Source organism: Shewanella sp., assembly GCF_047975355.1.
Classification (GTDB): domain Bacteria; phylum Pseudomonadota; class Gammaproteobacteria; order Enterobacterales; family Shewanellaceae; genus Shewanella.
Window position 1 is genome coordinate 1 of the sequence record NZ_JBKEDJ010000005.1, and the last position, 52,683, is coordinate 52,683.

The 52,683-nt window shown below is 45.5% G+C and carries 45 protein-coding genes and 2 rRNA genes; 16 read left to right on the forward strand and 31 right to left on the reverse strand.

Annotation, left to right across the window (positions count from 1 at the left end):
* The coding region (locus ACK5NH_RS02455) for a substrate-binding domain-containing protein (protein ID WP_416917651.1) at window positions 1–813 on the forward strand (813 nt) is incomplete at its 5' end.
* 62 nt (window positions 814–875) lie between these two features.
* Here the strand turns inward: ACK5NH_RS02455 and ACK5NH_RS02460 are convergent.
* Both ACK5NH_RS02460 and glnB read right to left on the reverse strand, forming a co-directional pair.
* Window positions 876–2,165, reverse strand: coding sequence for an NAD(P)/FAD-dependent oxidoreductase (locus ACK5NH_RS02460; RefSeq protein ID WP_416917652.1), 1,290 nt, complete (start codon window positions 2,163–2,165; stop codon window positions 876–878).
* A 192-nt stretch (window positions 2,166–2,357) separates the two neighbouring features.
* Window positions 2,358–2,696, reverse strand: coding sequence for a nitrogen regulatory protein P-II (gene glnB / locus ACK5NH_RS02465; protein WP_011073353.1), 339 nt, complete (start codon window positions 2,694–2,696; stop codon window positions 2,358–2,360).
* Between the two features lie 247 nt (window positions 2,697–2,943).
* Here glnB and ACK5NH_RS02470 point away from each other — a divergent pair, with 247 nt between their 5' ends.
* On the forward strand, window positions 2,944–3,456 hold the full coding sequence (locus ACK5NH_RS02470; RefSeq protein WP_416917653.1) for a GspH/FimT family pseudopilin: 513 nt from the start codon (window positions 2,944–2,946) through the stop codon (window positions 3,454–3,456).
* A 154-nt stretch (window positions 3,457–3,610) separates the two neighbouring features.
* The gene (locus ACK5NH_RS02475; RefSeq protein ID WP_416917654.1) at window positions 3,611–4,093 is read left to right on the forward strand and encodes a GspH/FimT family pseudopilin; all 483 of its coding nucleotides are present in this window, start codon (window positions 3,611–3,613) and stop codon (window positions 4,091–4,093) included.
* Window positions 4,094–4,120: 27 nt separating this feature from the next.
* Here ACK5NH_RS02475 and ACK5NH_RS02480 read toward each other — a convergent pair whose 3' ends face one another.
* The 12 genes from ACK5NH_RS02480 to murJ form a co-directional block, all read right to left on the reverse strand.
* The gene (locus tag ACK5NH_RS02480) at window positions 4,121–4,420 is read right to left on the reverse strand and encodes a TapY2 family type IVa secretion system protein (RefSeq protein ID WP_416917655.1); all 300 of its coding nucleotides are present in this window, start codon (window positions 4,418–4,420) and stop codon (window positions 4,121–4,123) included.
* Window positions 4,417–4,815 (reverse strand): type IV pilin protein, encoded by a 399-nt coding sequence (locus ACK5NH_RS02485; RefSeq protein WP_416917656.1) that lies wholly within the window; start codon window positions 4,813–4,815, stop codon window positions 4,417–4,419. Before ACK5NH_RS02485 ends, ACK5NH_RS02480 begins: the two co-directional genes overlap by 4 nt.
* A gap of 8 nt (window positions 4,816–4,823) precedes the next feature.
* Window positions 4,824–8,399, reverse strand: coding sequence for a pilus assembly protein (locus ACK5NH_RS02490; RefSeq protein ID WP_416917657.1), 3,576 nt, complete (start codon window positions 8,397–8,399; stop codon window positions 4,824–4,826).
* Window positions 8,400–8,403: 4 nt separating this feature from the next.
* Window positions 8,404–8,838, reverse strand: a complete 435-nt coding sequence (locus ACK5NH_RS02495) for a pilus assembly PilX family protein (protein ID WP_416917658.1) — start codon at window positions 8,836–8,838, stop codon at window positions 8,404–8,406.
* Window positions 8,839–8,856: 18 nt separating this feature from the next.
* Window positions 8,857–9,834 carry a PilW family protein gene (locus tag ACK5NH_RS02500; protein ID WP_416917686.1) on the reverse strand — a complete coding sequence of 326 codons (978 nt, stop codon included), beginning with the start codon at window positions 9,832–9,834 and terminating at the stop codon, window positions 8,857–8,859.
* 18 nt (window positions 9,835–9,852) lie between these two features.
* Window positions 9,853–10,413 carry a type IV pilus modification protein PilV gene (gene pilV, locus ACK5NH_RS02505; protein ID WP_416917659.1) on the reverse strand — a complete coding sequence of 187 codons (561 nt, stop codon included), beginning with the start codon at window positions 10,411–10,413 and terminating at the stop codon, window positions 9,853–9,855.
* A gap of 211 nt (window positions 10,414–10,624) precedes the next feature.
* Window positions 10,625–11,581: a 4-hydroxy-3-methylbut-2-enyl diphosphate reductase gene (gene ispH / locus ACK5NH_RS02510; RefSeq protein WP_416917660.1), complete on the reverse strand. Its 957-nt coding sequence runs from the start codon at window positions 11,579–11,581 to the stop codon at window positions 10,625–10,627.
* A gap of 1 nt (window position 11,582) precedes the next feature.
* Entirely contained in the window at window positions 11,583–12,005 is a 423-nt protein-coding gene (gene fkpB, locus ACK5NH_RS02515; protein ID WP_011626961.1) for an FKBP-type peptidyl-prolyl cis-trans isomerase, read from the reverse strand.
* Window positions 12,005–12,517 (reverse strand): signal peptidase II, encoded by a 513-nt coding sequence (lspA, locus tag ACK5NH_RS02520; RefSeq protein ID WP_416917661.1) that lies wholly within the window; start codon window positions 12,515–12,517, stop codon window positions 12,005–12,007. Before lspA ends, fkpB begins: the two co-directional genes overlap by 1 nt.
* A gap of 9 nt (window positions 12,518–12,526) precedes the next feature.
* Window positions 12,527–15,349 carry an isoleucine--tRNA ligase gene (gene ileS / locus ACK5NH_RS02525; RefSeq protein ID WP_416917662.1) on the reverse strand — a complete coding sequence of 941 codons (2,823 nt, stop codon included), beginning with the start codon at window positions 15,347–15,349 and terminating at the stop codon, window positions 12,527–12,529.
* A gap of 32 nt (window positions 15,350–15,381) precedes the next feature.
* Window positions 15,382–16,317, reverse strand: coding sequence for a bifunctional riboflavin kinase/FAD synthetase (ribF, locus tag ACK5NH_RS02530; RefSeq protein ID WP_416917663.1), 936 nt, complete (start codon window positions 16,315–16,317; stop codon window positions 15,382–15,384).
* Window positions 16,318–16,382: 65 nt separating this feature from the next.
* On the reverse strand, window positions 16,383–17,942 hold the full coding sequence (murJ, locus tag ACK5NH_RS02535) for a murein biosynthesis integral membrane protein MurJ (RefSeq protein ID WP_416917664.1): 1,560 nt from the start codon (window positions 17,940–17,942) through the stop codon (window positions 16,383–16,385).
* Between the two features lie 252 nt (window positions 17,943–18,194).
* Here murJ and rpsT point away from each other — a divergent pair, with 252 nt between their 5' ends.
* Window positions 18,195–18,461, forward strand: a complete 267-nt coding sequence (rpsT, locus tag ACK5NH_RS02540; RefSeq protein WP_011623708.1) for a 30S ribosomal protein S20 — start codon at window positions 18,195–18,197, stop codon at window positions 18,459–18,461.
* A 60-nt stretch (window positions 18,462–18,521) separates the two neighbouring features.
* Here the strand turns inward: rpsT and ACK5NH_RS02545 are convergent, their stop codons facing one another.
* Entirely contained in the window at window positions 18,522–18,818 is a 297-nt protein-coding gene (locus tag ACK5NH_RS02545) for an ArsR/SmtB family transcription factor (RefSeq protein ID WP_006084975.1), read from the reverse strand.
* Window positions 18,819–18,953: 135 nt separating this feature from the next.
* Here ACK5NH_RS02545 and ACK5NH_RS02550 point away from each other — a divergent pair, with 135 nt between their 5' ends.
* Complete coding sequence (locus ACK5NH_RS02550; protein ID WP_416917665.1) at window positions 18,954–20,360, forward strand: M28 family metallopeptidase; 1,407 nt, start codon at window positions 18,954–18,956, stop codon at window positions 20,358–20,360.
* A gap of 74 nt (window positions 20,361–20,434) precedes the next feature.
* On the opposite strand, the gene yaaA is transcribed toward ACK5NH_RS02550, so the two are convergent.
* Together yaaA and ACK5NH_RS02560 are read right to left on the reverse strand one after the other, a co-directional pair.
* Window positions 20,435–21,208 (reverse strand): peroxide stress protein YaaA, encoded by a 774-nt coding sequence (gene yaaA, locus ACK5NH_RS02555; RefSeq protein WP_416917666.1) that lies wholly within the window; start codon window positions 21,206–21,208, stop codon window positions 20,435–20,437.
* A 107-nt stretch (window positions 21,209–21,315) separates the two neighbouring features.
* Window positions 21,316–22,782 carry an alanine/glycine:cation symporter family protein gene (locus tag ACK5NH_RS02560; RefSeq protein ID WP_416917667.1) on the reverse strand — a complete coding sequence of 489 codons (1,467 nt, stop codon included), beginning with the start codon at window positions 22,780–22,782 and terminating at the stop codon, window positions 21,316–21,318.
* 430 nt (window positions 22,783–23,212) lie between these two features.
* Here ACK5NH_RS02560 and ACK5NH_RS02565 point away from each other — a divergent pair, with 430 nt between their 5' ends.
* The 5 genes from ACK5NH_RS02565 (at window position 23,213) to ACK5NH_RS02585 (ending at window position 30,201) form a co-directional block, all read left to right on the forward strand.
* Entirely contained in the window at window positions 23,213–25,579 is a 2,367-nt protein-coding gene (locus ACK5NH_RS02565; RefSeq protein WP_416917668.1) for a phosphoketolase family protein, read from the forward strand.
* A gap of 238 nt (window positions 25,580–25,817) precedes the next feature.
* A complete protein-coding gene (locus tag ACK5NH_RS02570; protein WP_416917669.1) occupies window positions 25,818–26,936 on the forward strand; it encodes an OmpA family protein in 1,119 nt (372 codons plus the stop codon).
* A 248-nt stretch (window positions 26,937–27,184) separates the two neighbouring features.
* Window positions 27,185–28,141, forward strand: a complete 957-nt coding sequence (tal, locus tag ACK5NH_RS02575; protein ID WP_416917670.1) for a transaldolase — start codon at window positions 27,185–27,187, stop codon at window positions 28,139–28,141.
* Between the two features lie 20 nt (window positions 28,142–28,161).
* A complete protein-coding gene (gene pgi / locus ACK5NH_RS02580) occupies window positions 28,162–29,799 on the forward strand; it encodes a glucose-6-phosphate isomerase (protein WP_416917671.1) in 1,638 nt (545 codons plus the stop codon).
* Between the two features lie 216 nt (window positions 29,800–30,015).
* Window positions 30,016–30,201 (forward strand): DUF3545 family protein, encoded by a 186-nt coding sequence (locus ACK5NH_RS02585; protein WP_007650190.1) that lies wholly within the window; start codon window positions 30,016–30,018, stop codon window positions 30,199–30,201.
* Between the two features lie 67 nt (window positions 30,202–30,268).
* Here ACK5NH_RS02585 and ACK5NH_RS02590 read toward each other — a convergent pair whose 3' ends face one another.
* The 4 genes from ACK5NH_RS02590 to ACK5NH_RS02605 all read right to left on the reverse strand — a co-directional run bounded on the left by ACK5NH_RS02590 (window position 30,269) and on the right by ACK5NH_RS02605 (window position 34,254).
* Complete coding sequence (locus ACK5NH_RS02590) at window positions 30,269–30,805, reverse strand: hemerythrin domain-containing protein (RefSeq protein WP_416917672.1); 537 nt, start codon at window positions 30,803–30,805, stop codon at window positions 30,269–30,271.
* Between the two features lie 221 nt (window positions 30,806–31,026).
* Entirely contained in the window at window positions 31,027–31,758 is a 732-nt protein-coding gene (locus tag ACK5NH_RS02595; protein ID WP_416917673.1) for a hypothetical protein, read from the reverse strand.
* Entirely contained in the window at window positions 31,751–32,353 is a 603-nt protein-coding gene (locus tag ACK5NH_RS02600; protein WP_416917674.1) for a sigma-70 family RNA polymerase sigma factor, read from the reverse strand. The genes ACK5NH_RS02595 and ACK5NH_RS02600 overlap by 8 nt, the downstream gene beginning before the upstream one ends.
* Window positions 32,354–32,397: 44 nt before the next feature.
* Window positions 32,398–34,254 carry a vWA domain-containing protein gene (locus ACK5NH_RS02605; protein WP_416917675.1) on the reverse strand — a complete coding sequence of 619 codons (1,857 nt, stop codon included), beginning with the start codon at window positions 34,252–34,254 and terminating at the stop codon, window positions 32,398–32,400.
* A 223-nt stretch (window positions 34,255–34,477) separates the two neighbouring features.
* Between ACK5NH_RS02605 and dauA the strand changes: the two genes are divergently transcribed.
* From dauA to ACK5NH_RS02625, 4 genes are all read left to right on the forward strand, one after another.
* The gene (gene dauA, locus ACK5NH_RS02610; RefSeq protein ID WP_416917676.1) at window positions 34,478–36,238 is read left to right on the forward strand and encodes a C4-dicarboxylic acid transporter DauA; all 1,761 of its coding nucleotides are present in this window, start codon (window positions 34,478–34,480) and stop codon (window positions 36,236–36,238) included.
* 259 nt (window positions 36,239–36,497) lie between these two features.
* On the forward strand, window positions 36,498–36,989 hold the full coding sequence (gene purE, locus ACK5NH_RS02615; RefSeq protein ID WP_011626975.1) for a 5-(carboxyamino)imidazole ribonucleotide mutase: 492 nt from the start codon (window positions 36,498–36,500) through the stop codon (window positions 36,987–36,989).
* On the forward strand, window positions 36,989–38,086 hold the full coding sequence (gene purK, locus ACK5NH_RS02620; protein WP_416917677.1) for a 5-(carboxyamino)imidazole ribonucleotide synthase: 1,098 nt from the start codon (window positions 36,989–36,991) through the stop codon (window positions 38,084–38,086). The genes purE and purK overlap by 1 nt, the downstream gene beginning before the upstream one ends.
* A gap of 154 nt (window positions 38,087–38,240) precedes the next feature.
* A complete protein-coding gene (locus ACK5NH_RS02625) occupies window positions 38,241–39,503 on the forward strand; it encodes a sensor domain-containing diguanylate cyclase (protein WP_416917678.1) in 1,263 nt (420 codons plus the stop codon).
* A gap of 50 nt (window positions 39,504–39,553) precedes the next feature.
* Here the strand turns inward: ACK5NH_RS02625 and ACK5NH_RS02630 are convergent, their stop codons facing one another.
* The 5 genes from ACK5NH_RS02630 to ACK5NH_RS02650 form a co-directional block, all read right to left on the reverse strand.
* Window positions 39,554–40,171: a hypothetical protein gene (locus ACK5NH_RS02630; RefSeq protein WP_416917679.1), complete on the reverse strand. Its 618-nt coding sequence runs from the start codon at window positions 40,169–40,171 to the stop codon at window positions 39,554–39,556.
* A 157-nt stretch (window positions 40,172–40,328) separates the two neighbouring features.
* Window positions 40,329–40,733: a hypothetical protein gene (locus ACK5NH_RS02635; protein WP_416917680.1), complete on the reverse strand. Its 405-nt coding sequence runs from the start codon at window positions 40,731–40,733 to the stop codon at window positions 40,329–40,331.
* 71 nt (window positions 40,734–40,804) lie between these two features.
* Window positions 40,805–42,454, reverse strand: a complete 1,650-nt coding sequence (gshA, locus tag ACK5NH_RS02640; RefSeq protein WP_416917681.1) for a glutamate--cysteine ligase — start codon at window positions 42,452–42,454, stop codon at window positions 40,805–40,807.
* Between the two features lie 237 nt (window positions 42,455–42,691).
* Complete coding sequence (locus ACK5NH_RS02645) at window positions 42,692–45,541, reverse strand: M16 family metallopeptidase (RefSeq protein WP_416917682.1); 2,850 nt, start codon at window positions 45,539–45,541, stop codon at window positions 42,692–42,694.
* A 141-nt stretch (window positions 45,542–45,682) separates the two neighbouring features.
* Window positions 45,683–46,108, reverse strand: a complete 426-nt coding sequence (locus tag ACK5NH_RS02650) for a YqaA family protein (RefSeq protein WP_374901591.1) — start codon at window positions 46,106–46,108, stop codon at window positions 45,683–45,685.
* Between the two features lie 287 nt (window positions 46,109–46,395).
* On the opposite strand from ACK5NH_RS02650, the gene ACK5NH_RS02655 reads away from it, so the two are divergent.
* Entirely contained in the window at window positions 46,396–47,649 is a 1,254-nt protein-coding gene (locus ACK5NH_RS02655) for a dicarboxylate/amino acid:cation symporter (RefSeq protein ID WP_416917683.1), read from the forward strand.
* Between the two features lie 157 nt (window positions 47,650–47,806).
* Complete coding sequence (locus ACK5NH_RS02660) at window positions 47,807–47,974, forward strand: hypothetical protein (RefSeq protein WP_011623730.1); 168 nt, start codon at window positions 47,807–47,809, stop codon at window positions 47,972–47,974.
* A gap of 42 nt (window positions 47,975–48,016) precedes the next feature.
* On the opposite strand, the gene ACK5NH_RS02665 is transcribed toward ACK5NH_RS02660, so the two are convergent.
* From ACK5NH_RS02665 to ACK5NH_RS02685, 5 genes are all read right to left on the reverse strand, one after another.
* Window positions 48,017–49,147, reverse strand: coding sequence for a sodium ion-translocating decarboxylase subunit beta (locus ACK5NH_RS02665; RefSeq protein WP_416917684.1), 1,131 nt, complete (start codon window positions 49,145–49,147; stop codon window positions 48,017–48,019).
* A gap of 8 nt (window positions 49,148–49,155) precedes the next feature.
* Window positions 49,156–50,985 carry a sodium-extruding oxaloacetate decarboxylase subunit alpha gene (oadA, locus tag ACK5NH_RS02670; RefSeq protein ID WP_416917685.1) on the reverse strand — a complete coding sequence of 610 codons (1,830 nt, stop codon included), beginning with the start codon at window positions 50,983–50,985 and terminating at the stop codon, window positions 49,156–49,158.
* Window positions 50,986–50,996: 11 nt separating this feature from the next.
* Window positions 50,997–51,209 carry an OadG family protein gene (locus ACK5NH_RS02675; protein WP_416917687.1) on the reverse strand — a complete coding sequence of 71 codons (213 nt, stop codon included), beginning with the start codon at window positions 51,207–51,209 and terminating at the stop codon, window positions 50,997–50,999.
* Window positions 51,210–51,835: 626 nt separating this feature from the next.
* A 5S ribosomal RNA gene (gene rrf / locus ACK5NH_RS02680) occupies window positions 51,836–51,951 on the reverse strand.
* Between the two features lie 130 nt (window positions 51,952–52,081).
* Window positions 52,082–52,683 (reverse strand): 23S ribosomal RNA (locus ACK5NH_RS02685); the annotation flags it as partial.

The window sequence follows — 52,683 nt, forward strand, 5'->3', positions numbered from 1 at the left end:
AATCCCAACGCTTATTACATTATTGATATGCAAAATGGGATTTTATCGGCCTGTAAAGATAAAGGTTATGAGCTGGTTATTCATCCTTGTAATGCAAAATCCGACACTATTTGTGATGAACTGACTCAACTCGTGAAACATTCTCGACTAGCGGGTTTAGTGTTAACACCGCCACTTTCAGAAGATCCTAAAGTCCTTAAGGCCCTAAGTGACATTGACGCCAATTATGTGCGAATCATTGCTGGCGAAGGTGGCAAAGAGCAGGATGGACTGACTATTTTAGTGAATGACAAGTTTGGTGCAGTCGAAATTACTCAACATTTAATCGACTTAGGCCATAAAGAAATTGCCTTTTTAAGCGGTGATCTACATCACGAGTCCACCAAAGAGCGGTTACTTGGTTATAAACAAGCATTAACAAAAAATCATTTAAACCTGAATGAAGATTACATAATTGAAGGAAAGTACTCATTCGAGTCAGGAGTGGAAGGTGCTAACGCACTGATCAAACAGAAGAACCGCCCGACTGCAATTGTTGCCTGTAACGACGAAATTGCTGCAGGCGCACTGTTTGCGGCGCGTTTAGCGGGGCTCGATATCCCTGGCGACCTATCGATTGTTGGCTTCGAAGACAGCCCCTTCTCGCGCCAAACGTGGCCAAAACTCACAACGGTGCATCAACCTAACTCTGAAATCGCACAAGTCGCAACAGAGCTATTGATCGCCAAACGACGCGAGCAAGATGCCAAGTTTGCAAAAACATTTACCCCAGAGCCAGTTATTCGAGACTCTTCAGCCTCTCCAAAACACTAATCCCCAGCTGAATATTAGACGAAAAACAAAACAGAGAGCCTTCGCTCTCTGTTTTGTTTCCGTTAGTGCAACTTCAGTTTCGGCCTTTGCCATTTCAATAGCTTTTGCGCAATCCGATAAATAATCGCTGAAAACCAACCATAAAGACTCGCTAAGTGTCTTTGGTATAACGAGATATACATGATCCTTGCGATATGTCCTTCCACGAAGAAAGTCCCTGAACGCAAATTCCCCATTAGATTACCGACCGCAGAAAAACGACTTAAAGACACCAGAGAACCATAATCTTTATACACAAAAGGTTTTTCAGCCTTCCCTTGCAAACGGTTCACAATATTCTCATACAGGGTATCCGCCATTTGTGCTGCCGCTTGAGCGCGCGGTGGCACTGGTTGGCCGGACTCCAAAATTAATAGAGCGCAATCCCCAAGCGCATAAATGTCTTGATGGCCTTTAACTCGCATACAAGCATCAACTTCCACTTGATTGCGCGCCGTAATGGGTAACTTAGAGAAGTTTTGAAACGCTTTTGGACCTTTCACACCAGCCGCCCACACTTTAAGCCCCGCTTCGATTACGTCACCATCCTGTGTAATAAAGCCATCGCGGGTGACTTCTTTAACCTGCACCCCGATATGTAAACGGATGCCAATTTTATCCAATACCGCTTGAGCTCTTGCGCTCACACGTTCGGGTAACTGTGGGAGAATTTTTGGTGATGCTTCAATAAGATGTACATCAAGATGATGCTTAGAAATATTGAGATAGCCATACTCTTTCACCGATTCAATGACATGGTGAAGCTCTGCGGCTAATTCGACACCTGTGGCGCCAGCGCCAACAATACCTATACTGACTTTCTCTTGTGTTTCATTGAGTTGCAGTAATGCATCTAATAACTTTTGATGGAATAAGTTAGCGTTATCTAAACTATCAAGGAAAATACAATGCTTCTCAGCACCTAGGGTATTAAAGCTATTAGAGACCCCGCCTAAGGCTAGCACTAAGTAATCGTATTCAATTTGACGGGGCTCAAGCAGCAATTCACCCGAGTCACTATAAACCGCAGCCAGTTGGATTGTTTTTGCATCGGGATCACATTGCTCAATTTCACCACGAATATAACGATATCCATTCTTAAGACCATGATCTCTATAAAGTAATCCCTCTATAGATTGGTCAATAACCCCAACAGCTACTTCGTGTAATTTTGGCTTCCAGATATGGATTGGGCTTTTATCAATTAAGCAAACATCGACGACATCACTACCGCCCATTTTGCGGCCTAATTTAGAGGCTAGCGCTAAACCTGCCGCACCACCACCCACTATCACGATTCGTTTCGTAGCCAAAATAATAACCTCAAAAGCCCACTTAAGTGGCTAAGTTATACCATGGAACAGATAAGAGATAACTACTTTAGTCTAACTAAAGAGGCTATTTTGCATTAAAGATATTTCAGGAACAGAAAGACTTAGTCCCATCGACCATAAATTTTAAGTAACAAAAAAGGGGCCTAATGGCCCCCTCTTGAAACTGATAAATCACACTGCTTCTTCGTTTTCTTCACCGGTTCGAATGCGGATAACGCGTTCTACATCGGTTACGAAAATTTTACCATCACCGATCTTACCTGTGCGAGCCGTTTCCACAATAACATCAATAGCTTGATCTACTAAATCATCTTGAATCACGAGTTCAATTTTCACTTTAGGTAAAAAGTCGACCATATACTCCGCGCCTCGGTAAAGCTCAGTGTGCCCTTTTTGACGGCCAAAACCTTTAACCTCTAGCACTGTCATCCCGGTGATACCTATCTCAGCAAGTGACTCGCGTACATCATCCAATTTAAAAGGCTTAATAATCGCTTCAACTTTTTTCATCAAACATCCCTCGATACTTGCTTGCAGATAATCAACTAGAATGCCATTAGCTTACACGGGGTTAAGTGATTATTGAAGCACAGGTAGCACTTTCCTCATAAAACACAGTTTCTATAAAACAATTCTTAGTACGTAAAAATCTAACGAATTTAGGATAGTATTATTGGAACATTTCTATACTTAAAACTTGTAAGGTTGCTCCAAACGGCTTGTGGGATGCGAGCCGATTTATAACAAAGGAACTGTTATGAAAACTCAGCTGCACGGCTTTAGCTTAATCGAACTCATCACTACAGTATCCATATCTACCATTCTGTTATCGATTGGTGCTCCCTCGTTAAGCGATTTCAACACGAGATTCAGAGCTGATAGTAATATCAAAGTCATCCAGCAAACACTGATGCTCGCCCGAAATCATGCCATTTCCTTCAATCGAAAAGTGACAGTCTGCGCCTTAAGCAACAATCAGTGCATATCTAACTGGCAGCTTGGTTTAACCGTATTTATCGATGTAAACAGCAATAGTCAACTCGATAGCAATGAAATGACTATTTTTACCACTAACGCTTTTAATGCCAGAGATACAGTTATCTACAATCGAACCTTGATTCGTTTTCAACCAGATGGTCTTGCCTCTGGTACTAATGGAACATTGAAGTATTGCCCATCAAGTCCCACGAGCCCTTACTCGCGAGGGATTGTGGTAAATCAAGCTGGCAGGGCAAGACTATCGACTGATGCTAATATCCGCTGCGGATAAATGGCGCGTATTGATTGAAGGCATTATCAACTGACAACATAAAAGGATTGAGACTACCTTTTAGAGACTAAACAACGCAAAGGATGCTACTTAGATACTGAAATCCCGCCTATTCTCGCTTATACTTTAGTTCGTATAAGTGAGGGTTGAGTACATGCTAAATAAATTGCTTGGTTTCACACTGATTGAACTGATGGTTGCGATTGCAGTGGCCGCAATATTATTAACCATCGGTGTACCATCTTTAATATCCGTCTATGAAGGAGTACGCGTTAATAATAATATCGCCAAAATTCATGACATTATGGTTTTTGCCAGAAATCAAGCAGTCAGTTATGGCGCAACAATTAAAGTTTGCGCATCAAACGGAACTGCATGCGGTACGAATTGGGGAAATGGGATTAAAGTTGTCAGCCCTGATAATAAAGATATTCGTGTTATTGATGCATTCAATACAAATGACAGTGTAAAAAGCAATTCGGCGAGTTTTACCTTTAGCTCTGAAGGCATGTTATCAACGAACAGTGCTGTAGAAATCATCTACTGCCCAGGCGGCTCCGCGACAAACTCCAAGAGTGTAAACATAAGCTCTAGTGGGCTAATCTCCTACGGAGCAGATGGTAAAAGCTGCTCGTAACAGAAGATATATTCCGCACACATAAGCTTATCTCAAGGTTAGCTCATCAATTTTTTTACTTTTTTCATTAGTGAACTCTTGGCTAAGCTCAACACATTCTACTACCTCTTTAATAAAGAATTTCTTTTTATCTCCACCTACTTTTTGCTTACTCGGAAGACTAGCCATATTCAAATTGACATCTTTAATCCTCCATCGATAAAACAGTACTTTATCACCATTTGTCGTTGTGACATGGCATTTGTAATCCTGCATAACAACTGTAGGTTCCGCAGCAAACACAAATGCAGGCAAAGCTAATGCTAAAGCAATACAATATTTTATCATTTCCAACACTCCGCAGAAGGCCCCTTTACACCAGCAGATGTCATCGTAATAGTCGCACATGTTGAGTCTCGACTAGCCTGCGAACCTTGTGCAGTCGCAGTGATAGTGAATGAACTGGTACCACTTGACGCTAAGCTATAACGCCCATGCTCTGTAACAAAAGGACTAGCGGCTAACCCCAGCTTGGTCATATCAGTAGCATAGGCTCGGTTATCCAAATAATACTGCTCTTGAAGATTCGCAACCTTCATCACCGCCGCAACACCTTCAGACCGTCCACTCTTAACCACGTAATCAATGTATGAGGGATATGCTATCGAAGCCAAAATCCCCACAATAACAACAGCGATCATGACTTCAACCAAAGTGAACCCTTGCAGTCTATTCTTTTTCATTAATGTTCTTACTCATCAATATGATAATAAATTTTGTTAGTCTTTAAGCCGCTACCCAATTCGATCGTTCCCTTACATTCACCGTTCTCACACTCGCCTTTACCAACACCGATAACATACGCTTTCGGCTCTTCACCCGGTTGTGGCTCAGGGATCACTATTTGGGGGGTATCAGGAATACGTTCACCAACCTCATAGTAAAGCGTACTTGATGTTCGAGTCCCTTTATGTAGATCAAACACATAGAGTCGTCCCTGTCCTGAAAAACCACATACCCCTGCGTCTAAATCTACGGCTTGGGTAGTAGGCGGAACAAATGAGGTGAAATAAACTTTACCATCAAATATAAGTGAAGAAGATAGGCTTTTCTCTCCCGTTGCGGGGAAATCATAATACCAACCTCTCTTCTGCCCAAAAGCAACATTATCACTCTGCGAAGTAGGTGCAGCAGAGGTAACATCATATAGATTAGAAATCGTTAGAGGGGCAGGTATATCGGTGCCAGTAAATTGTTTAGTGACAACATTTCTATCCTGAAATACATAGAACATATCATTAGTAACCTTGTCTAATGGATGCGTTCTATTCCCAGTTCCCACTGTTACGGCATCATACGGGATACTCTGATAAGATAAGACGCCATTTTCAGAATGAATATTGTTAAACTGAGTCTGGGCCACTGTAGGCTCAGCAAAAAACATTCGGTTGTCAGGTGAACTCGCGGTGGAAATTTTGGCAAATTGGAATACAGACCAATTGGTTTTATTCGTCGAAGGTAAATCTATTCGCCATATACTACCCTCAATATCACTTGCATATATCCGATCAGATATACCGTCATTATTACTGTCTAAAACAGCAACTTTATTTGGGATACTGCTCATTCCCGTGGCGGTAAACTTTGTTACGAATTCACCAGTAAATGCTTTTACAATATAAACTGCCGCCCCAGAACCATCATCTGTAGAGTCCATCCCACCGCCAAAAATCAACACAGGTTCAGAGATTGATGGAATAAATGTGACGACAGGTTCTGACCAACTTTGCCCTAAGTCTTCAAACTTTTCCGTACTAGAATTGATCATCCACTTATACTGTGGTGAATCTGGATTTGTGATATCTAACGCATAGTAAGATGTACCGCCGCGCCTCATCCCAAGGAAAACCCAAGCCTTATTGACTTTGCCATCCGCATCCGTTTCAGTATAAGCAACCGGTGATAAGTCCATCCCATAAACACTATGAACTCCAGTTGAATCATCCCGCCTTAGTGTTGGGATGTTATGTACTAATTCAGATGGCATAAATGCCCAAGACTCAGTGACTGAACCAACAGCATAATCACCACTACCAGTGTCAGAATCTTTAAACATATGTACCAATCCCTGATTGGTACCAACTAAGATTCGGACATCAAGATTTTCAGATGTCACATTGCCATTAGCATCTGTTGTAGGCTTATTACCGAAGTTAATGGCGAGAGGTTTCGAATGGAGAGGATCCCCCATAATATCGTCTCGAGGGTCGGTATAAGTATCATCATTATCTTCGTCATCAACATCGACACCATAAATCCAATCTCTATTCTTGGAGACAGTATCAGAAACGGAGCTAGTTGCAGGACTTCCTAGAAGAGAATAAAAACTCGAGTCGCTTATTGTTGTAAGCAAACTCAAACCACTTCCATCATTTATATATATTTTTCTATTTTTCAATTGTGACTTTAAGGTCGGTAAAACCCCGCCCGATTTAACCTTATTACCATCGATGTTACCCGCGGGGCAGGTATTCCAATAAGTACAAGTGTCACTTGAAATATTGCCATTAGTATCAATTGCTCCAGTCGTTCCACCTGGACCTACAATTTCTCCAGAGGAATTGACTTTCAGCTTTTTCAAATTACCACTCCAGCGAGGTCCTCCACCGGGTAAAAACATGGCAAAGTAAGCTGAATTATAGGTCTGAGTTTTATCGAAGTTGTTACTGGCAATACTAGGAGAGGTAAATGATGAATCTATGGTCAGAATAGACTTTAATGCGTCGTTCATCGCCTCGACTAAATCTAGGCCCGTTTTAGCGATATAATAACCTTTGGAGACGCCATTCTCTCTGGTACTTCCGCCCCTGAAAGCCGCTTCTTCCAATAGTGCTGCAGCTTTATCTGCGCCGTCAGAAAAACCTATGGTAAACAATCTCACGTTTTGCTTGTTATCAACACCATTTGAATCTTTCGGCCCAACAACGATATCATTGTTGTACATATATGCAGCTAAAGCAGGTAAATAACTAAAATCGTCTTGATTACGATCATTTTTGAAACTCATTGCGCTATAGTCTCCAGCGACTTTAGCACTTGCAGTTAATTGCTTTATCGATTCATCTGCGGCATGGTCAAGTGTCGGCGCACCATCAGTAATATAAATAACATATGCCGTGTCCGGACATGTTTTAAACTTCGTTGCGTAATTCCCACTCATCAAGATGCTTGAAGGACTATTTGGCGTATAGTTATCAACCTTGTTATTTCCAGTCGCGTTTTTATCATCATTACCAAAGGTGACTGGACCGCCACTAAAAAATTGATAAGCCTCATATAATGTTTCACATAGTGGAGTATTAGTTTGAGCTGGCATACCATTAATTAACGAAATCAAAGATGACTTATTTGCTTCCGTCATTTCGGCCATATCATAAATAATACGTCCACCGTCAGCATAATTCTCGGTTGGATAGTTCAAGTTATAAACGGCAAGAGCAGCATCAATAGGAATAGCTAGTGTCTCCAACGCTGATTTCAGAGCATCCTTTGCAACATCTAAACGAGTACCTGTTCCACCGCTATTTTGCCCTTCAGTAGTTGTTGTTACCCATTTATACCACACCAAGTAATGTGCAGAATAAAGTGTTACCGGAGTTTCGGTTCCAAACTTTGTACTATTTAAACTATTTTGTCGATCAGTCTCAGAACTTCCGGATGTATACATATCCTTAGTATTTACGGGGTAACCATCATCAAAAGCTTTTCCTTTTAATTTTCCAGGATTCTTAGGATCTTTATTTAGAATATCTTCATAACAATCCACAATATCATTTTGATTGAAACCGTTATTATTTGCTAAAGATTCCCAAGTATTTTTATTAAACTCACGCAAATATCCTGTATAGCGGCCTTTTTCAGTTAAGGCTTTAGCAGCCGTGTTACAGTTATTATTATCTAAATAAAAACGACGACCGTCATTTGGATCATCCGGGGTTGGCATATTACTCGTATTATCAATTCCCCCAGCATTCCAATAAGTTCCTTTATCATTGATATATCCAGAATAGCTATTCATGTATGTCTCAAATCCTGCTGGGTAGGTACAAGTTCCTGCAGCATATCCGGCTTGAGAACAATACGAACTCACAGCATTCTGATCTTCTGTAGACATACTCCCTGAGTTATCAAAGATAAATAACACCTGTGGGCGTTTGCCAGTCCTTGAAGTTGAGTCAACAAGATAAAGCTCTGTATCATCTGCATGTATTTGCCCAGCAATAATGACTGTGGCAGCCATAAGAGCACAAAAGATTTTTTTCAACATAACTTTAGTTTCCTGTTAGCACTTGTTGCTCTACACCTGAAACAACGGTTAATGAGCCAAGATTGTCCCGACCAAAGGTTACTGAACTGCTAATCTCAACCCTTCTACAGCTAACCAAATTTGCCCCTGTCGCATTTGAGGTTCTTTGACATCCAACATCACGCACACCAGTTTCAGGCAATGGCTTCAGTGTCTGACGACTATTAAATACTGTTGTATCTGCTTCTGCGTTAAGGTTTGCCAATTGCTCACCCGAATAATCTGAAATCACCTGTTCCAAACCACCATCGGCAATGGCTTTAGCTTCTATTCTTTCTGCGCCCGCCCCTGACATTCGAAGCGATTGTGTTGAGTTAACCGCCAATGCAACACCAATAACTGTCATGAGGACCAAGACAATTAATGCAAAAAACAACACTATCCCTTTCTGCTTTCTCATCACTCTCCGCCTCATCAATTAACTGCGTATAAGCACTGGATTTTCCAATACTATTGTTGTCGACAGAACCTTACGACGGTAATGGTCATTAGCAGGAATAGTGATGGTTTTGTCTCCTAACAGGTATTCAGTCTCGTTGGTATAACTTTTGTCTTCGTTAATCGATCTCACTAGAACAAACGCTTTGATCGCTACCAAACGTTGAAAACCTTCGTTATCCCACATCAATGATGTGACATCCTCTGCAGGCATAAAGCTATCAGGAGTGCTATCCCCATCATTATCAAAACCATATAAGAAACGAATATTCTCAATACCTTCTACTAACTGTTCATCGTTGCTCATGCCAGTGCTGGTTAAGGTTTTACGCCTTAGGATAGGAATTTGATTTGCATCATTTGCAATAAAATACACATGGTGCTGATATTCCCATGTTCTCGGATTTTCAAGCGTCGTAGTTGGAGTCGCACCAACAAAAAACACTGCCTGAGAAGAGTTTGCAGCGACATACACTGAGTCTGCACTCCCTGCCGCGACATTGGGTCCAATAAAACGTTTTAGCTGCAAAACATCTGTATCCGCATTAACATCACTGTTCCCCAAACAACTAAGATGAGTACTTGTTGCGGTATTCTCATATCCCCACAAACGCCTAAAATGGGCAGGCTGATTATTAGGCAGCGTCGCGTTATTCTGCCCATCGCCAACACAATCAGCGGTTATGGTAGTGACCTCGATGTTGGTATTTGTCCCGACGATAAAATCAGTCCCCGTTAAATCCCCCATAAAACCTAACTGACTAATATCTCTTTCCATTATGGCCAAGGCTATACGACCATTCTCTTGCAACTGATTAAACTGGCTTGTCGTTGTCACGTTTGATGACGACATGCTGAACATGGTAAAAACACCGGCAGTCAAAAAAAGCCCGATAACCATAGCGACCATCAACTCAACGAGTGACATTCCCCGTTCCATGGTTTTACTTAACGTCATACGAAATGATTTTTTCATCTAAATAATCACTGTCTTAAGTGAAAAAATGCGCCTATTTTCAGTGTCAGCACCACAAGTGTCAGCAGCATCCGCAACGGCTGAAGTATCAATGTTAGTCTCACGTATGCCTCGCCAAGTAATCACAACCAGCACATCACGATTATTCACTTCAATACAAGCCGTAGGAGAATCCAATCCCCCAACGTTTTGAGTACCAACAGTCTCAGACTCTCCGGTTAACGAAGATTGCCATTCAAAAATATCCCACAACTTTAATTCTGCTGGATTGCAAAGTGTTGCGGTTTCACACACCTTTGTGACAGAACTTGGGGCACCAGTGTATTCTCCTGCATAGCTATCAAGCTGCGTTCGATTTAGCTTCATGCGGTTGATAATATCATTGGCGTAATAGGAAGCTTGTGTTTGTTGAAAAGATTCAAAACTGCCACGTTTGGCTACAATGTGTAAGTTAAAGATACCAATCAAGCCAATCACTAAGATCACTAATGCAACAAGCACTTCAATTAAAGAGAAGCCTCGTTGCAATCTTTGATGTGTCAATCGTTCGAATTTAGTCATATTTTTGACAAGCTTTTCAGCTATTTACCCTTTTAAATCTTAACCTTACGACAAAACACTGCTAGCAGTTAATAATAGATGAGTAAAATGTAAGTAGCCAGTAACAATAGCATATAAGCGTTAATTCCATTATGCCTTGTTTGTATTTGCTGGGTTTAATAAAAAAGAGGCCATTGGCCTCTTTTTTATTCATCACACAGTTCTAAATGAACTAGCGTAATTCCGCGGGTACCGCAAAAACGGTGTCTTCTTTACGCCCTTCAACTTCTGTGACAACACTCGGTGCCAATTTCGCAATGGCTTGAACCACTTGTTGAACCAGCACCTCCGGAGCCGATGCGCCAGCGGTCACCGCAACTTTCGTCACATTTTCAAACCAAGATGAATCGATATCATCTGCGGTATCAACCAGATAAGATTGAGTTCCGGTTTTTAATGCCAATTCACGCAAGCGGTTAGAATTAGAACTGTTTTTCGAACCGACCACAATTAACAGATCCACATCGGCCGATAAGTTACGTACCGCATCCTGACGGTTTTGCGTCGCGTAACAAATATCATCTTTACGTGGGCCTTCGATGGACGGAAAACGTTTCAATAAGGCACTGATGATATCGAGGGTATCATCTACCGAGAGCGTCGTTTGAGTCACGAAGCAGAGATTATTAGGATCGCGAACTTCTAAAGTTTCGACATCCGCTGGAGATTCAATCAGATAAACACCACCATTAGGGTTATCGTATTGCCCCATGGTGCCTTCCACCTCTGGATGTCCCTCATGGCCAATCAAAATACACTCAATACCCTTGCGGCTCGCTCGAGTGACCTGCAAATGCACTTTGGTGACTAACGGACAAGTTGCATCAAATACCCGCAAACCACGCGCCTTTGCCTCGGCACGTACCGCCTGAGAAACTCCATGAGCACTGAAGATAACAATATTGTTATCAGGTACTTGGTCTAACTCTTCGACAAAAACGGCACCGCGGTCCTTCAGGTTTTGCACTACATAGCGGTTATGCACGACTTCATGGCGAACATAAATCGGCGGCGAAAATAACTCAAGTGCGCGCTCGACAATACTAATGGCGCGATCCACACCAGCACAAAAGCCGCGAGGATTGGCCAGCATAATATTTAAACTTGGGCTGGTAGGATCTAATTTCATCTTACAGTACCTTCACCACGTCGAGTTCAAATGTCACTTTGCGTCCCGCTAGAGGGTGATTGAGATCGACCGTAATCGAATCGCCCGCAACCTCACGCACAATTCCAGGGATCTCACTGCCGCCAGGGCCTGCGAAACTCACGATAACGCCAACCTCTAACTCCATATCGGCAGGAAAGCGGGTTCTATCCATATAATGAATCGCATCGGGATTAGACTCACCAAAGGCGTCCACCGCTTCAAGCGTAAAGCTGTGCTTATCGCCTTCATTTAAGGAAACAAGCTGCGCTTCAAATGCTGGACTTAAGGTACCATCACCGATGTTTAAACGGGCTGGTTTACCCGAGGCTTTAGTGCTGTCGGCGGTCGAACCATCTTCAAGCACAATATTCATATGGCACAATAACGAACGTGTCACAGTCACTACTTCACCTCTTCGGTTTTATCTTGTTCGGATTTGCTGTTAAAAAACGAATCCCAAATGATCAGTACTGCGCCGATAAAAATTGCTGAGTCTGCAATATTAAAGGCGGGGTAATGGCTCTTACCCCAATAGAAATCGATAAAGTCCACCACAAAGCCGTGCATCAATCGATCGATTAAGTTACCTAAAGCACCACCAATCACTAAGGTGTAAGCTAAGTTTAACTTCCATAATGATGCCGATTGCTTACGAAGCCACACTGTCAGCAAGGTACTGAAACCAACAGCTACTATGGTAAATAACCAACGTTGCCAACCGCCCGCTTCACTTAAAAAGCTAAATGCAGCGCCATAGTTACGTACATAGGTGAAATTAAAAAAAGGTAACAACTGTACCGATTCGAACAAATCAAAATTGGCTAAGATCCATTGTTTGGATAGTTGATCGGCCAAAAACACCAATACAACTACCCAATACCAACGTAAGCCACTGTCTTTCCAAGTTAATGGCATACAGATCCTTTACGCAAACAGACGAACTTCGCCGTCACCTTCAATATTGGTCACACAGCGATGGCACAGCGTTGGGTGAGCCTCAATCGTGCCCACTTCTTCCCTGTGGTGCCAACAACGTTCGCATTTTTCAGCGGTAGTCGCACTGACCACTAACTTCAACGACATCAGTTCGGTTTCAACGGCATAGCTTGTCGCATCCGCCAATGGCAATACTTTGGCTTCTGAGGTCAACAGGACGAAACGCAGCTCATCACCAATGTGCGTTAACTGTTCAGTTAAAGCCACATCAGCAAACAGTGTGACTTCAGCTTCTAAGGAGCCACCAATACGTTTATCACGGCGCGCTTGCTCGATGACCTTGTTGACTTCGTTACGCACAGTCAGCAGATTTTCCCAGTACGCATCGCTGAGATCTGTATCTAAAGTGATAGATTGCAGGCCTTGATACCATTCTTGGGTAAACACGTAAGCATCACGCTGGCCTGGCAGTAATTGCCACACTTCGTCGGCAGTAAAGCTCAGGATTGGCGCAATCCAACGCACCATGGCTTCGGCAATGTGGAACAGTGCCGATTGGCAGCTACGACGGGCATGGCCCTCTTGCTTAGCGGTATATTGACGGTCTTTGATGATGTCTAAGTAGAAACTACCTAGCTCAACCGAGCAGAACTGCATCAGCTTTTGCGTCACAATATGGAAGTTATATTGCTCGTAAGCTTCGATAATTTCTTGCTGCAGAGCTGCCGCGCGGCGCACCGCCCAACGATCTAACGCCACCATATTTTCTACTGCCACTAAGTCCTTAGCAGGATCGAAGCCATTAAGGTTAGCTAGTAAGAAACGAGCGGTGTTACGAATACGGCGATAAGCATCGGCGCTACGGTTTAAGATTTCATCCGATACCGTCATTTCACCGCTGTAGTCGGTTGCTGCAACCCAAAGACGCAGAATGTCTGCACCTAACTTGTTGGTGACTTGCTGCGGCGCAATGACGTTACCGATAGATTTCGACATCTTGCGACCTTTACCATCAACGGTAAAGCCGTGGGTTAGTACTTGCTTGTAAGGTGCTTTACCAGTCATTGCGGTAGAAATCATCAATGATGACATAAACCAACCACGGTGTTGGTCGCTACCTTCGAGGTATAAATCGACGCCATGACCATGAAACTCTGAGCGCGCACCAACCACAGAAGCAAAGGTTGAACCTGAGTCGTACCATACGTCTAAGGTATCGGTCACTTTGCGGTATTGTTCGGCTTCTTCGCCCAGTAATTCAGCAGCATCGAGATCCCACCAAGCTTGAATGCCTTCCTGCTCAATGCGGTTGGCTACACGCGCCATTAACGACACGCTGTCAGGGTGCAGCTCTTCAGTTTCGCGGTGTACGAATAGCGTAATTGGTACACCCCAAGTACGTTGACGGGAGATACACCAATCAGGGCGATTCTCAACCATCTTTTCGATGCGGCTTTGGCCCCAATCAGGGATCCATTGAGTCTGCTCAATTTCACCTAATGCTTGCTTGCGCAGGTTGTGGTTATCCATTGAGATAAACCATTGCGGCGTAGCACGGAAGATAATGGGCGTTTTATGGCGCCAGCAGTGTGGATAGCTGTGACGGTACGCAACATGGTGTAATAGCGCGCCTTTTTCTTTCAGCAGTGCAACCACATTGTCGTTTGCTTTAAATACGTGTTGACCGGCAAAGAACTCAGTATCCGGTTTGTAAACACCGTTATCACCAACTGGGTTCGCCACTTCTAAACCGTATTTTTGACCTACCACGAAGTCGTCTTGACCATGGCCAGGTGCCGTGTGAACCACACCCGTACCCGCGTCAGTCGTCACGTGGTCGCCTAAAATCGCTGGGACGTCAAAGGCTAAGAATGGATGCTTAAAGCGAACCAGCTCAAGTGCAACGCCTTTAACTTTACCTAACACGCTGTGGCTCTCGGCGCCGTAACGCGTCATGCAAGCTTCAACTAACACGTCGGCCAGAATAACTGCGTGAGTCGCGCCCTCTTTCGCAAATTCGACCAAGCTGTAATCCAGCTCTGGGCTGATAGATAACGCGCGGTTAGCTGGCAGTGTCCAAGGTGTAGTAGTCCAAATCACCATAGCGACAGGATGTGAGTAATCGCTTACACCAAACTGAGCGGCTAAAGCTTTGCTATCAGTCGCAGTAAAGGCCACATCGATAGCGGGAGAGGTTTTATCCTCGTATTCTACTTCGGCTTCAGCAAGGGCAGAACCACAGTCGGTACACCAATGAACGGGTTTTACACCTTTATGTAAGTGACCGTTTTCAATCACTTTAGATAAAGAGCGTACGATATTGGCTTCGGTGGCAAAATCCATCGTTAAATAAGGCTTTTGCCAATCGCCCAGCACGCCTAAACGAATAAAGTCGGCACGTTGGCCATCGACTTGCTCAGCAGCATATTTACGGCATTCTTCACGGAATTCGGCCGCAGAAATTTTTTGACCAGGCTTACCGACTTTTTGCTCTACTTTCAGTTCAATTGGCAGACCGTGGCAATCCCAACCAGGCACATAAGGCGCGTCAAAACCTGACATGGTTTTTGACTTAACAATAATGTCCTTAAGAATTTTGTTTACTGAGTGACCAATATGAATGCTGCCGTTCGCATACGGTGGGCCGTCATGCAAAATAAAAGGTGTGCGGCCAATTCGGCTATCACGGATCTGCTGATACAGACCGTCTTTCGTCCAGCGCTCTAACATCTCTGGCTCGCGATTTGCCAAATTACCACGCATCGGAAACTCAGTTTCCGGCAAATTCAAAGTAAATTTATAGTCGCTCATTGATCCTATACCGTTAATTAAACTGATAAATATCAGCCTGCATCGTTACCAAATAAAGCTCTGGCCTCATTTGCATCATTCAAAATCTGTTGTTTTAGTGCATCCAATGAATCAAAGGGTTGTTCATCGCGAAGTTTTGCCACTAACTCAACCTCAACATGCTTGCCATAAATGTCACCTTCAAAATCAAAAAGGTGCACCTCAAGCTGACAAACCTGACCATTTACGGTCGGACGGAAGCCTATGTTGGCAACCCCTTCATAAATATCGCTATCTTCCCAATAGAGTTTTACCGCAAACACCCCGCGTACCGGCACTACATTGCGTTTAAGGGCGATATTCGCAGTAGGAAAACCTATGGTTCTACCAATTTTTTGGCCATGGGCCACGCGGCCGCTTAAGGTAAAAGGATGACCGAGTAGGCGTCTTGCCTGCTCAAGATTTCCTTTCGCCAATTGCTCTCTTACCGCAGTCGAACTCACGCGTTGCGAGCCCACCATAAAGCTTTGGGTGCTGACCACGGTAAAACCGTAACGGGCTCCCGCCTGCATCAGCATTTCAAAATTGCCTTTTCGGCCTTGACCGAAGCAAAAGTCATCGCCCACGACGAGGTATTTAACCCCGAGTTTACGTACCAGCAATTCTTCAATGAAATGCTCCGCTGGTTGTTCGGCAAAGGCACGATTGAAGTTAACACACACTAACCGCTCAACGCCTAATTCATCCAGTAGGATGATTTTGTCGCGCAATAAGCTCAAACGCGCTGGCGCATTTTCACCACGGAATAATTCCTGAGGCTGGGGTTCAAATGTCATTGCTGTCGACGGTAATGAGAGCTGCTTAGCCTTTTGCACCAGATTCGCAATCACCTGTGCATGGCCGCGATGCACGCCATCAAAATTACCAATCGTCAGCACACAGCCATGGTGAGATGACAAAATGTTATGTATACCGCGAATTAATTCCATAACTTTAGACAACTGCCAAGCGCAAATCGGCTGATTATATAACAGCTAACGATAAGAATCAGCAATCAAACTCCCCGTTTCATTGACCAAGGACGAATTCCTAACGCCAATAAGCCAAGTAAATACGTCATAGCACCAACAGCAATCAAACCAATCAAAGCCTTAGCACGTCCAACCAACTGCCATTCCAACCACTGGGATTGCGAAGGTAAGAAATAGTACAAGACAACCACCATCAAGGCCGCCGAAACCACGGCTTTAAGGAAAAAGACCATTGTTGGCTTAGAAATTCGGTAGACGCCAGCCTTATGTAAACCGCGGTACAATAATGTGGCATTAAGCAAAGCCGACATTGATGTCGCAATCGCTAAACCAACATAACCAAAGGGAATAGCAAATATTAAGTTAAAGCCCATGTTAGTGATCATGGCAATAATGCCGTAACGCACTGGGGTCTTAGTGTCTTGGCGAGAGTAGTATCCAGGCGCTAACACCTTGATAAGCATAAAGCTGAGTAAACCACTGCCATAAGCCATCAAACTGTAAGACGCCATTTCCACGTCTTGAATAGAGAAAGCGCCACGCATAAACAGCACCATCAACATGGGTTGTGCTAGGACTATCAGCCCCATCATGGCGGGTAAGCCTAGCAAAAGAATCGCCTTAATCCCCCAATCCATTGTCTTACCAAAGCCATCGCCTTCGGCATTCACATGATTGCGAGATAAAGCAGGTAAAATTACAGTACCAATGGCGATACCGAATAAACCGAGTGGAAATTCCAATAAGCGGTCTGAATAGTACAACCAGCTGATAGAGCCCGTCATCAGGAAGCTGGCGATAAAAGTATCGAATAAAAGATTGATTTGTGAGACTGACACACCAAACAGCGCTGGGATCATTAGGGTTCTAATCTTCACCACACCAGCATGATTCCAGCCCCATGACGGTTTAACGAGAGCCTTTTCCCTGAGTAAGAAGGGAATTTGGAATAAAAACTGAATTAAACCGCCACAAAACACACCCCAAGCAAGGGTAATTTCAGGCTGGGAAGAGGTTGGCGCAAAAAACATTGCCGCCGCAATAATAGCCACGTTTAAGAATACTGGGGTAAAGGCTGATACCGCAAAACGCCCACGGGTATTTAAGATTGAACCAGCTAAGGCTGTAAAGGTAATAAACCACAGATACGGGAAGGTAATTTTAAGCACAACCGTCGCCAGCTCGAACTTGGCACCATCGGGCTCGTTATTAAGCCAAGCCACAAACCAGCCGCCACCAAATAAGGCAGACAACACAGGCGACGCGATAACACCGACCAGAGTCACAATCGTCACCAATAGACCTAAGGTCCCGGCCACTTTACTGAGTAACTCGCGAGTCTCGTCTGAAGTGTGTTTTTCTTGATATTCGGTCAGTACGGGAACAAATGCCTGAGCAAATGCGCCCTCAGCGAATAATCGGCGTAAAAAGTTAGGAATTTTATTGGCGAAGAAAAAAACGTCAGCGCTTGTTCCTGCCCCCATCAAATTGGCAACAACTACATCTCGAACTAAACCTAAAACACGAGAAATCAACGTCATAGCACTAACAATCATGCCAGATTTCAATAATTTTTTACTCAAACGTCCCCCAGACCTACATCGAACGGATTAGGTGATTCATCTCAAAAAATCGACTCAGGCTCTGTCACACTGCGGCAATAGCTGTTAGAATTGCGCCACATATTACACGAGTTGGGTTGAAGATAGCCAAGGCGGGTTGAATTAATTTATCTTTATGATGATTATTCAATCATAGTCATTGACAAAGTGACTAAATGCAGGCATATTCCTCGGCCTTTAAAAGTATCAAATCCAGTTTTTAGGAGTTGCACCTTGGCTAATAGCAAGTCTGCAAAGAAGCGCGCGCTTCAATCTGAAAAGCGTCGTCAGCACAACGCCAGCCGTCGCTCAATGTTACGTACATACGTTAAAAAAGTTATTGCTGCTATCAAAGCTGGCGATCACAAAACAGCAACCGAAGCTTTCGCTGCTGCACAACCAATCGTTGACCGTATGGCGACTAAAGGCCTTATTCACAAGAATAAAGCTGCCCGTCATAAGGCTCGTTTGAATGCTAAGATCAAAGCACTTGCTGCTTAATTTTCTTAGTAAATAAAAAAAACCGGCAATTGCCGGTTTTTTTATATCTGATGATTACCATTAATGACAATAAATATTGTTTAGCAAATGGATCATCTCACGCACTTCATCACTCTTAAGCGAATAAAATACGGTTTGCGCTTCTTTGCGTGTGGTTACTAAATTATCTTTGCGTAACCAAGCAAGGTGTTGTGATAGTGCCGATTGACTTAAGCCTAATTTTTTATTCATTTCGCCAACGCACATTTCACCTTCGTTCAATAAATAACAAAGGATAAATAATCGGCGTTCGTTTGCGAGTGCTTTTAATAGCACCACGGCATGGTCGGCTCGCTCCTGCATCAATTCAATATTCATTACGCACTTTTTCTCCTAAAACTAACCCCTGCGCTAATATAGCGTTGCCTTACAGATATAGTCGGGACATAAAGCACACTTTTTGCTAGATTGTTTTCAAAAATGGGACATGCTTAATAAAAATAAAGGAAACCTATGAAATCCTACCAGTCAACACTGATAACAGGTCTATTTATTGGCGGATTGAGCGCCTGCCAAACTCACGTAGAAACACCCGTAAAAAATGAAATTCCCGCTCAATTACAACAAACGGCATTAGCCTCATCCTTGGGATATGATTTAGTCGAATCCCTCACAGTGGAGGTCGGTCCTCGCCTTGCTGGCAGCCCTAAAGATATTATTGCCGTGAACTGGGCGATGAATAAATTAACCAGTCTAGGATTTGATAAGGTTTATAAGGAACCAGTACAGGTTCCAATTTGGGAACGCGGTGAAGCCAAAGCTAAGATAATCTCTCCAGTCGAACAACCATTAGTGATCACTGCGTTAGGTGGCAGTATCGCCACCCCAGCAGAAGGCATTAAGGCTAAGATTGCTCGTTTTGATAGCCTCGAAGCACTTCAGCAAGCAGATGCCGATGAGGTAAAAGGCAAAATTGCCTTTATCGACCAAAAGACAGAACGCCACATCACGGGTGAAGGTTATGGCAAAAGTGTCGGCGGCCGCTCGAAAGGCGCAGTCGCTGCGGCACAAAAGGGAGCCGTTGCAATCGTCATTCGCTCAATTGGAACCGACCATGACCGCATGGCGCACACTGGCGTGATGCGTTATCAAGATGATGTAGCTAAAATCCCTGCTGCGGCGATGTCAAATCCAGATGCAGACTTAGTGGATGCCATGTTAAAACGTGATCCGAATGCGGTGCTCGAGCTGCATATGTCACCAAAGGATTTAGGTACGAATACCTCTTATAACGTGATTGCAGAAGTCACTGGCAGTAGTAAACCTAACGAAATCGTGCTGATTGGCGCCCATTTAGATTCTTGGGATGAAGGCACTGGCGCGATTGATGATGGTGCAGGCGTTGCCATTGTGACGGCGGCAGCAAAACATATTCAAGATCTTCCGCAAAAGCCCGCGCGAACTGTACGAGTGGTACTTTACGCTGCCGAAGAAATTGGCTTAGTGGGAGGCAAAGCTTATGCTGAAGCACACAAAGCCGAGCTACCTCTGCATTATATTGCTGCCGAATCGGATTTTGGCGCAGGCCCGATTTATCAAATCGATACTAAGGTAAATGACAGCGTTTTTGCACAAGTCCAAGAGAGCATAAAGCCAATGACGTTCAACGGTGTCGCCCTTGGTAATAATCAAGCCTCTGGTGGGCCAGATGTCTCCATGTTGCCCGCATTAGGCGTGCCTGTAGCCTCATTAAGACAAGATGGCCACGATTACTTCGATTATCACCACACCCCTAACGATACCTTAGATAAAATCGATCCTAAGGCCCTTGCACAAAATGTGGCAGCCTACGCTCAATTTGCTTATATCATGGCGAACTCAAATATCGTGTTAACACCACTTAGCACAGATTCGAAATAACGATTTACCAATAAGTAAATCGTAAATAAAAAAGAGCAGCCAAGGCTGCTCTTTTTTATTTACGGTGCTACACGTTACTGAGCTTCACGCAAAAATGTTGGTTCGTTAGGTTTACTCGACTCTTCACTGTAGTAATAACCCGCCACATCAAATGCTTTTAATTCTTCAATCGAACTAACTTGCTGGTCAATGATATATCTTGCCATCATTCCCCGTGCTTTTTTGGCAAAGAAACTGATGACTTTATATTGACCATTTTTAAAATCTTTAAAGACAGGAGTGATTAATTGACCTGCTAATTGTTTTGGTTTTATCGCCTTGAAATATTCATTGGATGCGAGGTTAATAATGATGTCATTCCCCTGCGCAGCGACTTCGTTATTTACCGCATCGGTGAGGATATTTCCCCAAAATTCGTAGAGATTCTTCCCCTTAGGATTAGCGAGCGCCGTCCCCATTTCTAAACGATAAGGTAAAATTAAATCCAAGGGACGTAATAAACCATAGAGCCCAGATAAAATGCGTAATTGCGACTGAGTACGTTCGAGCTGCTCTTGAGTTAGTGTATCTGCATCAAACCCTGTGTATACATCACCTCTAAAAGCAAAAATCGCCTGCTTAGCATTATCAATGCTGTAATCGGGTTTCCACTCACCAAAACGCGCGGCATTTAAGCCCGCAATGTTATCACTCACCTTCATTAATGTTGCTATATCACTGGGGGTTAACCGTTGGCAGACTTGGATTAGCTCTTGGCTATGCGTTAAAAAATCGGGCCGAGTGTGAATTTGAGTCAAGGGAGGCTGCTCAAAATCTAGGGTTTTCGCCGGTGAAACCAAAATCAACATTAACACGCTCCAACAAATAAAATACGTCACTATGATACTGAACAAGCATAAAAAACCACGTACAGATGACGTGGTTTTTCCGATAGTGCTAATCAGTGAACTTGAGTTTATCGACTGACAACAGATTCAGCACGGGTCTTTACCAACTCATTTGCGCTAGTATCCTGCCAAATACCATCATCAAGTTGTTCCATTAACTCTGGGAACTTACTGCGGTCGAACTCAGGCATTTTACCGCTCTTAAGCTGCTCACTGTAATCGTTGATGACACGTATCGCCAAACCCGACAACAGCAACAAGGCAACGATATTGACCGTAGCCATTAGCCCCATAGACACATCCGCTAAGTTCCACACTAAGCTGATTTTGGCCACGGCACCAAACATCACCATGCCTAATACACAGAGGCGGAATAACGGCAACGCTTTAGTACTGTTACCCGTTAAGAACATCACATTGGTTTCCGCGTAGGAATAGTTAGCAATGATAGAGGTAAAGCAGAATAGGAAAATCGCTATCGCGATAAAGGCGCCGCCCCAATCTCCAACGTGGTTTGACATCGCATTGATGGTGAGACGAATGCCGTCTTCACTAGAACCGATATCGCCTGAAAGTAAAATAATCGCCGCGGTTGCAGTACAAATAACGATGGTATCGACAAATACTCCCATCATCTGCACAAAACCTTGGGATGCTGGATGGTTTGGATTTGGTGATGCACTCGCCGCAACGTTTGCCGCACTTCCCATTCCCGCCTCGTTTGAGAACAGACCTCGAGCGATACCAGCTTGCATAGCCTGAGCAACAGTGTAAGCAACACCACCCGCTGCGGCTTCTTGCCAACCAAAAGCACTCTTCACAATCAGGCTGATCACGGCGGGTAATTGCTCTAAATTGAAAATCACAATAATGAATGCGATCAAAATGTAAGCCAGCGCCATGATGGGGACAATAAACTCAGATACCCGCGCGACTTTACGTAATCCACCAACAATGACAAAACCACTGGCTAACACTAAACCAATGCCTACATATGTCGGGTTGAAGCCAAACACGCGTTCCATCGCACCGGTAATGGTATTTGCTTGCACCGCGTTAAATACCAGACCAAAGGCAATAATCAGGAAGAAAGCAAACAACACCCCCATCCATCTTTGACCTAGTCCCTTCTCCATATAATAAGAAGGACCGCCGCGGAACTGGCCATTACTATCTCGCACCTTATAAACCTGCGCTAGCGTTGATTCCACCATAGCCGTAGCCATACCCAACATGGCGATTAACCACATCCAGAATACAGCGCCAGGGCCAGCTGAGCCAATCGCAACGGCGACACCTGCCATGTTTCCGGCCCCCACTCGAGCGGCCATACTAGTACAGAATACTTGGAATGAAGACAAACCACTTTCACAGCCTTGGCGGCTCATGGTCATGACTTTAAGAGAGTGTTTGAAATGCGTAATTTGAATAAATACAAGTCGTAAGGTGAAATAGAGACCCGCACCCACCAGTCCGTATACGAGCAATTTGCCCCAGAGCAGTGCGTTCAAAAAATTTACAATGGTTTCTAGCATATTATTTTACTTCTTCCCGTAGCAAATGCCCTCCCCCACCTATAATTAAGCGAGGTGCAACATTTGTGGTGAATGAATCCTTCCAAATAAAGGTAAGAATATCGGTAGATTTATTCTTTCAAATTATCCTTCCGTGAATTTACAACATCACGGCTACCGAATTCAACGCAGCAAAATAGCACAGTATTCGAAATTACTCATGTGATCAAGCCTAGGTTTGCATGGTTAAACAGCAAGAAGCTCACACTCATAAAGCCTAGATAAGTCACTGTTAATACTAAATTAACATTTTGACAAACTTAATCCACATGCGTTAACCACGGACACATGTTTTAAATTTTGGATGTAGAACACATTTTTGAAAGAAAATTACAAATATAGTAACTCCAAGAAAACATAATTCACTTACGTCTGCTCCGATGAGGCTAATATGACGACTACACATGAGATTAATGCTCTTAAAAAGTATGTAAGAGCCACTAACTTCCTCGCTACCTCTCAGATTTACCTAAAGCAAAACGTTTTACATAAGCGCCCACTTGCGCATTCGGACATTAAACCTCGCCTGCTCGGTCACTGGGGGACTTGTCCAGGGATTAACTTCGTATATGCCAACGTCAACCGACTCATTGTAAAACATAATCGTCCTTTCATTTACTTAGTCGGCCCAGGCCATGGTTTCCCCGCAGTACAAGCTAACCTATTTATTGAAGGCTCACTCAGCCACTTTTATCCAGAAACCATTCCTTATAATGAAACTGGTATCGAAGATATCTGTAAGAAGTTTTCGGCAGCCTATGGTTACCCTTCTCACGCAAACCCTGAAGCACCCGGTCAAATCCTTGAAGGGGGCGAATTAGGTTATTCATTATCCGTTGGTTGGGGCGCGGTATTAGACAACCCCGATCTTATCGCAACTGTATTAGTGGGTGACGGTGAATCAGAAACTGGTCCTCTAGCAGCCTCTTGGTATGCTAACCGTTTAGTGTCACCCGCAACCAACGGTGCCGTGTTACCAATCGTGCATATCAACGGCTATAAAATTTCAGGCCCAACCCGTATGGGACGCATGAGCCATGAAGAGCTAGATCTTGAATTCCGTGGCCTTGGTTATCACCCCATTATTGTCGACAGCGAAATGGAAGAAGATATCTACGTCCAAATGACAACTGCGATGGATACTGCTTATAGCATGATCAACGATATCCAAACCCGCGCACGTAAGGGTGAAGATATTGTCAAACCTCGCTGGCCAGTGATTTTAATGCGCACAGCCAAGGGCTGGACAGGTGTGAGCGAATATAACGGTACAAAATTAGAAGGCAACTGCGAATCGCACCAAGTTATCGTCAATAAATGTGCCTCAGATAAAGGTCACCTCATTGCACTGGATAACTGGTTAGCCAGCTATCAGTTTCAAGAGCTTTACCAAATCAATGCACAGGGTGAACTGATTTTTGATGCCGATATTAGCTCACTGATCCCACCTAAGCATTTAGCTTGTGGTCGCCAACATCTCACTTATGGTGGCGAAGTGGTCAGAGCCTTGTCGAATCCTGATCTCGAAAAACTCAGTTATGGCCCAGAAGTTCCACGCGGACACCGTGGTTACTCCATGTTGAAAATGGGTCAATGGATGCGTGATGCATTCAAATTGAACCGTGACCAACGTAACTTACGTATCTTTAGCCCAGACGAAACCTATTCAAACCAACTCCAAGCGGTATTTGAAGAAACCGATCGCGCATGGCAATGGCCAATTGAAAGTTGGGACGAGGATATGTCTCGCGATGGCCGCGTACTCGAATTACTCTCTGAAAACTTACTGTTTGGTATGTTACATGGCTACACAGTTACGGGTCGTCATGGCATGTTCCCAACCTATGAGTCTTTCTCACAGGTAGTGTCTTCTATGGCCGACCAATACTGTAAGTATGTTTACGCCAGTCAAGGGGTGCACTTCCGCAAACCTTTACCCGCGTGCAACGTAGTACTCTCTTCATTATTAGAGCGTCAAGATCACAACGGCTACTCGCATCAGAACCCATCATTCCTTGGTGCAATGTTAGAAAAACATCCGAAGATCATTTCTGCTTATTTACCCGCTGATGCTAACAGCACCTTAGTTTATACCGAACGTGCTTTCGCGGATCGTGACAAACTAAACATCCTCGTGGCAGGTAAAAAAGAACTGCCACAATGGCTAAGTTTAGAAGAAGCACGTAAACAAGCTAAAGACGGCGTCATGGTGTGGGATTTTGCTTCAGATGAAAATCCAGATATCGTGCTTGCAGGTTGTGGTGATTATGTCACTCAAGAATGTATGGCCTCTTTAGTGATTATTCGTGAACTGTTACCTAGAGTCAGAATTCGTTTTGTCAGCGTAACCGAATTAAGCAGCGATGGCTTAGGTAGCCGTAAATTTAAAGAAAAACCATGGATGATGGATGAAATATTTACTCAAGATAAGGGAGTAGTATTTAACTATCACGGTTATCCAAATACGATCAAAAAGTTAATTTTTGATTACAAGGGAAGCCGTCGCTTCAGAATTAAAGGCTATGAAGAAGAAGGTTCAACAACCACTCCATTTGATATGGGGGTTCGTAATGGCACTTCTCGCTATCACCTTGTTATTGATATGGCTTACAAACTATTCCAGCAAGGCGTTATCGACGAAACCAAGCACGTTTCCATTACAACTGATATGTTGCAAAGACTCGTTGACCACCGCAACTATATCAAGACAAACGGTGTTGACCCAGTTGAAATTGAAAATTGGGTTTGGACCCGTTAACCACAAACTCAATTAACAAATTAAAAACAATTTAGGGCATCCTTAGGGATGCCCTTTTAACATCCATTAAAAATAACAACATGCTATTCCATAAAAAAAGTTTGGACTAAGCACTGGAAAAATTTAACAAATGCAGTGATAATTAATCGCTGGCTACAATACCAAAGGATCCCCACACTAAGTGCTAGCAATGTTTTGCATAAAACCTGCAAAGCATATTGGTGGAGAATCATAAACAATGGACTTAGAGAAAATGATGAAGAATACATTAAAAGTAGTTTTGCTTACATCAATGCTTCCACTTGCTGCCAGTGCATCTCAAGAGCTAACACCTTGGTATGTTGGTGCAGGTATGGGCGTTAATAACTATGAACACATTGCAACTGATAACGGCGATGACAACCCATACGCATGGGACATCTTCGCTGGCTATATGTTTAATGACTACTTTGGTGCAGAAATCGGCTATCGTGATCTAGGTAGTGCAGATTGGACCTATGCAGGCATTGGCAATGATGCAGATGTAAAAGGTGCAACTCTTGGCTTAGTAGGCGTGTGGCCACTAGGTAACCGTTGGAGCCTGTCTGCTGAAGCTGGCGCAATGTACTACACCCTAGAAAACAACCAACGCGTTGGTGGCGTATCTAGTTCTTACAGCGAAAACGACTTCGCACCTTACTTCGGTGCAGGTGTAGGCTACAACTTCACCGATAACCTGAAGTTACAAGCTAAATACCGTCGCTATGAAAACTTAGATGATAACGCTGGCGCTAACGCTATCGTTCCAGTAAACGCTGACAGCAACTACTGGGGCTTAGAATTGAGCTACCGTTTCGGAACTCCTGCTGCACCAGTAGCTGCAGCGGTTGTTGCTGCAACGCCAGTTGACTCAGACAACGATGGTGTTTACGACGATAAAGATCAGTGTCCAGCAACTCCAGCAACTCACAAAGTTGACTCTGTTGGCTGTACTATCTATGAAAACGTTAAGAAGCAAGAAGATGTAGGTTCTATCCAGTTTGCTAACGATTCTGCTGTAGTGAAGAAAGAGTACTACAAAGACATCGAAAGACTGGCTAACTACCTGAACAAAAACCCAGAATTCACAGTTGAAATTGCTGGCCACGCTTCTAACGTAGGTAAACCAGACTACAACATGGCTCTGTCTGACAAGCGTGCTGACGCTGTTGCTCAGATCCTTGTTGAAAAATATGGCATTAGCCAAAGCCGTGTAACTTCTAACGGTTACGGTATCACTAAGCCATTAGTGGCTGGTGAAACTAAAGAAGCTCATGCAGCTAACCGCCGCATCGAAGCTATCGTGACAACTACTGAAAAACAACCAGTTCTGAAGTAATTGCGCTATTAAGAATTAAAAAGTCGCTGCTTGCAGCGACTTTTTGTTTTTATAACATCTACACTATGCAATCTGATGATGCTTAGCTAATCGTTGTAATGCAATCACAGCTTTTCGCATGAATACGATATAGTTTTACCATTTTTGTAATTTTTTTACATTGATGGTTGGAAAAGTTGGCAAAATCGCTTCTAATAGTCATCAGTTCATTTCTGAGTTTAGACCGCTATCTGAGAAGGATGTTTTTCATGGCAAATACATTAGAGCAACTCAAGTCATACACTACTATTGTGGCCGATACTGGCGATATTGAAGCAATCAAACGCTATCAACCAGAAGACGCAACCACAAACCCATCACTCATTTTAAAAGCAGCTCAAATCCCCGAGTATAGCGCTCTAATCGACAATGCCATTGCATGGGCTAAATTACAAAGTGCTGATATTGAGCAACAGATTGATGATGCCAGCGATAAACTTGCTGTGAACATCGGTGTCGAAATTCTGAAACTGGTTCCAGGCCGAATTTCAACCGAAGTGGATGCCCGCTTATCCTTCGATAAAGAAAAATCCATTGCTAAAGCGCATAAGCTAGTACGTCTGTACCAAGAAGCTGGCGTGGATAAATCTCGAATTCTGATCAAATTAGCCTCAACCTGGGAAGGCATTTGTGCTGCCAAAGAATTAGAGCAAGAAGGTATCAACTGTAACTTAACTCTGCTGTTTAGCTTTGCTCAAGCGCGTGCTTGTGCTGAAGCTGGCGTGTACTTAATCTCGCCATTCGTTGGTCGCATCCTCGACTGGTACAAAAAAGATACAGGTAAAGACTATGACGCAGTAAACGATCCGGGTGTCGTTTCTGTGACTGAAATTTACAATTACTACAAACAGCATGGTTACAAAACTGTAGTAATGGGCGCAAGTTTCCGTAATATCGGTGAAATCATCGAATTAACGGGCTGTGATCGCCTCACTATTGGCCCTTCATTACTCGAAGAGCTGGCCAACTCTCAAGTCGCTATTCAACCTAAACTGCTCCCTACCAGCACCACAATCTCTGCGGGTGAACCTTTAACCGAAGCGCAATTCCGCTGGGACTTTAACCAAGATCCTATGGCAGTCGACAAGTTAGCAGAAGGTATCCGTAACTTCGCCATCGACCAAGGCAAACTGGAAGTCATGCTTAAGGCAAAACTGGCAAACTAAGTATCTTCGGAGACGATTCGATGACTATCTTGACCCAAAGCAAAACCTGGCAAGCGTTAGCAACGCATAGCCAGCAGATCCCGCATATGCGGGAACTCTTTGCAGGCGATCCGGCACGCTTTAGCAACATGTCGCTTTCTACCTGTGGCTTATTTTTAGATTATTCAAAAAATAGAGCGACACCTGAAACCCTCAACTTGCTGCTGACACTGGCGCAAGAGGCAAAGCTTGACGCTAAGATCAAGGCGATGTTTGCCGGTGATATTATTAACACCACCGAAAAACGTGCCGTATTACATACCGCACTGCGCAGCACCGCCGAGCAATCCATTGTTGCCGAAGGTCAAGATATCGTTCCTGAAGTACAGCAAACGTTGAATAAAATGCAGCAGTTTGTCACTTCAGTAACCTCAGGACAGTGGAAAGGTTTCACAGGCAAAGCCATTACCGATATCGTCAGCATCGGTATCGGTGGCTCGTTCTTAGGCCCTAAAATTGTTTCTCAAGCATTACGCCCATACTGGATCACAGGATTGAAGTGCCACTTTGTCGCAAACGTTGATGGCACCTCAATCAGTGAAAAGCTCAAGCTGCTCGATCCTGAAACCACCCTGTTTATCATGTCGTCTAAGTCTTTTGGTACACAAGAGACTCTGACCAATACCTTAACAGCGAAGGCGTGGTTCTTAGCTAAAGGTGGTTCACAGTCAGATGTGGCGAAACACTTTGTTGCCGTGACCTCTAACGTGGCAAAAGCGACCGAGTTTGGTATCGATGCCGACAATATCTTCCCGATGTGGGACTGGGTTGGTGGTCGTTATTCACTCTGGTCAGCAATTGGCTTACCCATTGCCTTACTCGTCGGTATGGATAACTTCCGCTCCCTATTAAAGGGCGCGCACCAAATGGATACCCATTTTGCCCATGCACCTCTAGCGGAAAATATGCCCGTCATCATGGGGCTATTCTCTCTGTGGTATGGCAATTTCTTTAATGCCCAGAGCCATGTTGTATTGACCTATGATCATTACCTGCGCGGACTCCCCGCTTACTTCCAACAACTGGATATGGAAAGTAACGGTAAGTCGGTTACGCTCAATGGCACTCATGTGGATTACAGCACGGGTCCAGTGATTTGGGGCGGTGAAGGTACAAATGGTCAGCACGCTTACCACCAGCTGCTACATCAAGGCACAGCCTTGATCCCTGCCGATTTCATTATGCCGCTGCAAAGCCATAATCCTATCGGAGAGCATCATGATCAGTTAGCCTCCAACTGCTTCGGTCAAACCCAAGCGCTGATGCAAGGCCGTACCTTAGATGAAGCGCTGGCCGAATTGAACAAGAGCACACTAAGTGATGAAGAGAAGTTACTTATCGCCAAGCACAAAGTTATGCCAGGCAATAAGCCAAGCAATACTCTGCTAATGGATAAGCTGACTCCAGAGACTCTAGGCGCTTTGATTGCCCTCTATGAACACAGAACCTTTGTTCAGGGCGCTATTTGGGATATCAACTCCTTCGACCAATGGGGAGTTGAACTCGGTAAAACCTTAGGCAATGACGTCCTCGCCCGCATCGGTGCAGAACATAACGCCACCGCCTTGGATGCCTCAAGTAATGGGTTAATTAATCTTTATCGACAGGGTAAAATCTAATCGAACAAAAAGCCAGCAATCGCTGGCTTCTTTACTGCATCCTGTTAATAAGTTTAAGATATTCTCTCACAACTTCCTCTACCGCATTAGCAAAAATCAATGACATATCATTCAAACTTCATCTCAAGTTAACACAAATGAAACATAATTCTTGCACCCTGTTTTGAAAATATGTTATTTAATCGCTGACAAAACATACAACAACAGGAGGTTACCATGGATCGTTTAGATTATGGTTGTGCGCTAGATGAAGTCGTAGAAAGACCCGATCGCTCGCGAGGCTCCAATAAAAAGCGTAAGTGGCGAGAAATTGAAGCGTTAAAGGACAAACATCGTTTACTCAAGGAACTTCAAGAGATTGATAACAACTTTGATTACGATATAGACGCTATCCAGTTGTAACCCATTGTTTGATAAACAGCATATAAAGAAAAAGCGCCAATGGCGCTTTTTCTGTTTTTGCATTCAGCTATTCGGCAGTCCTGAGGTAAGAACGCAGCTCATCAAAGGCCTGTTGCTCGCGGTCGAGGAATAACGGGTCATCGATTAACGAGGCTTGGCATTGCTGCTCAATGAGATGCCAATCCTTATCGGTTAAGGTTTTAGCCAGCAGAGGAAAAATATCCCGCTCTTCCATTTGCATATGCTTTTCTTGCAGCTCTATATATTCGGCAAAATCGGTGACTAACTTATCCCTCGCAACGACTATGTCACTCAAGATAAGATTCAAGGTATTCATCAATGCCGAGGAGGCTGCCGTCACCATTTGATGTTCTGCGCTAAGCTTGTCGACTTCATCATTTGCCTTATGCGCCAAATAATATGCATAGATAATGTCTTCAACAGGATGATGGCTACGCTCAGCATATCCTTGCATATACTCAACAATGTCCCGAACCACGATAAAATTAATCGCCTCGCCTTCAGCTAATTTCATCTGCTTGTTTTTCAAGACATTCAATAACACTGCTATATGTTTATGATCATGCATGAGTCTTTTAAGCATATCGCCTCCTGAAATTGGGCTCTGACTATTGATACTAGTCAAGTCGTTTATCGATCTCCAATATAACAGGCGAATTCGTGTTCACTTTATGACCATGATCAAGTAATTAACACGAGAGTCTGTAAAAAAGCAATATTAACAGGCAAAGCATCTTTATGTCACAATAGTGAGCATGGACAGTGAGTTAGGACAGATATTCCTAACTCACTGCTTCTTGATGATTATGGATTTAATTCACTAAGCTTTTGTTGCAATTCTTTAAATTTGGCAATCATCTTAGCATCAACCAACGCAGGCTCAGTTTCGCTTTTTGCCAACTCAGGATATTGCTTCAGCAGTGTTTGCGCTAAAGCGGACGCCTCCTGCGTTTGCTTCGCTTCAATCAAGGCTTGTAAGCGTGTTAAAGACTCCATCAAAGCTTCTTTATTCTGAGCCATTACAGTTGCATCTTGCTGTGGCAGTGCGCGCGCAATCTGCGGTAGTGCTTGAGACTCAGCTTGCCGATTTTCCTGTGCAGACATCTTCGCCTGCGCCCTCATCGCCTCCCTTTGCCTATTTTGTGTTGCGGCCTCCTCAACTCTAGCTTGGCGCGCCATATCTGCTTCTTGCGCATTGCTATCTAACTCAGACTGAGCCACAGGCATTGGCGCACTCATAGTTAAGGCCGCTGGAGCCACTAACTCCTCCTCAAAATGGCCTCGATTCAGTATGACTAAACCAACAACCAGCACTAAGGAGGCCGCGCTCGATAACGCCCACGGGAAACGACGCCACATCGGCGTTGCTGCTGGCTTTAGCTGGCTGACATTCATTTCAGCCAAATGGACCTGTGATAAGCGCAAAATATCTTGGTCAAGCCTCTCTGACGGCACCTCGAGTGCTTGCTTGTGATACCAAGCAGAGACTTCTTGACGTAGTGCCTCTTCTTCAGATGACAGAGTGGAATTACTCATGGCCAACCTCCTGCCATTTAGCATTGACACAATCTTTTAAGCTTTGATACGCATAACGAATGCGGCTCTTGGTCGCCTCGAGTGTCACCCCTGCGATATCGCTGATCACGGCGGCGGTAAAACCCATTTCAATATTGAGAATAAAGGCTTCTTTCTGCACTTGGGGTAATAGGGCAATGCAAGTTTTCAACAACAGACTCTTTTGCGTTTCCTGCCAATACACATCGGGTTGTTCCTGCTCCGCCCCCACAAAGGTATCTAGCCCTTCCTCGTTATCGTGGCTGACTAAGTCGACGGGTTTGACGGCTCTGACATGGTCAATCAACAGATTATGGGCAATCCGATAGAGCCAAGTATTAAACTTGGCGCTCGGCTCATAATTGGCGGCGGCACGGATCACCCGTCCCCAAGTTTCTTGATATAAATCTTCGGCTAACTGTTTGTCGCCGAGTTGTCGCACAAAGTAACGGTACAAGGCACCTTTGTGCTTAAGATAAAGCTGCTCAAACGCTTTACCATCGCCCTTGGCATAGCGCTGCATTAACTGTTCATCGGTATGCTCATGGGCATGCATTTGCGGTATCGCCAGGGCCATGGCAGCTCCCTAATGGTTAACTAACTGAAAAATAATTATCTGGCTCATTGCTGATGCGGTTTGTCCTCGGGCGGGAAAGGTTTATCTCCGGCATCAAAGGATTTTTTGATTGGCGCTCGCTGTGTTTGTGCGAGTGCAGCAGCAGTATCGATAAGTTGCATAAATTCATGTCGATAGCCGCTGGTATCTTCCCCCAGCGCAGAACGAGTGAGTGCACTAAGCTTATTATAATCAAATTGATGCAAATAGTGGCTTTGATTCAGCAACTGTCCTAAACCAGCCACTGCAGCGGCAAAACGAAAATCATCACTCGCCTGCGCTAATGATTTCACTTTTTGATCGGCACGGATTGGATAACTCAGTAACTGGCTTTGAGTCGCATCCGGTAGCTGATAACGTAATTTAAGGTAGGCGATTTCATCGCGGCTATATTTTTCATGGCCCGTTTTGGGATTATAGCCATAGCGAAGTTTATCATTGGCCAAATTCCCTGCGTCCACATAACGCAACTCGTAAAGCGCCGTGACCGTATTCCCAGCACCTATTTCGCCTGCATCTACCTTATCATTATTAAAATCTTCACGCGCGAGGGCGCGGTTCTCATAGCCAATCAAGCGATACTCGGCCACAAGGGCGGGATTAAACTCGACCTGCACTTTCACCTCTTTCGCTATGGTGAGTAAGGTTGCACTTAACTGTTCCACCAGCACTTTTCTCGCCTCATTGAGGGAATCGATATAGGCGTATTGCCCATTACCCTTATCGGCTAATTGCTCCATCAGTTGATCATTGTAGTCGCCCATGCCAAAGCCGAGCGTCGTTAACCCAATACCATGTTGCTTCTGGGCGTCTACCAAGTCGATTAACTCATCTAGGTTGGTCGTACCAACATTAAAGTCACCGTCGGTCGCAAGAATGACTCGATTAATGCCGCCTTCGACAAAATGCTTTTTCGCAAGCTGATAGGCAAGCTGAATGCCCTGCGCACCATTGGTTGAACCACCCGCACTTAGCTGCTCCAATGCACTGTTTAGGGTCTGAGTGTCGTTACCAGCTGCGCCGTCTAACACTACCCCAGCAGCTCCGGCGTAGACCACAATCGAAATCTTATCCTGAGTATCGAGTTGCTGAATCAGCATTTTTAAGGCGGTTTGCAGTAGAGGTAGTTTATCGGGCGATGCCATAGAACCCGATACATCCAGCAGAAACACTAAGTTACTGGCGCCCAGTTCGGCTTTACCCTGCTCATATCCCTTTAGGCCGATGCGAAGTAGCATCATGTCATCGTTATAGGGTGATGGAGCAAGCTCTGTGGTAACACTAAAGGGCGCCTCATTTTTACTCGGCTGTGGATAGTCATAGGAAAAATAATTCAACATTTCCTCAACCCGCAGCGTGCCCTTTTGCGGTAACCGCCCCTCCTTTAGCATTCGTCTTAACGTCGTGTAACTGCCAGTATCGACATCGATGGCAAAGGTGGAGACAGGGATTTCCCCCGCAACCATGATGCCGTTTTGCACTTGCTTCTCGAATCGATTGCGCTCTGGTGGCACAGCTCCTGCCCAATCCCCGTTTAATACAGGCGTAGCAATAATACTCGTAGTATGTTGAGCGATATAAGGGCGACTCTCAGCACTCATTACCCGTAGTTTTGCTGACGAGGCTTGCTCATGCATGGTGATTGCGGCATCTCTTTGTGTATTGGCCTGACGTTCGGCACTTTGTTTAAGCTCTGCTTGTTGCTCGGCGAGTTTTGCTTGAGCGGCTAATTCAGCACGCTTTTGCTGTTCAGCGGTTTTATCACTGCAACCATTCAACCCGAACAGAATGGCAAATGTTAAGCCCGAAATGACAATGCTTGAATGCGTTTTATGGCGAAAGACTGAAGATGGATATCTCATGATTGTTACCTAATGATAGTGACCTCAATGGTTGATATCCCTATAAACGCAGACTTGGCCCAAAAGGGTTATTTCATTGGAAAATGTCACATTCGATTTACCAAGCACAGTATTTATTAAAAACAAAGACATTTAATCGCCTTTTGCAACCATGATCACACAAGGACGTGCATCTGAACTCTAGAATAGAGCCTTGTAACAAGCCGCGTTTATGGACCCACACGTGTCACACTCTGCTCATTTGTTTTCATTAAGAATTGCCCACGCCCTTAGCGAAGCGTGCGTAAAAGATAAGTATTCGGTTAAACGTTTTGGACAAGATCTGCTGGCGGGACTCACCGTCGGGATCATTGCCATTCCATTGGCGATGGCACTGGCGATTGCCAGCGGTGTCGCCCCACAATATGGCCTATACACCGCCATTGTCGGAGGTTTTATTATTGCGATGACGGGCGGCTCCCGTTATAGCGTGTCTGGGCCAACGGCAGCCTTCGTGGTCTTACTCTATCCCATCGCTCAACAATTTGGTTTGGCGGGGCTGCTGATCGCGACCGTCATGTCAGGTATGATGCTGGTTGCCATGGCCATGTTAAGACTGGGTCGATTGATTCTCTACATCCCAGAATCCGTTACCTTAGGGTTTACCGCAGGGATAGGGGTGGTGATTGCAACCTTGCAGCTAAAAGACTTTTTTGGCCTGCATATTGAACATATGCCGGAGCAGTATTTTGCCAAACTCATGGCACTGGCTCAGGCATCGCCAAGCCTTCACTTACCGAGCTTGCTAGTGGCCGCGGCCACCTTAGCCACTATGCTACTCTGGCCTAAATTAAAGCTCCCTGTGCCAGCGCATCTACCCGCAATCGCCTTAGGCAGTATTCTTGCCTTAGTGTTAAATGTCATGGGCGCCGATATTGAAACCATAGGAACACGTTTCCATTATCAATTAAGCGATGGCAGTGTCGGAACCGGCATACCCGCAGTATTACCCCACTTTGAATGGCCTTGGTTACAAACGGGCGCCAACGGTCAAGCCTTTGAATTTAATCTGGCCACTTTTCAAGCCTTACTGCCCGCCGCCTTCGCGATTGCCATGTTAGGCGCCATTGAGTCGTTGCTTTGTGCAGTGGTACTCGATGGCATGACAGGCAAACGCCACAGCGCGAACAGTGAGCTTCTCGGCCAAGGTATAGGTAACATCATTACCCCATTTTTTGGCGGTATCCCGGCAACGGCGGCCATTGCGCGCAGCGCGGCAAACGTTAAGGCGGGCGCCCAGAGTCCAATTGCATCGATGATCCACGCCATTGTAGTCTTAATAGGTTTAGTCGCGCTCGCGGGAGTATTAGCCTACTTGCCCATGTCGGCCATGGCCGCATTATTACTGGTCGTTGCTTGGAATATGAGTGAAGCCCCCAAAGCGGTACATTTACTGAAAACGGCGCCCACCAGCGATATTTTGGTGTTTTTAACCTGTTTTTCACTCACAGTCATTTTCGATATGGTGATCGCCATCAGCGTGGGCATTATCTTAGCCGCCCTGCTGTTTATGAAAGAAATTGCCGAGATGACCAAACTCTATGATATCAGCACCAATAAACGCTATGTCGAGCAACCGCTACCCGCAGACTGGGCGGTGATAAAGATTAACGGTCCATTGTTTTTTGCCGCGGCAGATCGAATTTTTGCCGAGATAGCGAGCCTTACCCAAGATAAACAAGTGATTGTCCTTTACTTAGATGGGGTATCCATCCTCGATGCGGGAGGCCTTGCCGCACTCAATAAACTCATTGATAAATGTAAGCTTAACCACACTAAGCTGATTGTGGCCGATCTGCAGTTCCAGCCTATTCGCACCCTAGCGAGGGCCAAGGTACAACCGATTGAAGGCGTATTGAAGTTTTATCCTACCCTGCGCGAAGCCTTGGCCGAGGCGCCAGCACCAGAACTGATGGTCGAAGCAAGTGCAGCCACTCACTCCTAAGATTAACGATAGCAACGCTTTGTCTCCAGAGCCCCTCATCAGGCTCTGGGGCATGCATTAATTTAAGCCTATTCAGCGAACACTTTATCCACGCTAACAGCGCTATTTTTACGTGCAAAAAACGCCAGAAATCAGGCTTTACATGCTATTATTCTGCGCCATGATGCTCTCGGCTCTTGTTGGAGTTGCGAACATCGCCTGTACCCAGACCTGACACAAGGTCGAAATATAATTAAAATTAGTGAGTTAAGGAGTTATCATGCAAGCCCTTGTTGCTGTTGTTATGGGTTCTAAGAGTGATTGGCCCACAATGGAAGCCGCCGCTGAGATCATGGATAAACTGCAAGTGCCTTACCATGTTGAAGTCGTATCTGCCCATAGAACGCCAGATAAACTGATGGAGTTTGCAGCCGGTGCCGCTGACCGTGGTTTTAAAATTATTATCGGTGGTGCGGGCGGTGCAGCTCACTTACCCGGTATGATTGCCTCAAAAACTCGCTTACCCGTATTAGGTGTACCAGTACAAAGCAAAGCGCTGTCGGGTATGGATAGCTTACTGTCTATCGTGCAGATGCCAAAAGGTATCGCCGTTGGCACTCTGGCCATAGGTACCGCAGGTGCCTTTAACGCCGGTCTACTGGCCTGCCAAATCTTAGCCAATAACGATGCCGAGCTTGCCGCACGTTTAGAAGCCTTTAGAGAAGAACAAACCCGCGCAGTGCTGGATAATCCCGATCCGAGGGAAGCCTGATGACTCAAGCAAGCGCAAAACCTAAGGTTTGGGTGTTAGGGAATGGCCAACTGGGTGCCATGCTGACTCACGCCGGCGAGCCGCTGGCTATCGATGTTCGCGCCGTGGATATTATGACGCCAACCGATGAAATCCTGCCACTGGCGCCTAACGACATCATCACCGCCGAACGTGAACAGTGGCCAGAATCTGCATTAAGCTTACAACTCAGCACCCACCCCCATTTTGTTAACGGCCCTGTATTTAGCCGTTTAGCCGATCGTTACAGCCAAAAAAGTCTACTCGACCAGATCCAAGTCCCTACGGCACCTTGGACACTAGTCGATGACCAAACCGAGGTCGAAAATCTGTATCAAGCCTTTGGCCCTCGAGTGCTAATGAAGCGCCGCACAGGTGGTTACGATGGCAAAGGCCAGCATTGGCTCAAACAAGCCGAAGCGGGTGACATCCCCCATGATTGGCGTAACTTAGCCATTGCCGAACAAGCGATCAACTTCGATGAAGAAGTGTCCTTAGTCGGCGTACGTACCCGTGAAGGTCAATGTGTGTTTTATCCATTAACACTCAACCTGCACCAAGATGGCATTTTGATGGCATCGATTTCGCCACTTGCCCGCCTGAATCATCTACAAGCTCAAGCCGAAGGCATGCTCAGTGCCATTATGCATGAGCTGGAATATGTGGGCGTAATGGCGATGGAGTGTTTCCGTGTTGGCGACAATCTGCTGGTAAACGAGTTAGCCCCGCGGGTACACAACTCAGGCCATTGGACCCAAGCGGGTACACATATGGATCAATTCCAACTGCATTTAAGAGCCCTGTGTGCTATTGCTATTCCGCAGCCGCAGGTGAACTTTCAATGCGTGATGGTCAACCTGATTGGTATCGATAACGATCCCCGCTGGTTAAGCCTGCCCAATGCCGAGCTTTATTGGTACAACAAAGAAGTTCGTCCTGGCCGTAAAGTCGGGCACTTAAATCTTTCGGTACCGAATACAGCCGTGTTAGAGGACAGCATTGGCGCACTGCAAACTTGGATGCCAAGCCAATATCAAGCGCCCCTCGCGTGGATTTTAGCTGAGTTTGCTAAAGCCTAACTGAGCCACGCTGATCACTGATAAGGGAGCATATTTGTTCCCTTATCAGTCTATTTCTCATCTTCGTTATATACTTATCCATACTCAGCGTGAATGAGTTAGTGATGTAGTGATTAAAGCTGACTAACCGGAGCACGAATAAAGGAACTGCCGAGTGAAATTAAGGGATAATTTTAAACGTAAAACCATAGACCGCTTGGACTATCGCTATCATCTTTTACTGCTGATAGTGCCAATACTGCTATTCGTCTTATTGTTTGTGTTTAATGCTCCCACCGAAGGCTGGACTATCCTGCCGCTGCTGTTTGTCTGTCTTATCTATTTGTTTGCCTACAGCTTAATTTATTATCTTCATCAGGGTCGTTTAACGCGGCTATGGCAGCATTTAGAGCAAGTGGTGAGTATTAACGACGCCATTTACGAGCTTGCCCACCTGTCGAGCCAATATAAAAATGAGCATGCGTTTCTCGATGCGCTACTGAATAAAGCGGTCTGTATTATTAACGGTGCCGAAATGGGCAGCATCATCAAAGTCAACGAAGAGACCCATAAGCTGCACTTTGAATCCGTTGTTGGGCTCGATCTTAATCAGCTAAAACAATTGAATTTTTCCCTCGAACAGTCCTTCGAGTATCGACTCACTAAGGGTAAATGTGACCGTGTAGTTGTGGTCGATGATATGAAAAACATCAATGCCGCCAGCACCCTCACCGAAGAAGAACAACACATCTTACTCACTGCAGCTAAACACCCGATACGCTCCACACTCTCAAGCCCAATACGCATCGATGGTAAACTCTACGGTATGCTCAATCTCGATAGCAGTAGCGTTGGGGCCTTTAGCGACTACGACCGCAATCTGGTCTCTATCCTCACCCACGAGGCCAGCAATGCAATTGCCTTGTATCAAAAATCGCTGCAAATCACCAAATTGGCGAACTTCGATAATCTCACCGGACTCTATAACCGCAAAAATTTTGAAGATGCCCTACAACATTGGCAACCTAAGCCGCATTTGGGCAGTTATCTAGTGATTATCGACATGGATAATCTTAAGACCATCAATGATCAACAGGGGCATCAGGCCGGCGATCTAGCCATTAAACAAGTGGCTAAGACTATCCTCGGCTTCTGGAAGCATAAAGGCATTATCTCGCGCTTTGGCGGCGATGAGTTTGTCGCCCTCTGTCATGGGCCACTTGAGCAGCTCGAGAATGACCTCGATGCCATGCGCCTCAAGCTGCACCAAGAGTCGTCTCTGAATCTGAACTTCAGCGTGGGAATGTCGGCATTTGACAATGATTGGGCCAAGTCCTTTAAACAGGCGGACCATGCCATGTATGAGCAAAAACGCAGTAAAAAGAAGGCAGTTAAAGCACTCGAGGCGATTGCGGCCAATAACCAATTAGCACAGTAGTGAAGTTAGGAGCTTATCAACCGTAAGCTCCTAAACGCATGATTCAATTACTAACCGAAGAATAAGCGCCACAGCCAGGAGGAATCTAAATCTTCCTGACAGGTTTTATACTGAGCCGCATAACGTTTAGCCCTGTCATCCACCTTAGCCGCCACTTTGACTAGCCACGCCTTAGACTTATAACTGCCTCGGCGATAGCCTCCCCAACCTTCGTGATAATTGAGATATTGCGCCCTCGCATCCCACTTGGAAATCCCATTGATTTTATTGGTCTTATAAATAAACCAACCCATAAAATCCATGGCATCGTCAAAATTGCTCCGCGAAGACCAGCTATTCCCCGTCTCGCGAACATAATCATCCCAGGTCATGGTCTTTGCCTGCGCATAACCATAGGCATCACTGGCTCGACCTATGGGAATAAAGCCTAGGAAATACTCCATAGGTGGTGCGGCATTATGTTTAAAAGAGCTTTCTTGATACATCATCGCTAGCGGCACATGCACGGGTACCCCCCATTTATCACGGGTGTCCTTAGCGGCTTCGTACCATGAACGATGTTCTTGAAAAATATCGCAAAGGTTATCGGGAGATTTAGGCGGAGAAGTGGCGCAGCCAGACAGAAAACCTATGGATGCACATAACAGAGTTGTTGAAAGCCATTTCATTAAGCACTTGTTCTCCCAAGAAGTAAAACTGGCTCATCATCGCACAGTCCCAAGGTGAGGCAAAGCGCCAATCCAGTTTTTGGCACTAAAGATCACCTCAGCGCCTATTTTCAGCTCAGACTCATTAACAGAAATGACAATCCGTTGTTAAATCGGGCTATTTTGTTTCAGGATTGAAATCAAACTGGCATTCATGATTTTCTTGCTGCCACACCCCTGGCTCCCAATAATTGCTGTCCTTGCCCATATAGCGCTTATCCGTGTGGAATAAGGCCCCTATGTGGTAACGCTGTTCTCCTTCAACCATTAACTTAAAGGTTTTTGGAGTGCGCGCACTGAGGGACACACCAAGGGAAGGATCATCAATTAGCTCGGCGACCGTGAACTCATATTCTCCTGGTGCCAATTGATAATTAGGTTTAGACACCACGGGCTTGCCATTAAGATGGGTCACCACCACGCGATACCAATGGGTACTGGCATCGGGTTGCAAATACCCCGACACAGTTGCACAACTCAAGTTATCTTCAGGGGATGAGGCACAACCAGACAACAGTGCCATCGCCCCAAGGAGGCTAGATGCTAGTCTAAATGTGCATATCTTTCTGCTCTGGCTCATCAGGATTTGGCTCATTAAGATTGAGTACCGAAATAGTCCATCAGATAATCATCAAAGGATACCGCACTTTGCGCCGCTTCGATTTCCGCTTGCTTGTTAAGCGATGCTTGCGCCTCAGTTTGATAATCCCGGACGACCTCTGAGGATAAGGGGTAATCCATAAAATATTGGTGATACTGCTGCGCCAGTGACATCACCCATTGCCCATGGTCTTGGCCTTTGGTGATTAATTGCTGGATAACTTGCCCAGACAAGGTCTTTTGTGGGTCATTCACGGCTTCACGCCAATGGGCTAAGGCCGTTTGGTACTCCTGTTTATCGCCATCGAGTAACTTAGCCAATGAATCCAAATGCTCAAACAGATCCAAAAGCCACGTTTGCAGTGAGCGTGTACCTGTCTCGGTTAATAACTCGAGCCCTGGCTTACGGCCTTCAAGCACAACAAATTTTAAGTTAGCACTTAAACGAGCTTCTTCTGCCGCATCGGACTTAGGCGACTCGGTTAATAAGCAATAGAGTAAGAACAAGTCGAGAAAACGCACTTGGTTCTCTTCAATCCCAATCGGGCTGAAGGGGTTTACATCTAATGCACGTACCTCAATATATTCAACCCCCGCACGGGCAAGGGCTTCAGAGGGCTTCTCACCGCTTTTAGTGACGCGCTTCGCACGGATAGGCGAGTAAAATTCGTTTTCAATTTGCAGCACATTGGCATTGAGCTGGCGATATTCACCATCCACCTTCACGCCGATATTGGCAAAGTTGGCCGATGGCATCTTAATCGCGGCCCTCACCCCAGCCAGATACTCGGGCAGAGAGTTATAGCTGATATTGAGATCTTCCTGCTCTTTATTGGTGTAACCCAGATCGCTCATCCGCAGTGAAGTCGCATAGGGTAAATACAAGGTGCCGCGACCCGATTTTTCAAAACGTAAATCGGTCTTCTGCCCTTTGATAAACGAGCTACACAGCGCAGGTGATGCGCCAAACAGATAAGGTAATACCCAGACTAAACGGCGGTAATTGCGAATGAGGCCAAAGTAAGATTCGGAGATAAAATCCTCAAAGCTCACGCTTTTGTCACTCAACTCATAGAGGCTTTGCCACAGCTCCTGCGATACCGAGAAGTTAAAATGCACCCCAGAGATGATCTGCATCAGAGCGCCATAACGGTAGGTTAAGCCCTTGCGATACAAGGTTTTCATCTTACCCGTGTTAGAGCTGCCATAACGGGCGACCGGAATATTCTGCTCATCCTTCACGTAACATGGCATGCTCACGGGCCACAGACGCTGACCATGCAAATGACGCACACTAAAGGCATGAGTCTCGGTCAAGCCTTGCAATAACGGCTCAACCTGATTATTCACTGGGGTGATAAATTCAAGCAATGCTTCACTGTAATCTGTCGTAATACGCGAATGAGTTAATGCCGAGCCAAGCTCTAATGGATGACCATCTAACGCAAGGTAGCCTGACTCGTCGATACGCAGCGCTTCACGCTCAATTCCACGTAACATGCCAAGGAGTGCGGCACGCCCTTGAGCGTCCGAGAAATGTTGTACTAATTCATTGAATGGCTTCAATTTGCGCTTCTCTGATTGGTGATTCGCTATCGCGACAAGGTTAACAGTCAGACCTTTATTTTGAGGCTTATCTTTCAAAATACGCCTCAAAATAAATCTAAACCTGTCCGTGGGGCAAGCCAAATTACATTCGTCTGCGATTAAATGCAGACGGTGACAGCTAATGCTGTCACCGTCTTACTCTTTAATACTTTAGACTGACAGCCACTTTGAGCTGCATAATTAACTTGTCTGCACTTTATACCCAAACGAACTAAAGATACCGAAACTTCTCTCTTTGGGTTGATTGGGTATATATAAGGCCAAAAAGCTAATTTACAATACTAAAGTTTCAATTGGATAGCCTAAAGTTGCTAAATCCGCTTCAATTTTAGCCTTATCGCCAACAACTAAGATGATCATTTGCGAGATATCCAACTCGGAAGCCGCGAGGGCATTGAGTTCATCTTTTGTTACAGTATTTATAATTTTGTCCTGCTCGGTAGTAAAATCTTGGCTCAGCTGGTAACGCTGGATCATCCGCATAAAGCCCGCCTTCTGATAAGGCGTCTCATAATCCAGTGCTTGCCCTTGGGAAACCGAGTTACGCATAAAGGCAAGCTCAGTGTCTGTCATCCCGCTCTGCTGGTATGCTTTAATTTCTTTGATAAATTCATTTACCGCCTTGGCTGTCACATCGGTACGCACATCGCTCGAAGCCATAAAGTCACCGACTTCGACACCACCAGTAAATGAGGTACGAGCGCCATAGGTATAACCCTTATTCTCCCGTAGGTTGAGGTTAATACGGCTATTGAAAGCGCCTCCGAGCGGATAGTTCATCAGGTAAGATTTAAAATAATTACCTGTTGCATCATAGGGTAAGGCACGTTTCGCAATGTTAATCACCGACTGAGCGGCGCCGGGTTTATCGATAAGATAGATAGTCCCGCCCTTCAGAGCAGGGAATGACTTGAGTGGCGGCAATGTACTGGCCTCCCCTTGCCATTGACTCAATCCCGCGAGCTTAGCTAGCAATGCACTTTCAGGGAGATTCGCTACCGTAATGATTTTAGCGTTCGCACCACGGTACTGCTCGGCGTAAAACGCCTTCACATCCGCAAGTGTCAGCGCGGCAACGGAATCTAAGGTCCCCGCATCGCTCACGCCTTGAGCGTTATTCTTACCATAGAGCAAGCTATACAGCGCAGAGTTGGCGACATAGCCAGGATCTGACTGCATATGCTGAATTTGCTGCAACTGTTGCTGCTTCACCCGTGCAAAGTCGGCCTCGTTAAACGCAGGCTGGAATAGCTTTTCTTCTAAAATGGCTAAGGTTTCATCCAAGTGCTCGGTAAGCGCCGACACCTTAATCGTGCTTTGGGTTTCGGAGGCACTAAAGTCCACCGTACTGCCGAGCATCTCAAGCGCCTGCGACAATTGCTCTGTTGAGCGCTTTTGCGTCGACTCATTCAGCATCTCAGCGGTTAAGCTTGCCAGCCCCGCCTTTTCAACGGGCACTAATCTGTGTCCGCCGTTAAGATAAATCACTAACTCTACTGTTGGAGTTTCGCTGCTTTGAGTGCCCATCACTTCGATGCCATTGGCTAACTTAGTGGTCCAAATCGTCGGGACTTTTAGCACGGGCGCCGCGCCCGAGGCTGGCATTTTGGAACGGTCGAAACTTGACACTAACTTAGCGGCGGGTAAATCCCCCTCTACAGCCGTATACGCCACGGGCAAGGTTTGAGGGGTGAAGTTATCCGGATGAGCGACTAAAGCCGTCATTCCCTGCGGTACCACACTCATCACCACCATGGGCTTGTCTTTGATGTACTTCTTAAATACCCGCATCACATCGTCTTTGGTCACATTGGCATAGCGCGCAAGGTCTACTGCAATCTTATTCGGCTCGCCAAACATGGTTTGATTCAAGGCAAGCATAGACACTTTGCCCTTTACGCTCTGCAGGCCAAAAATGGTATCGGCCTCAAACTGCACTTTCACTTTTTGCAGGTCATCATCAGTCACGCCTCGCTGCTCAAACTCATTAATCGAGTCGAGAATACGCTGCTCTAGCTCGGCTAAGGTTGCGCCTTTTTGCGGATTGGCTAAGGCATAAATCGACATCTGACAGGCTAACTCTTGGCAGGGTTGGCTCACACTTGCCTGTACGGCATAACCGTCCTTAACCAAGTTTTTGTAAACGAGTGAGGTTTTACCGCCACCGAGGATATTGGCTAATAAGTCCAGCGCGGCTTCATCGGGATGGCTGGCATACACAGTCGGAAAGCCGATGCGGATCAACGGTAGATGCACGTTATCTTCCATCGAGATATAGCGCGTCTTATCGAGCGTAACTAAGGTCTTAGGCTCTGGCTGAACCTCGGGGCCACGGGGGATTTCGCCAAAGTATTTGTTTACCCAGGCTAAGGCTTGCAGCTCATCAAAATCGCCACCAATCGTCAGCGTGGCGTTATTCGGGCCGTACCAGCGTTGGAAAAAGTGTTTCACATCGTCAACTGTGGCGCGGTTAAGATCCTCTGGCCAGCCAATCACAGGCCAAGAATATGGATGACCCTCCGGGAAAATAGCCTGATTAAAACGCTCGCTCATTCGGCCATAGGGTTGATTATCAATGCGTTGTGCGCGCTCATTTTTCACTGTCTCGCGCTGCACTTCAAACTTCTCGCTGGTCAACGCAGGCAATAAAAAACCCATACGGTCAGACTCGAGCCAAAGCATTTTTTCGAGCTGATTGCTGGGGACTGTCTCAAAATAGTTAGTTCTGTCGGTGTTGGTGGAACCGTTAAGTGTGCCGCCCGCCTCGGTCACCACCTCAAAATGTTGCTCATCGGCGACGTGCTCAGAGCCCTGGAACATCATATGTTCGAATAAATGGGCGAAGCCTGAACGGCCTGCAAGTTCTCTGGCCGAGCCAACGTGATAAGTCACATCAACATGCACTAAGGGATCCGAATGATCCTGATGCAAAATAACCGTCAGTCCGTTGGCAAGCTGATATTTTTTAAAGGGAATACCGACTTCAGAGTCCTTCAGTTGCACATTTTCAATTAACTTTACGCCCGCGGGTAATTGAGTCGAGGTTTGGCTGGCACAACCTGCGAGTGCGGCAGAAATCGCGACCGCTAATATCCATTTTTTCAAGGTATTCCCCTTATACATCAATAGGCTAAAAAATTAGCACCTGTAGAATGCTCGGTATCAATAATGAGTTCAGACTCATTAAGCCCTACAAAGTTCCAAGTAATACAAGGACTTCCTTTGCAGCGTTATCATCCTTTAACCGAACAACGAGTGTAAAAACTAACTAAACCAATGCAATGTAGCGGCCGCCACGATAAGGTAACGCAGGGTTTTGCCGATCAAAATCATCACTAATGCGGGGAGCACCCTAAGCTTTAACCACCCCGCCAATAAGCATAATAGATCGCCAATCACTGGCGCCCACGACAACAATAACGACCAAACACCGTAACGCTCAATAAGGGCTAAGGCTTTGGCATGTTTTCCTTCACTTAGGGCCTCGGGGGACTTTGCAAACCGGCCGATGCGCCCGAGATAAAAACTTGTCATCGCCCCTAAGGTATTGCCCACACTGGCCACCACCACTAATGCGACCCAAGCTTGCGGCGCTTTATTCAGCAACGCAATCAGTAAAACTTCTGATCCTCCCGGTAACAAGGTTGCGGCTAAAAAAGCCCCAGAAAACATCATGCTTAATTCAGACATAAAAGCTTACTCTATGAAATTACAGCTCTTTAACGCTCACAAACAGAGAACTACCACAGCGTTAAAAGGATGTAGCGACTAACCATTTCACAACAAACTCATTTATCACAATAAGTTATAAGAAAATCGGTTTGTTATAACCCTATCACAGCCGATACAATGCCTCTAATGGCAAAAAATGTCCTGTACCTGACTCGTCGCTTGGTATAAGTTCATTCACTTCAAGTGGATACTCATACTAGCATCTCAGGTCCATGGGCTTGTAATGATATATTTTTGGAAAACGCATGATCCTTCAAACCATTAGCCGCATTCCTTTTTGGCAAAAAGTCCTCGCAGGCTTTATTTTAGGTGCGCTCGTTGGCGTATTGTTAGGCGAAACCGCTACCGTGCTTAAACCCCTTGGTGATTTGTTTATCAGCGCCATTAAGATGCTGGTTGCGCCACTGGTCTTTTGTGCGATTGTGGTCAGTATCACCTCGCTCGGCTCTCAAACGAATCTCAAACGCTTAAGTCTTAAGACCTTAGGCATGTTTATGCTGACTGGCACTGTCGCCTCGCTGATTGGTTTAGCTGTTGGCTCGCTTATCGATATGGGCGGTACAATGCAACTGGCCACCACTGAAGTGCGTGAGCGCAATATTCCAGGCTTTGCGCAGGTGCTACTCGATATGATCCCAGTGAATCCCTTTGCCTCACTGGCGGATGGAAAAGTACTACAGATCATTGTATTTGCCGCATTAGTCGGTATTGCTATCAACAAAGTTGGTGAGAAAGCAGAGCCACTAAAACGCACCATCGAAGCGGGTGCAGAAGTCATGTTCCAACTGACACGCATGGTGCTTAAACTCACCCCAATTGGCGTATTTGGTTTAATGGCTTGGGTAGTGGGTGAATATGGTTTATCGACCCTATTACCTCTAGGTAAATTTATTGCCGCTATTTATATTGCCGCCCTTATCCATATGATTTTTGTCTACGGCGGACTGGTTAAATTTGCCGCGGGCTTAAGCCCTGTGCAATTTTTCCGTAAGGCCATGCCGGCGCAATTAGTGGCTTTTAGTACCTCTTCAAGCTTCGGCACTCTGCCCGCAAGTACCAGAGCGGTTGAAACCATGGGTGTTTCAAAGCGTTATAGCGCCTTCGTTATGCCGCTCGGCGCCACCATGAACATGGATGGCTGTGGTGGTATTTACCCTGCAATTGCCGCGATTTTTATCGCTCAAATTTACGGTATTCCACTCGACACCTTAGATTATGTGATGATTGCCGTCACAGCTACTGTGGCCTCAGTCGGTACCGCTGGCGTGCCAGGCAGCGCCATGGTGATGTTAACCGTTACCTTAGGCGTGATTGGTTTGCCCCTAGAAGGTATCGCCTTTATTGCCGCCATTGACCGTATTATCGATATGATCCGCACTGCGACCAACGTCACAGGCGACATGATGACCGCGGTGGTGATTGGCAAATCTGAAAATGAGCTTGATGTTGAGCAGTTCTACAACAACGAGTCTCAAACTGCTGCGGTTACGGGTAATTAATAGCTCACGGTAAATTTTTAATAGTTGCCCATAAAAAGACCGCCAAACGCGGTCTTTTTTATAAGACGTATTTCACCTTTAACGAATAAAACTCTTATGACTTTCGCCCAAACAAGCTGTTAAACTCTTCACTTATTTACTAAAAGTAGAATGAAACATGACTAAACTGTTTTTATTCCCACTAATCCTTTGCTTGCTGTGGATACTGTTTTTAAAAGCCAACGGCTTACCACTCGCTCAGGGAAAACGAGGCTTTATCTATATCATTGCCATCAGCGGCACGGTAATTTTACTGCTCATGTTGCTCCTGTGGTTAACGGCATAGAAAGCCTATTGTTAGTTAATAGACTTCTAAGCCTCCCCCTGCTTAGCCAAGCACGGCAAGCAAGATTCCCGCTGCGACCGCAGAACCTAATACCCCTGCAACATTAGGCCCCATGGCGTGCATCAGCAAAAAGTTATGGTGATTAGCCTCTAACCCCACTTTATTCACCACCCTAGCCGCCATTGGTACAGCAGATACGCCTGCCGCGCCAATTAACGGATTGACCTTACCGCCAGTTAATTTGCACATCAGTTTTGCCATCAGCACGCCTGCGGCGGTGCCAATCCCAAACGCTAGCGCACCAAGCACTAAGATCCCCAAGGTTTCGACTCGCAAAAACTGCTCCGCAGACAGTTTAGAGCCTACGGCTAAGCCTAAGAAAATGGTTACTATATTAATCAGCTCGTTTTGTGCCGTTTTCGATAGCCTATCTACTACACCCGATTCTCGCATTAGGTTTCCAAGGCAGAACATCCCCACTAGAGGCGTTGCAGCGGGCAAAAATAGAATCGTTAAGCCCAAGACCATCAGCGGGAAAATGATCTTTTCCTTTTTGCTCACTTCACGTAGCTGCTCCATTTTTATCTCACGCTCTGCTTGAGTCGTGAGCAAACGCATAATAGGCGGCTGGATAATAGGCACTAACGCCATATAGGAATATGCTGCTACAGCAATAGCCCCCAGCAACTCTGGCGCAAGCTTAGAGGCGAGAAAAATCGCCGTTGGCCCATCCGCCCCACCGATAATCGCAATCGCCGCAGCATCTTGCATGGTAAATTCAAAGCCGGGCACGAGATTCAGCGCTATCGCACCAATTAAGGTTGCAAAAATCCCAAATTGTGCCGCCGCACCGAGTAGCAAAGTCTTTGGATTGGCAATCAGGGTACTAAAATCGGTTAGTGCACCGACCCCCATAAAGATCAGCAGCGGAAAGACGCCAGTTTCGATCCCAACATGGTAGGCGTAATAGAGCATACCTCCCTCTTCGGTAAAGCCCGCATTGGGGATATTCGCCAATACAGCACCAAAACCAATGGGTAACAGCAGCAGAGGCTCAAAACCACGTACTATCGCAAGGTATAGCAGCAAGGCACCCACGGCCATCATCAAAACTTGCCCAGCAGTAAAATGGGCGATGCCCGTTTCGGCCCAGAAAGCCAGTAAACCATCCATAACGACTCCTAGGCTAAAGCCAGTAATTGAGAACCCACGGCAACCGAATCCCCTTCTTTCACAAACAGATGGGTAATAATGCCATCCCCCTGAGCACGGATTTCTGTCTCCATTTTCATCGCCTCAAGGATGATAACCACATCTCCGGCGCACACCTTGTCACCAATGCCAACATGCACTTTGAAGATATTGCCCGATAGTGGCGCGCTCATCTTAAGCTTAACCTCACTGGTTTGAGCCACTGGTGGAGTGTTCGATTGATAAGGGGGAGTATGAGCAAGCTGCTGTACAGCTTGAGGTTGGATCTGACTAATTTCACCGCCTTCGGCGACCTCAACCACATAAGTTTGCCCCTCAACCGTGACGGTATAGGTTTCGGCCTCACGCGGTGTAACAGGTAACACTGGCGCGAGTTCAGGTTTTGGCTCAAAGGCCGTTGGGTCGTGACGGTTCTTTAAAAACTGTAAACCAATCTGTGGGAAGAGCGCATAGATGAGTAAATCATCGTCCAGAGACTTTTCTTTGCTCTCTGAGACGAGACTTATCCTCTGTTGCTGCGCCTTTGAGATTAATTCCGCGCGCAGCTTTTCAAGCTCTGGTGAAAGTAAATCCGCAGGACGGCAGGTTATCGCCGCCGCGCCGTTTAGCACTCTGGCCTGCAACTCGGGATTAACCGGGGCTGGAGTGGCGCCATATTCGCCCCTTAACACGCCTTCAGTCTCTTTCGTCAACGATTGATATCTTTGCCCCATCAGTACGTTGATAACCGCCTGTGATCCAACAATTTGCGAGGTTGGCGTAACCAAAGGCAGAAAACCTAAATCCTGACGTACCCGAGGGATCTCCTCCAGCACAGCATCGAGCTTATCGGCCGCGCCTTGTTCTTTGAGCTGACTCTCCATATTCGTCAACATGCCACCGGGCACTTGAGCGCGAAGAATGCGTGAATCAATGCCCTTTAACGCCCCTTCGAACTTGGCGTACTTTTTCCGCACCTCACGGAAATAAGCGGCAATCTCTTCAAGTAAGGCAAGGTCATAGTGAGTTTCACGCTCAGTCTCCGCCACCATAGCGACAACAGTTTCAGTTGCCGTATGACCATAGGTTTGGCTCATGGAAGAAATCGCGGTATCGAGCACATCAATTCCCGCTTCTATCGCCTTTTGATAGGTAGCAGTGCTTAGCCCTGTGGTTGCATGACAATGGAGTGATAGCATGAGTTGAGTTTGAGATTTTAAGCGACTAATAAGCTCAAAGGCTTCCATCGGCTTCAGTAAACCCGCCATATCTTTAATACAGAGTGAATGGCAGCCCATATCCTCAAGACGTTTTGCCATATCGACCCAAGTATCAACCGAATGAACAGGGCTGGTCGTATAGGAAATTGTGCCTTGCGCGTGCCCACCTATGTCACGCACCGCTTTTACCGCCATTTCGAGGTTACGAACATCATTCATCGCATCAAAAATACGGAACACGTCAACACCGTTAGCATGGGCACGCTCGACAAAACGTGTCACTAAATCATCAGCATAGTGTCGATACCCCAACAGGTTTTGTCCGCGCAGTAACATTTGCTGAGGTGTATTGGGCATTAACTTTTTCAGTTCACGGATCCTATCCCAGGGATCCTCACCCAAATAACGGATGCAGGCATCGAAGGTCGCTCCGCCCCATGACTCAAGCGACCAAAAACCCACTTTATCGAGCAGAGGTGCAATCGGAAGCATGTCATCAATGCGTAAGCGAGTCGCTAAAATAGATTGATGCGCATCCCTTAAGACGACATCGGTTAACTGTAATGGCTTAGGCGCCACAATCGAATTTACTCGGTTCATATGGCACTCCATTATTTAGCCTGAGAACGATACTGCTGGACGGCCAAGCTGATCGCGGCCACCAATTTAGGATCTAAGCTGTTTGTGGCTCCGGCAGAGCTCGCATTATTAACCTTTAAGTCATCCGTCGCTTTAGGCTCTTCACGGCACAACTTAGCAACCAGATTCACTCCTAATATCAATACACTTAAAAACAGATAGACCAGTCCCATGCCCAATAACATAATGCCAACAGCATCCAAAAGCTGTTGTGTTAGCTCCCCTTTCACTTCAGTACCTCCTTCACCTCTCAATCCACACCAAGTTTTAAATTTACAACTGCACAACATCTCCATTGATAACAAACTCAACCGACAAATGTAAATTGGTAAGACCAATTTACATAAGATCGGCAAGAGGAGTATGAGGGATCCTTAGTGAACGAGCGATAAAATGAATATTCGTTAATAAAACTAGCAAAACAAATATTTTTTATTGAAGAGAGCGCTTATTAGATAGCGTCGAGAGAACATCAAGCCTAACCACTCCTTAAGTTAGCTAAACTGCATAGCGACAAAAAGAGTATGATTTTTAAACTGAATGTTTAAAGCTTAAGGACAATTTAATCAAAGGTGCACCAATACATCACACTAAAATGTTTGGAAATCTGAAAGGTGTTTAAAAGAAAGAAAAGTATATAAGTGAAGAGTCAGAAATAGAGCAGTAATCGACTAGCGACGGCCATTAATGCCGAACGCTGAAGTTATGAAAAGCAAGGGTATAGGAAAGGAAGTAATCAATCAAAAACACTAAAAACAAAAAAGCCAGCTTATTCAGCTGGCTTTCTGCTCTCTTCACGAGAATGTTAGGCGCTTGGCGATGACCTACTCTCACATGGGGAGACCCCACACTACCATCGGCGCGATTGCGTTTCACTTCTGAGTTCGGGATGGGATCAGGTGGGACCACAATGCTATTGTCACCAAGCAAATTTGTTATTCACTACCCGTCTTATCTCACGCAGGCAGTAAATTAAATTCGGAAAGCTGGTTTGAGTTACACTTCTTAAGTGTTTGTATTCGTCTAAGTATCACTTAGTAAAACCCATCTGGGTTGTATGGTTAAGCCTCTCGAGTCATTAGTATCAGTTAGCTCAACGCCTCACAACGCTTACACACCTGACCTATCAACGTCCTAGTCTCGAACGGCTCTTTAGTGGACTTAAAGTCCAAGGGATGACTCATCTTGGGGCTCGCTTCCCGCTTAGATGCTTTCAGCGGTTATCGATTCCGAACATAGCTACCGGGCAATGCCATTGGCATGACAACCCGAACACCAGCGGTTCGTTCACTCCGGTCCTCTCGTACTAGGAGCAACTCCCCTCAATCATCCAACGCCCACGGCAGATAGGGACCGAACTGTCTCACGACGTTCTGAACCCAGCTCGCGTACCACTTTAAATGGCGAACAGCCATACCCTTGGGACCGACTTCAGCCCCAGGATGTGATGAGCCGACATCGAGGTGCCAAACACCGCCGTCGATATGAACTCTTGGGCGGTATCAGCCTGTTATCCCCGGAGTACCTTTTATCCGTTGAGCGATGGCGCTTCCATTCAGAACCACCGGATCACTATGACCTACTTTCGTACCTGCTCGACGTGTCTGTCTCGCAGTTAAGCTGGCTTATGCCATTGCACTAACCGTACGATGTCCGACC

Coding starts and splice junctions, on each gene's coding strand:
- glnB (WP_011073353.1), bottom strand. CDS start 2,696: ATGAAAAAAGTTGAAGCGATTATTAAGCCTTTTAAATTGGATGATGTA.
- ACK5NH_RS02470 (WP_416917653.1), top strand. CDS start 2,944: ATGAAAACTCAGCTGCACGGCTTTAGCTTAATCGAACTCATCACTACA.
- ACK5NH_RS02475 (WP_416917654.1), top strand. CDS start 3,611: ATGCTAAATAAATTGCTTGGTTTCACACTGATTGAACTGATGGTTGCG.
- ACK5NH_RS02480 (WP_416917655.1), bottom strand. CDS start 4,420: ATGATAAAATATTGTATTGCTTTAGCATTAGCTTTGCCTGCATTTGTG.
- ACK5NH_RS02485 (WP_416917656.1), bottom strand. CDS start 4,815: ATGAAAAAGAATAGACTGCAAGGGTTCACTTTGGTTGAAGTCATGATC.
- ACK5NH_RS02490 (WP_416917657.1), bottom strand. CDS start 8,399: ATGTTGAAAAAAATCTTTTGTGCTCTTATGGCTGCCACAGTCATTATT.
- ACK5NH_RS02495 (WP_416917658.1), bottom strand. CDS start 8,838: ATGAGAAAGCAGAAAGGGATAGTGTTGTTTTTTGCATTAATTGTCTTG.
- ACK5NH_RS02500 (WP_416917686.1), bottom strand. CDS start 9,834: ATGACGTTAAGTAAAACCATGGAACGGGGAATGTCACTCGTTGAGTTG.
- pilV (WP_416917659.1), bottom strand. CDS start 10,413: ATGACTAAATTCGAACGATTGACACATCAAAGATTGCAACGAGGCTTC.
- ispH (WP_416917660.1), bottom strand. CDS start 11,581: ATGAAATTAGATCCTACCAGCCCAAGTTTAAATATTATGCTGGCCAAT.
- lspA (WP_416917661.1), bottom strand. CDS start 12,517: ATGCCATTAACTTGGAAAGACAGTGGCTTACGTTGGTATTGGGTAGTT.
- ileS (WP_416917662.1), bottom strand. CDS start 15,349: ATGAGCGACTATAAATTTACTTTGAATTTGCCGGAAACTGAGTTTCCG.
- ribF (WP_416917663.1), bottom strand. CDS start 16,317: ATGGAATTAATTCGCGGTATACATAACATTTTGTCATCTCACCATGGC.
- ACK5NH_RS02545 (WP_006084975.1), bottom strand. CDS start 18,818: ATGAATATTGAATTGATGCAGGAGCGAGCCGACCATGCCGTGGTGCTA.
- ACK5NH_RS02550 (WP_416917665.1), top strand. CDS start 18,954: ATGAAATCCTACCAGTCAACACTGATAACAGGTCTATTTATTGGCGGA.
- yaaA (WP_416917666.1), bottom strand. CDS start 21,208: ATGTTGATTTTGGTTTCACCGGCGAAAACCCTAGATTTTGAGCAGCCT.
- ACK5NH_RS02560 (WP_416917667.1), bottom strand. CDS start 22,782: ATGCTAGAAACCATTGTAAATTTTTTGAACGCACTGCTCTGGGGCAAA.
- ACK5NH_RS02565 (WP_416917668.1), top strand. CDS start 23,213: ATGACGACTACACATGAGATTAATGCTCTTAAAAAGTATGTAAGAGCC.
- ACK5NH_RS02570 (WP_416917669.1), top strand. CDS start 25,818: ATGGACTTAGAGAAAATGATGAAGAATACATTAAAAGTAGTTTTGCTT.
- tal (WP_416917670.1), top strand. CDS start 27,185: ATGGCAAATACATTAGAGCAACTCAAGTCATACACTACTATTGTGGCC.
- pgi (WP_416917671.1), top strand. CDS start 28,162: ATGACTATCTTGACCCAAAGCAAAACCTGGCAAGCGTTAGCAACGCAT.
- ACK5NH_RS02585 (WP_007650190.1), top strand. CDS start 30,016: ATGGATCGTTTAGATTATGGTTGTGCGCTAGATGAAGTCGTAGAAAGA.
- ACK5NH_RS02590 (WP_416917672.1), bottom strand. CDS start 30,805: ATGCTTAAAAGACTCATGCATGATCATAAACATATAGCAGTGTTATTG.
- ACK5NH_RS02595 (WP_416917673.1), bottom strand. CDS start 31,758: ATGAGTAATTCCACTCTGTCATCTGAAGAAGAGGCACTACGTCAAGAA.
- ACK5NH_RS02600 (WP_416917674.1), bottom strand. CDS start 32,353: ATGGCCCTGGCGATACCGCAAATGCATGCCCATGAGCATACCGATGAA.
- ACK5NH_RS02605 (WP_416917675.1), bottom strand. CDS start 34,254: ATGAGATATCCATCTTCAGTCTTTCGCCATAAAACGCATTCAAGCATT.
- purE (WP_011626975.1), top strand. CDS start 36,498: ATGCAAGCCCTTGTTGCTGTTGTTATGGGTTCTAAGAGTGATTGGCCC.
- purK (WP_416917677.1), top strand. CDS start 36,989: ATGACTCAAGCAAGCGCAAAACCTAAGGTTTGGGTGTTAGGGAATGGC.
- ACK5NH_RS02630 (WP_416917679.1), bottom strand. CDS start 40,171: ATGAAATGGCTTTCAACAACTCTGTTATGTGCATCCATAGGTTTTCTG.
- ACK5NH_RS02635 (WP_416917680.1), bottom strand. CDS start 40,733: ATGGCACTGTTGTCTGGTTGTGCCTCATCCCCTGAAGATAACTTGAGT.
- ACK5NH_RS02645 (WP_416917682.1), bottom strand. CDS start 45,541: ATGTATAAGGGGAATACCTTGAAAAAATGGATATTAGCGGTCGCGATT.
- ACK5NH_RS02650 (WP_374901591.1), bottom strand. CDS start 46,108: ATGTCTGAATTAAGCATGATGTTTTCTGGGGCTTTTTTAGCCGCAACC.
- ACK5NH_RS02655 (WP_416917683.1), top strand. CDS start 46,396: ATGATCCTTCAAACCATTAGCCGCATTCCTTTTTGGCAAAAAGTCCTC.
- ACK5NH_RS02660 (WP_011623730.1), top strand. CDS start 47,807: ATGACTAAACTGTTTTTATTCCCACTAATCCTTTGCTTGCTGTGGATA.
- ACK5NH_RS02665 (WP_416917684.1), bottom strand. CDS start 49,147: ATGGATGGTTTACTGGCTTTCTGGGCCGAAACGGGCATCGCCCATTTT.
- oadA (WP_416917685.1), bottom strand. CDS start 50,985: ATGAACCGAGTAAATTCGATTGTGGCGCCTAAGCCATTACAGTTAACC.
- ACK5NH_RS02675 (WP_416917687.1), bottom strand. CDS start 51,209: ATGTTATTGGGCATGGGACTGGTCTATCTGTTTTTAAGTGTATTGATA.